This is a genomic window from Paenibacillus sp. JSM ZJ436, assembly GCF_044383795.1.
In the GTDB taxonomy this organism is placed as follows: domain Bacteria; phylum Bacillota; class Bacilli; order Paenibacillales; family Paenibacillaceae; genus Paenibacillus_AQ; species Paenibacillus_AQ algicola.
This window is the reverse complement of record NZ_JBISEO010000006.1, coordinates 230,687-288,357: the sequence shown is the minus strand read 5'-3', so window position 1 is coordinate 288,357 and position 57,671 is coordinate 230,687. Positions and strand designations below refer to the sequence as shown.

The 57,671-nt window shown below is 53.9% G+C and carries 52 protein-coding genes and 1 other annotated feature (2 of these 53 running past the window's edge); of the genes, 11 read left to right on the top strand and 41 right to left on the bottom strand.

The features are described from left to right. The 14 genes from ACH6EH_RS10835 to ACH6EH_RS10770 all read right to left on the bottom strand — a co-directional run. Positions 1-98: the 5' portion of a Stp1/IreP family PP2C-type Ser/Thr phosphatase gene (locus ACH6EH_RS10835; RefSeq protein ID WP_397332316.1), read on the bottom strand. It extends 688 nt beyond the left edge of the window; only the first 98 of its 786 coding nucleotides appear in the window; the start codon lies at positions 96-98; its stop codon lies off the left edge, out of view. Positions 99-105: 7 nt separating this feature from the next. After that, on the bottom strand, positions 106-1,146 hold the full coding sequence (gene rlmN, locus ACH6EH_RS10830; protein ID WP_138225412.1) for a dual-specificity RNA methyltransferase RlmN: 1,041 nt from the start codon (positions 1,144-1,146) through the stop codon (positions 106-108). A gap of 138 nt (positions 1,147-1,284) precedes the next feature. Next, complete coding sequence (rsmB, locus tag ACH6EH_RS10825) at positions 1,285-2,610, bottom strand: 16S rRNA (cytosine(967)-C(5))-methyltransferase RsmB (RefSeq protein WP_397332315.1); 1,326 nt, start codon at positions 2,608-2,610, stop codon at positions 1,285-1,287. Positions 2,611-2,648: 38 nt separating this feature from the next. Continuing rightward, positions 2,649-3,587 carry a methionyl-tRNA formyltransferase gene (gene fmt, locus ACH6EH_RS10820; protein ID WP_397332314.1) on the bottom strand — a complete coding sequence of 313 codons (939 nt, stop codon included), beginning with the start codon at positions 3,585-3,587 and terminating at the stop codon, positions 2,649-2,651. Further along, positions 3,584-4,081, bottom strand: coding sequence for a peptide deformylase (gene def / locus ACH6EH_RS10815; RefSeq protein ID WP_138225409.1), 498 nt, complete (start codon positions 4,079-4,081; stop codon positions 3,584-3,586). Before def ends, fmt begins: the two co-directional genes overlap by 4 nt. A gap of 67 nt (positions 4,082-4,148) precedes the next feature. Then, positions 4,149-6,686 (bottom strand): primosomal protein N', encoded by a 2,538-nt coding sequence (gene priA, locus ACH6EH_RS10810; protein ID WP_397332313.1) that lies wholly within the window; start codon positions 6,684-6,686, stop codon positions 4,149-4,151. Continuing rightward, positions 6,686-7,969 carry a bifunctional phosphopantothenoylcysteine decarboxylase/phosphopantothenate--cysteine ligase CoaBC gene (gene coaBC / locus ACH6EH_RS10805; RefSeq protein WP_397332312.1) on the bottom strand — a complete coding sequence of 428 codons (1,284 nt, stop codon included), beginning with the start codon at positions 7,967-7,969 and terminating at the stop codon, positions 6,686-6,688. Before coaBC ends, priA begins: the two co-directional genes overlap by 1 nt. A gap of 136 nt (positions 7,970-8,105) precedes the next feature. Next, positions 8,106-8,306, bottom strand: coding sequence for a DNA-directed RNA polymerase subunit omega (rpoZ, locus tag ACH6EH_RS10800; RefSeq protein WP_397332310.1), 201 nt, complete (start codon positions 8,304-8,306; stop codon positions 8,106-8,108). A gap of 48 nt (positions 8,307-8,354) precedes the next feature. After that, positions 8,355-8,930, bottom strand: a complete 576-nt coding sequence (gene gmk / locus ACH6EH_RS10795) for a guanylate kinase (protein WP_138225405.1) — start codon at positions 8,928-8,930, stop codon at positions 8,355-8,357. Between the two features lie 14 nt (positions 8,931-8,944). After that, positions 8,945-9,205: an extracellular matrix/biofilm regulator RemA gene (gene remA / locus ACH6EH_RS10790; protein WP_006209218.1), complete on the bottom strand. Its 261-nt coding sequence runs from the start codon at positions 9,203-9,205 to the stop codon at positions 8,945-8,947. Positions 9,206-9,259: 54 nt separating this feature from the next. Then, complete coding sequence (locus ACH6EH_RS10785) at positions 9,260-10,144, bottom strand: YicC/YloC family endoribonuclease (protein ID WP_397332309.1); 885 nt, start codon at positions 10,142-10,144, stop codon at positions 9,260-9,262. Positions 10,145-10,182: 38 nt separating this feature from the next. Then, positions 10,183-12,051, bottom strand: a complete 1,869-nt coding sequence (locus tag ACH6EH_RS10780) for a bifunctional homocysteine S-methyltransferase/methylenetetrahydrofolate reductase (RefSeq protein WP_397332308.1) — start codon at positions 12,049-12,051, stop codon at positions 10,183-10,185. 130 nt (positions 12,052-12,181) lie between these two features. Continuing rightward, a complete protein-coding gene (dapF, locus tag ACH6EH_RS10775; protein WP_397332307.1) occupies positions 12,182-13,015 on the bottom strand; it encodes a diaminopimelate epimerase in 834 nt (277 codons plus the stop codon). A gap of 71 nt (positions 13,016-13,086) precedes the next feature. Beyond that, entirely contained in the window at positions 13,087-15,891 is a 2,805-nt protein-coding gene (locus ACH6EH_RS10770) for a calcium-translocating P-type ATPase, SERCA-type (RefSeq protein ID WP_397332306.1), read from the bottom strand. 186 nt (positions 15,892-16,077) lie between these two features. Here ACH6EH_RS10770 and ACH6EH_RS10765 point away from each other — a divergent pair, with 186 nt between their 5' ends. Beyond that, on the top strand, positions 16,078-17,841 hold the full coding sequence (locus ACH6EH_RS10765; RefSeq protein ID WP_397332305.1) for an Rqc2 family fibronectin-binding protein: 1,764 nt from the start codon (positions 16,078-16,080) through the stop codon (positions 17,839-17,841). 87 nt (positions 17,842-17,928) lie between these two features. On the opposite strand, the gene ACH6EH_RS10760 is transcribed toward ACH6EH_RS10765, so the two are convergent. The 7 genes from ACH6EH_RS10760 to ACH6EH_RS10730 all read right to left on the bottom strand — a co-directional run bounded on the left by ACH6EH_RS10760 (position 17,929) and on the right by ACH6EH_RS10730 (position 25,244). Beyond that, a complete protein-coding gene (locus ACH6EH_RS10760; protein WP_397332304.1) occupies positions 17,929-18,807 on the bottom strand; it encodes a PHP domain-containing protein in 879 nt (292 codons plus the stop codon). Between the two features lie 126 nt (positions 18,808-18,933). Next, entirely contained in the window at positions 18,934-19,371 is a 438-nt protein-coding gene (locus ACH6EH_RS10755) for a hypothetical protein (RefSeq protein WP_397332303.1), read from the bottom strand. 170 nt (positions 19,372-19,541) lie between these two features. Then, positions 19,542-19,805 carry a YlbG family protein gene (locus tag ACH6EH_RS10750; RefSeq protein ID WP_138225398.1) on the bottom strand — a complete coding sequence of 88 codons (264 nt, stop codon included), beginning with the start codon at positions 19,803-19,805 and terminating at the stop codon, positions 19,542-19,544. 42 nt (positions 19,806-19,847) lie between these two features. Then, positions 19,848-20,285, bottom strand: a complete 438-nt coding sequence (locus ACH6EH_RS10745; RefSeq protein ID WP_138225397.1) for a YlbF/YmcA family competence regulator — start codon at positions 20,283-20,285, stop codon at positions 19,848-19,850. 178 nt (positions 20,286-20,463) lie between these two features. Continuing rightward, positions 20,464-22,194, bottom strand: coding sequence for a helicase-associated domain-containing protein (locus ACH6EH_RS10740; protein WP_397332302.1), 1,731 nt, complete (start codon positions 22,192-22,194; stop codon positions 20,464-20,466). Continuing rightward, positions 22,191-23,927, bottom strand: coding sequence for a DNA repair helicase XPB (locus ACH6EH_RS10735; protein WP_397332301.1), 1,737 nt, complete (start codon positions 23,925-23,927; stop codon positions 22,191-22,193). The genes ACH6EH_RS10740 and ACH6EH_RS10735 overlap by 4 nt, the downstream gene beginning before the upstream one ends. A gap of 120 nt (positions 23,928-24,047) precedes the next feature. Next, the gene (locus ACH6EH_RS10730; RefSeq protein WP_397332300.1) at positions 24,048-25,244 is read right to left on the bottom strand and encodes a M20 family metallopeptidase; all 1,197 of its coding nucleotides are present in this window, start codon (positions 25,242-25,244) and stop codon (positions 24,048-24,050) included. A gap of 332 nt (positions 25,245-25,576) precedes the next feature. Here ACH6EH_RS10730 and ACH6EH_RS10725 point away from each other — a divergent pair, with 332 nt between their 5' ends. Together ACH6EH_RS10725 and ftsW are read left to right on the top strand one after the other, a co-directional pair. Beyond that, positions 25,577-25,924, top strand: a complete 348-nt coding sequence (locus tag ACH6EH_RS10725) for a YugN family protein (protein WP_397332299.1) — start codon at positions 25,577-25,579, stop codon at positions 25,922-25,924. 12 nt (positions 25,925-25,936) lie between these two features. After that, positions 25,937-27,157 carry a putative lipid II flippase FtsW gene (gene ftsW / locus ACH6EH_RS10720; RefSeq protein WP_397332298.1) on the top strand — a complete coding sequence of 407 codons (1,221 nt, stop codon included), beginning with the start codon at positions 25,937-25,939 and terminating at the stop codon, positions 27,155-27,157. Between the two features lie 43 nt (positions 27,158-27,200). On the opposite strand, the gene ACH6EH_RS10715 is transcribed toward ftsW, so the two are convergent. The 6 genes from ACH6EH_RS10715 to ACH6EH_RS10690 all read right to left on the bottom strand — a co-directional run bounded on the left by ACH6EH_RS10715 (position 27,201) and on the right by ACH6EH_RS10690 (position 32,877). Continuing rightward, complete coding sequence (locus tag ACH6EH_RS10715; RefSeq protein ID WP_397332297.1) at positions 27,201-27,587, bottom strand: Asp23/Gls24 family envelope stress response protein; 387 nt, start codon at positions 27,585-27,587, stop codon at positions 27,201-27,203. 171 nt (positions 27,588-27,758) lie between these two features. Then, positions 27,759-28,046: an Fpa/YlaN family protein gene (locus tag ACH6EH_RS10710; RefSeq protein ID WP_138225391.1), complete on the bottom strand. Its 288-nt coding sequence runs from the start codon at positions 28,044-28,046 to the stop codon at positions 27,759-27,761. Between the two features lie 155 nt (positions 28,047-28,201). Then, entirely contained in the window at positions 28,202-28,450 is a 249-nt protein-coding gene (locus ACH6EH_RS10705) for an HPr family phosphocarrier protein (protein ID WP_138225390.1), read from the bottom strand. Positions 28,451-28,542: 92 nt separating this feature from the next. Next, positions 28,543-29,658 carry an aminopeptidase gene (locus tag ACH6EH_RS10700; RefSeq protein WP_397332296.1) on the bottom strand — a complete coding sequence of 372 codons (1,116 nt, stop codon included), beginning with the start codon at positions 29,656-29,658 and terminating at the stop codon, positions 28,543-28,545. A 126-nt stretch (positions 29,659-29,784) separates the two neighbouring features. Next, a complete protein-coding gene (locus ACH6EH_RS10695; protein ID WP_397332295.1) occupies positions 29,785-30,627 on the bottom strand; it encodes a DUF4795 domain-containing protein in 843 nt (280 codons plus the stop codon). 255 nt (positions 30,628-30,882) lie between these two features. Next, positions 30,883-32,877 (bottom strand): sensor domain-containing diguanylate cyclase, encoded by a 1,995-nt coding sequence (locus ACH6EH_RS10690; RefSeq protein WP_397332294.1) that lies wholly within the window; start codon positions 32,875-32,877, stop codon positions 30,883-30,885. 514 nt (positions 32,878-33,391) lie between these two features. Here ACH6EH_RS10690 and rpsD point away from each other — a divergent pair. Beyond that, positions 33,392-33,991, top strand: coding sequence for a 30S ribosomal protein S4 (gene rpsD / locus ACH6EH_RS10685; protein ID WP_138225386.1), 600 nt, complete (start codon positions 33,392-33,394; stop codon positions 33,989-33,991). A gap of 149 nt (positions 33,992-34,140) precedes the next feature. On the opposite strand, the gene tyrS is transcribed toward rpsD, so the two are convergent. Next, a complete protein-coding gene (gene tyrS / locus ACH6EH_RS10680; protein WP_397332330.1) occupies positions 34,141-35,394 on the bottom strand; it encodes a tyrosine--tRNA ligase in 1,254 nt (417 codons plus the stop codon). A 55-nt stretch (positions 35,395-35,449) separates the two neighbouring features. Next, positions 35,450-35,706, bottom strand: a binding site (T-box leader). A gap of 144 nt (positions 35,707-35,850) precedes the next feature. Between tyrS and ACH6EH_RS10675 the strand changes: the two genes are divergently transcribed. Continuing rightward, positions 35,851-38,967 (top strand): transglycosylase domain-containing protein, encoded by a 3,117-nt coding sequence (locus ACH6EH_RS10675; RefSeq protein ID WP_397332293.1) that lies wholly within the window; start codon positions 35,851-35,853, stop codon positions 38,965-38,967. A gap of 184 nt (positions 38,968-39,151) precedes the next feature. On the opposite strand, the gene acsA is transcribed toward ACH6EH_RS10675, so the two are convergent. Next, a complete protein-coding gene (acsA, locus tag ACH6EH_RS10670) occupies positions 39,152-40,876 on the bottom strand; it encodes an acetate--CoA ligase (RefSeq protein ID WP_397332292.1) in 1,725 nt (574 codons plus the stop codon). Positions 40,877-41,154: 278 nt separating this feature from the next. On the opposite strand from acsA, the gene ACH6EH_RS10665 reads away from it, so the two are divergent. Then, positions 41,155-41,787, top strand: coding sequence for a GNAT family N-acetyltransferase (locus ACH6EH_RS10665; protein WP_397332291.1), 633 nt, complete (start codon positions 41,155-41,157; stop codon positions 41,785-41,787). An 86-nt stretch (positions 41,788-41,873) separates the two neighbouring features. Here ACH6EH_RS10665 and ACH6EH_RS10660 read toward each other — a convergent pair whose 3' ends face one another. The 4 genes from ACH6EH_RS10660 to ACH6EH_RS10645 form a co-directional block, all read right to left on the bottom strand. Then, positions 41,874-42,587: a 5'-methylthioadenosine/adenosylhomocysteine nucleosidase gene (locus tag ACH6EH_RS10660; protein ID WP_397332290.1), complete on the bottom strand. Its 714-nt coding sequence runs from the start codon at positions 42,585-42,587 to the stop codon at positions 41,874-41,876. A 97-nt stretch (positions 42,588-42,684) separates the two neighbouring features. After that, complete coding sequence (ccpA, locus tag ACH6EH_RS10655; RefSeq protein ID WP_397332289.1) at positions 42,685-43,695, bottom strand: catabolite control protein A; 1,011 nt, start codon at positions 43,693-43,695, stop codon at positions 42,685-42,687. A gap of 103 nt (positions 43,696-43,798) precedes the next feature. Beyond that, positions 43,799-44,146, bottom strand: a complete 348-nt coding sequence (gene ytxJ, locus ACH6EH_RS10650) for a bacillithiol system redox-active protein YtxJ (RefSeq protein ID WP_397332288.1) — start codon at positions 44,144-44,146, stop codon at positions 43,799-43,801. A 94-nt stretch (positions 44,147-44,240) separates the two neighbouring features. After that, a complete protein-coding gene (locus tag ACH6EH_RS10645; RefSeq protein ID WP_138225379.1) occupies positions 44,241-44,663 on the bottom strand; it encodes a hypothetical protein in 423 nt (140 codons plus the stop codon). Positions 44,664-44,920: 257 nt separating this feature from the next. Here ACH6EH_RS10645 and ACH6EH_RS10640 point away from each other — a divergent pair, with 257 nt between their 5' ends. Continuing rightward, entirely contained in the window at positions 44,921-45,445 is a 525-nt protein-coding gene (locus ACH6EH_RS10640; RefSeq protein WP_208203978.1) for a type 1 glutamine amidotransferase domain-containing protein, read from the top strand. 71 nt (positions 45,446-45,516) lie between these two features. Here ACH6EH_RS10640 and ptsP read toward each other — a convergent pair whose 3' ends face one another. From ptsP to aroA, 4 genes are all read right to left on the bottom strand, one after another. Beyond that, the gene (ptsP, locus tag ACH6EH_RS10635; protein ID WP_397332287.1) at positions 45,517-47,244 is read right to left on the bottom strand and encodes a phosphoenolpyruvate--protein phosphotransferase; all 1,728 of its coding nucleotides are present in this window, start codon (positions 47,242-47,244) and stop codon (positions 45,517-45,519) included. Continuing rightward, positions 47,241-49,124: a glucose PTS transporter subunit IIA gene (locus ACH6EH_RS10630; protein ID WP_138225376.1), complete on the bottom strand. Its 1,884-nt coding sequence runs from the start codon at positions 49,122-49,124 to the stop codon at positions 47,241-47,243. The genes ptsP and ACH6EH_RS10630 overlap by 4 nt, the downstream gene beginning before the upstream one ends. A 129-nt stretch (positions 49,125-49,253) precedes the next feature. Next, positions 49,254-49,676: a CoA-binding protein gene (locus tag ACH6EH_RS10625; protein WP_397332286.1), complete on the bottom strand. Its 423-nt coding sequence runs from the start codon at positions 49,674-49,676 to the stop codon at positions 49,254-49,256. Between the two features lie 57 nt (positions 49,677-49,733). Further along, positions 49,734-51,026, bottom strand: coding sequence for a 3-phosphoshikimate 1-carboxyvinyltransferase (gene aroA, locus ACH6EH_RS10620; RefSeq protein ID WP_397332285.1), 1,293 nt, complete (start codon positions 51,024-51,026; stop codon positions 49,734-49,736). Positions 51,027-51,166: 140 nt separating this feature from the next. On the opposite strand from aroA, the gene ACH6EH_RS10615 reads away from it, so the two are divergent. Next, positions 51,167-51,478, top strand: coding sequence for a rhodanese-like domain-containing protein (locus ACH6EH_RS10615; RefSeq protein ID WP_138225373.1), 312 nt, complete (start codon positions 51,167-51,169; stop codon positions 51,476-51,478). A gap of 76 nt (positions 51,479-51,554) precedes the next feature. Here the strand turns inward: ACH6EH_RS10615 and ACH6EH_RS10610 are convergent, their stop codons facing one another. Next, a complete protein-coding gene (locus ACH6EH_RS10610; RefSeq protein ID WP_397332284.1) occupies positions 51,555-52,070 on the bottom strand; it encodes a shikimate kinase in 516 nt (171 codons plus the stop codon). Between the two features lie 185 nt (positions 52,071-52,255). On the opposite strand from ACH6EH_RS10610, the gene ACH6EH_RS10605 reads away from it, so the two are divergent. Further along, positions 52,256-52,564 (top strand): hypothetical protein, encoded by a 309-nt coding sequence (locus ACH6EH_RS10605; RefSeq protein WP_397332283.1) that lies wholly within the window; start codon positions 52,256-52,258, stop codon positions 52,562-52,564. Here ACH6EH_RS10605 and gndA read toward each other — a convergent pair. Next, positions 52,561-53,970 carry an NADP-dependent phosphogluconate dehydrogenase gene (gene gndA, locus ACH6EH_RS10600; protein ID WP_138225370.1) on the bottom strand — a complete coding sequence of 470 codons (1,410 nt, stop codon included), beginning with the start codon at positions 53,968-53,970 and terminating at the stop codon, positions 52,561-52,563. The two genes, ACH6EH_RS10605 and gndA, sit on opposite strands and share 4 nt — an antisense overlap. A 212-nt stretch (positions 53,971-54,182) precedes the next feature. Next, a complete protein-coding gene (locus ACH6EH_RS10595) occupies positions 54,183-54,779 on the bottom strand; it encodes a hypothetical protein (RefSeq protein ID WP_397332282.1) in 597 nt (198 codons plus the stop codon). A 198-nt stretch (positions 54,780-54,977) separates the two neighbouring features. Here ACH6EH_RS10595 and ACH6EH_RS10590 point away from each other — a divergent pair, with 198 nt between their 5' ends. Both ACH6EH_RS10590 and ACH6EH_RS10585 read left to right on the top strand, forming a co-directional pair. Next, complete coding sequence (locus tag ACH6EH_RS10590; RefSeq protein WP_397332281.1) at positions 54,978-55,601, top strand: DUF1054 domain-containing protein; 624 nt, start codon at positions 54,978-54,980, stop codon at positions 55,599-55,601. Positions 55,602-55,807: 206 nt separating this feature from the next. Next, positions 55,808-57,283 (top strand): aminotransferase class I/II-fold pyridoxal phosphate-dependent enzyme, encoded by a 1,476-nt coding sequence (locus ACH6EH_RS10585; RefSeq protein WP_208203973.1) that lies wholly within the window; start codon positions 55,808-55,810, stop codon positions 57,281-57,283. Between the two features lie 103 nt (positions 57,284-57,386). Here the strand turns inward: ACH6EH_RS10585 and ACH6EH_RS10580 are convergent, their stop codons facing one another. After that, positions 57,387-57,671, bottom strand: the 3' portion of a protein-coding gene (locus ACH6EH_RS10580) for a DUF1292 domain-containing protein (RefSeq protein ID WP_397332280.1). The gene runs 9 nt beyond the window's last position; only the last 285 of its 294 coding nucleotides appear in the window; the start codon falls outside the window, past its right edge; its stop codon occupies positions 57,387-57,389.

Here is a 57,671-nt window from a genome sequence, read left to right as displayed (position 1 = left end):
CCGAGTGTATAGCCATGTCCGAGCTGCAGTACGAGGACCGAATCCTCATTGATCTGGCGCACCCGTCCGACATGACTCACATGAACCGTATTGATCAAATTTCGCTCACCCCAACTCCATATGCTTGGCTCGAAGCTGCCCGCAGGCCGCCGCAATATCATGGCCTTGCTCACGGCGAATGGTCACATTAACACCCTTGTCTGCCAGCGCCCGCTGAAATTTAAAAATATCATTCCGCGAGGTTCGCACATACTTGCGCTCCGGCACGTGATTGACAGGGATCAGATTGACGTGGCAGTTCATGTCCTTAATGACATCCGCCAGCTCCTCCGCGTGCTCAACCTGGTCGTTCATGCCGCCAATCAGCGCATACTCGAACGTAATCCGGCGGCCTGTCTTGGCTTGATAATAACGCAGTGATTCAATGACATCCTCGAACGGGAAGCGGCGGTTAACCGGCATCAGCTTGGAGCGGAGCTTGTCGTTAGGCGCATGGATCGAAATCGCCAGGTTGATCTGCGTGTTCTCCTCTGCAAACTGATAAATATTCGGAACAATACCGCTCGTAGACACCGTAATATGGCGCTGTCCGATATTCAGTCCCTTCTCGTGGATCATCGTGCGCAGAAATTTCATGGTTGCATCATAGTTCTCAAACGGCTCGCCGGAGCCCATGATGACGATGCTGCTCACCCGTTCCCCTTTAGGATCAAGCATCTTCTGGGCCTGAACCACCTGGGCCACGATCTCGCCGGCAGTCAGGTTCCGCTTCAGTCCGCCCAGCGTAGAGGCGCAGAAGGTGCACCCGATCCGGCAGCCTACCTGGGTCGTCACACAGATGCTGTTGCCGTAATTATGCTTCATAATTACAGTCTCAATAGCATGATCATCATGCAATCCGAACAGGAATTTAATCGTTCCGTCCTTCGATTCAAAGCGCGTAATCTCATTCAAGGTTACAAAGCTGAACTGCTCGGTCAGCTTGCGGCGCAGCTCCTTGGACAAATTGCTCATCTCATCAAAGGAATTGACCCGCTTCACATACAGCCACTCATAAATCTGGCCTCCGCGAAAAGCCGCCTCTCCATTCTCTACAGCCCACTGCTGCAGCTCCTCTAACGATAAATCATATATAAAAGGGTTCATTTCACCACACCTGTCTATTTCATTTATACTCAGTTCTTTATTCATTCTTACTATTTTACCATAAATAAAACAGCCCGTAAAAGAGAAAACCCGCCAGAAGCGGCGGGCCGAAACCAGAATTCCCTATAAAAAGAGGCGTTAGCGCACTCTTCTCAGCCTTGCAATATAGAAGCCGTCACTGTGAAAATGCTGCGGCAGAATCTGAACGCCGCCGCCTCGGGAAAGAGCCTGCTCCCGAACCCGTTCCTGAAAGCCGTCGGGATCCTTCTCTACCTCAAACTCCGGACGGGAGGCCAGAAAGCCTTCCACGACGCCTTCATTCTCCCGCTCCTCCATCGTACAGGTGCTGTATACCAGCAGCCCGCCGGGCTTGACCAGCTTCGCCGCCGCCTGGATCAGCTCCTGCTGAAGCTCGGCAATCGCGCCTACATCCTCAGCCGTCTTGGTCCACTTCAAATCCGGCTTGCGCCGAATGACACCCAGACCCGAGCAGGGAGCATCCAGCAGCACACGATCAAATGCAGCCTCATCATGAGCCATTGGCAGATCCAGTGCATTCCCGGTCACCGGAACAATACTCGCCAGACCCAGACGCTCCGCCTGGGCTGCGATCAGCTTCTGCTTATGGGCATGGAGATCATTCGCAAGGATCTCCCCCTGATCCTTCATCAGCTCGCCCATATGGGTGGTTTTGCCTCCCGGAGCTGCACAGCAGTCCAGAACCGTCATCCCCGGCTGGGGATCTACCATCTCCGCGACGAGCATTGAGCTTTCGTCTTGAATAGAGATCATGCCCTCCCGGTACCACTCCGTAAAGGCCATATTGCCGCCGCTGCTGACGATAATGCCGTAAGGGCTGAGACTCGACGGAACAGCGTCCAGGCCCGCAGCCTCCATCTCTGCCAGCAGCTGCTCCCGGCTCACCATGGTTGTGTTCACTCTGACGCTGACGGAAGGCGGCTCGTTATTCACGCGGCAGATCGACTCCGCGGCTGCCTCTCCGTATTGCTCTATCCAGCGCTCAACCAGCCACAGCGGGTGGGAGTGCTGCAGGGAAATGCGCTGTGCAAAGGGCAGCTGCTCTGGCACAACCAGCTCTTCTTTTTGCCGGAGCACACTCCGTAGCACCCCGTTCACCATCCCGGAGATGCCCTGGTGTCCCCACTTCTTGCTAATGTTCACCGCTTCGCTGACAACAGCATGCTCTGGAATCCGATCCAGATACATGATCTGATACAGACTAAGACGCAGCAGGCTGCGCACCCAGGGCTGCAGCTTGGCCGTCCCCTTCTTGACGAAGCGGTCCAGGAAATAATCCAGCGTGTTCAGGCGTGAGATCGTTCCATACACCAGCTCTGTCGCGAGACCGGCATCTCCTTTATCCAGGGAGGACTGCGTTAAGGCGCTGTTCAGCAGCAGATTACTGTACGCCTGCTCCTGCTCCACCTGGGTTAGGACATCCATCGCCAGCTCTCTTGCGCTGGTCTTTCTGCTATGCCGGGTCACCGCAGCACCGTGCCTGGCACAAGGCTTGTCCCACGGATGAATTGGGCTGCCTCCATTGCTTTTTTGCCGCTCGGCTGAACGGTTTCCAGACTAAGCACACCCCTGCCTGTCTGAACCTGGATGCCGCGGTCGTCAAGCTTCAGCACTGTGCCGGGCTCTACATCCCCACCTCTGCCTTCTTCCGCTTCAACGCGGGCACTCCAGACCTTGAATACCGCTTCATCCCATAAAGTAAAAGCGCCCGAAAAGGGAACCAGACCCCGAATTTGATTAAAAATATCAAGCGCAGACCGGCTCCAGTCAATCTTCTCATCCTCGCGCTTCAGATTAGGAGCATAGGTCGCGTCTTCTTCGTTCTGCGGCTCTGCCTGAACCTTTCCGGCCGAAAGCGACGGAAGCTGTTCCTTCAACAGCTCTGCGCCGACCTGGCTCAGCTTCTCAAACAGGGTGCCAGCGGTATCCTGCTCCAGTATTTGAACCTCTCTCTTGGCGATCATATCCCCGGTGTCCAGTCCTTCGGCCATGTACATCAGCGTAATGCCCGTCACCGTCTCCCCGTTGATAATACAGCGCTGAATCGGCGCCCCGCCCCGGTATTTCGGCAGCAAAGAGCCGTGCACGTTCAGACAGCCCAGACGCGGCAGCTCCAGCACCTCCTTGGGCAGGATCTGTCCATAGGCAGCTGTTATAATCATGTCCGGCTCGTACCGGGCTAATTCAGCTACGGCCTCCGGACTGCGCAGGCGCTGCGGCTGGAGCACGGGAATTCCGTGCGCCAGCGCCGCCTCCTTTACAGGGGTGGGCGTCAGCACCTTTTTCCTCCCCTGAGGTCGATCCGGCTGGGTGACGACCGCCACTACGGAATAGCCTTCCGCCAGCAGCATATTCAGGCTCGGAACAGCAAAGGCCGGGGTACCCATAAAAACAATCTTCATCGATTCTCCAGCTCCCTCCGGGGAGGCTGATTGGGATCGAATTCATAAACGCGCTCGGCAATATCCGTAAAGAGGACGCCATTCAAATGATCGATCTCATGCTGGAAAGCGCGGGAAAGCAAACCTGTTGCTGTCACGATCAGCTCCTTGCCTTCGCGATCCAGTCCCTTGACCTTCACCTGCTCCGCCCGGCGAACATCACCGTTCCAGCCGGGGATGCTGAGACAGCCTTCAGGTCCGAGCTGTTCTCCGTCACGCTCCAGAATTTCGGGATTGATCATCTTGATCAGCCCGTGCTCGTCACCGGCATCGACCACGATCAGCCGCTTCAAAATACCTACCTGCGGAGCAGCCAGGCCGACCCCGTCGGCATCATACATCGTATCTGCCATATCGTCCAGCAGCTTCTGAACGTTCGGGGTAATCTTGGTCACCTCTTTGGCGACCTTGTGCAGCACTTCATCCGGTTCTTTAACAATAATGCGAATGGCCATAACGACACCTTCCTCATGCTTTGTTGAATTCTTATATAGCAATGTATATAGCAATGTATATGCAATATCACATTAACATTTGCGGATCCACATCAATACTGATCTGCAGGGTTTGATCGCGCGCAGCCTCCTGCAGCTCCTCCGCCACCTGGCGTACAAGCGATACGGCGTCCATGTTTCCACGCCATTTTATCATACATTGGAACCGGTATCTATTCTTGAGCCGGGGGATCGGGGATGCGACAGGCCCCAGCACATCCAGCGCTTCTGCTGAAAAGCGATCCAGGCTACCAAACCAGCCGCGGCGGTCTGCCTTGTTCTTCAGATCACCGGCATAATTCTCCGCCGCCCGGACCAGCACCGTCAGCTGCTCATGGGATAAGGTGACGAGAATGAGCCGGCAGTATGGCGGATAGTGCAGCGCCTTGCGGTGCTTCAGCTCATCTTTGACAAACGACAGGTAGTCATGGCCGCTGGCATGAATAATGGAATAATGGTCTGGCGTATAGGATTGAATAAACACCTCTCCCGGGAGGTGATGACGTCCCGCCCGGCCTGCTACCTGCGTCAGCAGCTGAAAGGTTTTTTCGGCCGCCCGGAAATCCGGAAGATTCAATGCCGAATCTGCCGTAATGACCCCGACCAGGGTGACATCCGGAAAATCCAGACCCTTCGCCACCATTTGGGTGCCCAGCAGCACATCCCCTTTTTTCTCCCGAAACTGCTTCAGCAGCTTCTCGTGAGAGCCCTTCTCGGTCGTGGTGTCCACGTCCATCCGAATGACGCGGATCCCGGGGAACAGCTTCGCAAGCTCTTCTTCTACCCGCTGGGTGCCTGTACCGAAATAACGGATATGCTCGCTGCCACAGTCAGGGCAGACCTCCGGCGCCGGGGCCGCATAGCCGCAATAGTGACAGCGGAGATTGTTGGCCTTCTGGTGATAGGTCAGTGAAATATCACACTCCCCGCACTGCGCAACATATCCGCAGCTGCGGCACATCACGAAGGTGGAGTAGCCGCGCCGGTTCAGCAGCAGCACACTCTGCTCCTGCCGTTCCAGCCGGGCGGCGAGCGCCTCATGGAGGGAGCGGCTGAACATGGAGCGGTTGCCATCCTTGAGCTCCTCCCGCATATCGACAATGCGGACCTCTGGCAGTCGGTTCCCCAGCGCGCGGGTGGGCATCTCCAGCAGCTCCGGCTCGAAATCCTCCTGGGACTTCGATCTCGCCGCGAAATAGCTTTCCAATGAAGGCGTAGCCGATCCCAGAATGACGGCAGCACCGGCCTGGGACGCCCGGCGAATCGCAACATCTCTGGCATGGTATTTGGGAGTTTCCTCCTGTTTATAAGAGGTTTCATGCTCTTCATCCATAATAATCAGTCCCAGGGATTGAAAAGGAGCAAAAACTGCCGAGCGGGCGCCAACGACGACCGAAGCGCGTCCTTCATTGATTTTGCGCCATTCATCATAGCGTTCTCCCTGGGAGAGACGGCTGTGCATTACAGCCACCCGATCTCCGAACCGTCCCTTGAAGCGCTCCACCATTTGCGGGGTCAGTGAAATTTCAGGAACGAGCACGATTGCCTGCCGCTCCTGCTCTAGACAGCGCTGAATGGTCTGCAAATAGATTTCGGTCTTCCCGCTGCCTGTGACCCCGTGCAGCAGAAACACGCCATGATCTCTTGACTCCAGCTTCCTTACAATGCGGGAGTATACATGCTCCTGCTCAGCGGTCAGCGTAAGCGGCTCTGTAGGCTTGAAGCTTCTGCCTTTATAAGGGTCACGCTGCACTTCCATATCCTGTATGTTAATAAAGCCTTTGTCTGCCAGAGCCTTCACCGTTCCGGCGGTCACACCGACAGCTGTCAGCACCTCCTGCAGGGACAGAGGAAGAAAGGCCTCCATGTCCACGATATAGGAAAGGACCTCCTTCTGACGCTGCGCTTTGGAAGAAAAGCTCTCCAGAGCCTGCCTCGCTTCCGCAAGGCCGATGCTGAGAGAGACTGCCTTCATCGTTTTTTTCTGCAGCTTGTCCTTGATTTGCTGATATTCACGCAGCAGCCCCTGAGCCAGCAAAGCCTTGAGACTGGCCGAATCCTTGGGAAAAGCACGGTTCAGCTGCTCCAGCGACACCTCACCGCGCTGCTTGACGAAGTCCAGCATACGCTGCTCCCCTTCCGTCTGCGGAGCCGCTGCGAATAGCACGCCATGCTGATGCTGATCCTGCACCGAGCTCTCACCGGGATCGGCGAGAGCTACATACCGCTCCGCCTTTCCTTTCAGGGCCGTCGGCAGCATGGACTGCAGTACGGTAATCTGCCTGCAGGCATAGCGCTCCTTCATCCACACACTCAGCTCCACGAGCTCCCGGGACAATGGAGGGGAGAAGTCGAGCACCTCCCCAATCTCCTTGATCCGGGACGTCTCCACCTCCGATCTCAGATGCAGCGAGACCACGAACCCTTGAAGCGTCCGATTGCCAAACGGCACCCCGACCCGGCTGCCAACATCCACCCAAGGGCTCAGCCGCTTGGGAATCAAATAGTCAAAGGGCCGGTCTGTATCCTTGGACGGCACATCAACAATCACCTTGGCTACTTCCATTATTCCGCCTCCTTGACTGGAATCCTTTCCGCCGCAAGCAGAAGCAGCTGCACCGCAACCTCCTCCTTGGTCATGAATGGCAGGTCACGGACCAGTCCGTCCGCATTATAGATCTGCACCTTATTGCTATCGGCACCAAAGCCTGCCCCGGCTACGGTCACATCATTAGCAACGATAAGATCACACTGCTTGCGCCGCAGCTTGTCCAGTGCATGAGCCTCTACATGATCCGTTTCCGCCGCAAAGCCGATGAGTAGCTGGGAGGTCTTGCGGCGGCCCAGCGTTTCCAGAATATCGTCGGTCTTCACGAGTGTCAGGCTGAGCGTATCCCCATTCTTCTTGATCTTTACAGGGGCCTCCTGCTCCGGCCGGTAATCGGCCACGGCCGCGGCCTTGATGACAATGTCACTGTCCGTAAATTCCGACATGACCCTGTCGTACATGTCCTTCGCCGACTCCACGCGCTGCACGGTGACTCCCTCCGGCAGCGGCGCGTCAGTACGGGCAGCAATGAGTACAACCTCAGCCCCCATGTCACGAGCCGCTTTGGCGATAGCAAACCCCATTTTGCCGGAGGAGTCATTCGTAATATAGCGGACGGGATCGATCCGCTCTACCGTGCCGCCTGCCGTGACCAGCACTTTTTTGCCGGACAGGACGCCGCGGCCTGCTCTGACAGCCTCACGCCCCTCACTCTTGGCCACTCTTCTCTCAACAGCCCCGCTCTGTTGATCATCACTCTCCTCGAAAAAGCGCTCCACCACCTGTACGATGCTTTCGGGCTCCTCCATCCTGCCCTTCCCGACATAGCCGCAGGCCAGCAGCCCTTCGCCCGGCTCAATCATTCCCACGCCGCGGGATACCAGGGTATTCATGTTCGCCACGACCGCAGGGTGAGTATACATATGCACATTCATTGCGGGGGACACCATGATTGGCGCCGTCGTTGCCAGCAGGGTTGTAGTCAGCATATCATCACCCAGACCAAGGGCCATTTTGGCGATGCTGTTAGCTGTGGCCGGTGCGATGAGCACCAGATCCGCTTTATCCGCAAGATCGATATGGGAGACGACCGAAGGATCTCTTTCATCAAACGTATCGCTGTAGACCGGGTTTTTGGAAAGCGACTGCAGGGTCAGCTCGGTAATGAACTGCTTGGCTGACTCTGTCATAATGACATGCACCTCCGCCCCCTTCTGAACCAGCTTGCTGCACAAGGCCGCCGCCTTGTACGCGGCAATGCCTCCCGTCACCCCAAGCACAATGACCTTACCTTTTAACATGCTGCTCCCTCCCAGGCTTGTATTGAAACAACAAAGAAGCAACTGACATGCCGCCAAAGCTGCTTCTTCTCAAAAAAATAACAACCTTGCGGTTGTCACATTTTTGGGTCATACCTATAAAGCTGTTGGGGAAAAATTAATCTTCGCCCTTTTCAACCCGCAACAGATCGCCATAAATTTCTTCAAGCGCAATACCAACGTACTTATGGGACTTCGCATTGCTCAGCTCGGTAGTCTGTCCTTCACGAAGCTGGCGGGCACGGCGGGAAGCCGCGACGACGAGCGAGTATTTGCTGTCTACTTTGTTCATCATTTCATCAATGGAAGGATAAAGCATCGTTCCAACACCCCTGTTCTCTTGATTTCTATAAGCTGGCCGGACTGGCTATGCTCTCACCTTACAATGCTCGGCAATAATGATAGATTCTATTCTCTTGCAGGCCTGATTAATCTCGTCATTCACTACGGCATAGTCATAGTGACGGATCAGGTCCAGCTCATCTACAGCGACAGACATGCGGTGATCGATGACGGCCTGGCTCTCGGTACCACGGCCGACAATCCGATCCTTCAGCTCATCCAGTGAAGGCGGAGTCAGGAAAATAAAGATGCCGTCAGGGAACTTCTCCTTCACCTTCAGCGCACCCTGAACCTCAATCTCAAGAATAATATCCTTGCCCTTCGCGAGGGTTTCTTCTACGAAATCACGCGGTGTACCGTAATAGTTGCCCACGTATTCCGCATATTCCAGAAGCTGGTCATGCTCAATCATAGAGAGAAACTGCTCCCGGTCCTTGAAAAAATAGTTCGTGCCATCCACCTCACCCAGCCTCGGCTGGCGTGTGGTGGCAGACACTGAATAAATCAATTCCGGCATACGGGTGCGCAACGCGCTGCATACCGTACCCTTACCTACGCCGGACGGACCGGACAGTACAATTAACAATCCCTTTGTAGACATAATACTCCCCATCTTTATTCGTCGTTGTCATCATCTTTACTGGACAATCGGTGGGCCACCGTCTCCGGCTGTACGGCTGACAGGATGACATGATCGCTGTCCGTAATAATAACGGCTCTCGTACGGCGGCCGTATGTAGCATCAATCAGCATGTGGCGGTCTCTGGCTTCCTGAATAATTCTCTTGATCGGCGCGGACTCCGGACTCACGATAGAAATAATACGGTTGGCTGATACAATGTTTCCGAAGCCGATATTAATCAATTTGATGGCCATAATGCGATTGCTCCCCCTAACACTTGACTGCATTCTCCGGACAGGCCGGACTGGTTATTCTATATTGGCGGCTTGTTCGCGTATCTTCTCCAGCTCTGCCTTCAGTTCGACCACGTGCTGGGTCATAGCAAGGTGATTGGCCTTGGATCCGATCGTGTTCACTTCCCTGTTCATTTCCTGAATCAGAAAATCCAGCTTTCTGCCGATGGGACCGGCAGCTTGAAGAAGCTGCTCCGCCTGATCCAGGTGACTTCTTAGCCGGGTCAATTCCTCTTCTACGTTGGACTTCTCCGCAAACAGCGCCAATTCCATCCCGAAAGCAGCGGTTGGAAAAGCAGGCTCATCCTGTGTCAGGCTCTCCAGGCGCTGCCGCAGACGGCCGCGATACTCCTCGGTTACCCGCGGAGCCAGAGCCTCCAGCTCGGAATGTAGGGCAGATATGCGATCCAGCCTGAGAAGGATATCCTCGGCGAGAAAGGCGCCTTCCTGACTTCTCATGGCGAGCAGCTCATCCAGCGCCAGATTCAGGCCTTCACACAGCAGATCGCGCCATTGTTCACGCTTCTCCTCGCCCGGCTGCTCAACGCCTGTCATCAGTACATCCGGCAGCGACAGCAGATCCTGCACAGTCAGCTTGCCTTCAGCGCCGTATGTAGCCAGCTCTTCTGCCGCCTTCAGATAGGACTGCACCATGGCATGATTAAGCGCCGCCGTGGCCTGACCGGCGTCGCTCACTTTATTCATGTAAACATCAATCCGGCCGCGGTGTATACGGGACTGAATAACTCTCTTCAGCGCATCCTCGTGACAGGACCACTCCCGCGGCATCCGGTACAGCACCTCGCAGTACCGGTGATTGACAGATTTAACTTCGATCGTAATTCTATATCCTTCAAAAGCTACGGCCGACTGGCCGAATCCGGTCATGCTCAATGACATCGGAATCACATCCATTGATCTATTGTAATAGATAATCTTTAATGAGACAAGGGGGATAACGAACGCCCGGATAACTCCCAGACATATTGCGTAAGCTGCACGGTCATATCATAGAACATAAACGGGGTCATCAGATAAATGCCATTGAAATGCTTGACGGCCGTTGTCAGCAGCTCCATCGCAATCTGGACTCCCATCGCCCGGCCTTCCTCGCCCTCCAGGCCGGCCATCCGGCTCCGTACCTGCTCCGACAGCTGGATTCCCGGCACCTCATTGTGCAGGTACTCGGCATTCCGTCCGCTCGCAAGCGGCATCACTCCCACAAAAATCGGAATATCCAGATGCTTCGTCGCTTCCTTCATTCTTACAATTAATTCCGCATCATATACCGGCTGCGTCATAATGTAGTCTGCACCACTCGCAATTTTCTTCTCCAGACGCTGCACGGCCTTATCGAGATGCTTCACATTGGGATTGAAGGCCGCTCCGACAACAAAGCCGGCTTTCTGCTTCAACGGCTTGCCGGAGAAGGCAACCCCTTCATTGAGCTGCTTAATCATCCGGATGATCTCGAAGGAGGTCAGGTCATAGACGGAGCTTGCTCCTGGAAGATCGCCGAATTTGGCAGGATCTCCCGTCACGGCCAGCACATGATCAATGCCCAGTGCATCAAAGCCCATCATATGGGACTGGGTACCGATCAGGTTGCGGTCCCGGCACGCGATATGAATCAGCGGCCGGAGTCCGACCTGCGACTGCACCAGGTGACCCAGCGCCATATTGCTCATCCGGGTCACAGCAAGCGAATTATCAGCCAGTGTCAGGGCATCCGCACCGGCACGCTTCAGCGCTTCCGCCCCCTTCATAAACTTGCCGATGTCCAGATCACGCGGCGGATCCAGCTCCACAATGACCGTATGACGTTCCCGAACCAGGTCAACAAGGGTCGGCTCGCCGCCCGGCTGCTTGGAAGCCGGCTCCTGCTTCTCGTGAATGACGATCCGCTCTTCCGCTTCCTCCAATACAGGCAGAGGCATCGGCTGATATCCTTGCAGCGCCGCTGATATTTGCGCAATATGCTCCGGTGTTGTACCGCAGCAGCCGCCAATCAGCCGGGCTCCCATGTCCGCAAACCGAAGCCCCATCTGCCCGAAGTATTCAGGACTTGCGCCGTACCGGTATTCCCCGTCCACATAATCCGCAATACCCGCGTTCGGATATACAGAGGCAGGCAGGCTTCGAACATGCTGCAGCGTTTCCAGTGCCCGGGCAAGACCGTTCGGTCCCGTCCGGCAGTTAAAGCCGAATACATCCGCACCGGCTTGCTTCACAATTCGAAAAGCGTCGGCCATCGTGTAGCCGTCCAGTGTACGGGCAATGTCCTCGACCGCAAACTGGGCGATGACCGGCAGCTCGCTGTTTTTTCGGACCAGCGACAAAGCGATCAGCATTTCCTCTACATCATAAAAGGTTTCCAGCAGCAGGCCGTCTACTCCTTCCGTAAGCTGAGCATGAATCTGCTGCTCGAAATGCCGCTTCAGCTCCTCGGAGGAGATGTTATTCCGCTTGCCGCCGCGAATCGACCCCACAGCTCCGACAACATATCCCTGCGGTCCAGCCGCTTCCCGGGCAATGCGGACCCCGGCACGGTTAATCTCCTCGACCTTGCCCTCCAGCCCGTATTTGGACAGCTTGTCATAGTTGGCGGAGAACGTGTTGCTCTCCAGCACATCCGATCCGGCCTTCATGTACTGCTTGTGCACATCCCTGATGACCTCCGGGGCTGTTAAATTCAGCTCCTCGTAGGAAATGCCGACCGGAAAGCCCTTTTGGTACAAAAAGGTTCCCATTGCCCCATCTCCGATCAGGACTTGATCGGCCATCGCTTTACGCAAATCCGGTTTCATTCCGTACGCTCCCCCCGCCAAACAATATTTTCAAATAAATGTATCATACTTGATATTCAAAGATAAAGAGACCAACATACGGTAAAGAGACAAAAAGAGGACCGTCGCCGGCCCTCTCCTGAATGTTAAACTAGCGGACATTCCCTTCAAATACAAACGCTGCAGGTCCTGTCATAAATACATGGTTGCTGGCCTCATCCCACTCAATGAACAGGTCGCCGCCCTTCAGGGATACCGTAGCTGCGCGGTCACTGGTCCCATTCAATACGGAGGAAACCAGTGTGGCGCAGGCTCCGGTCCCGCAGGCCAGTGTTGGACCGGCTCCGCGCTCCCAGACACGCATATCGATATAATCGCGGCGCTGAACGGTTGCAAACTCAACATTGATCTTCTTCGGGAACAGCGGGTGCGTCTCCAGCAGCGGCCCCCAGGTGCTCAGATCGAAGCCGACCGCATCATCCACATAAATAACGCAATGCGGATTGCCCATGGATACCGCTGTAAAGCGGAACGCCTGACCGCCGACCTCGACCGGATGATGGAGGACCGGATTGGCGTCTACTGTTGTCGGAACCTGAAGACCCTCCAGCACCGGCGCTCCCATATCGACGCGAACCGTCTTCACCTTGCCGTCTTCCAGCTGCAGCGTAAGCGGCTGCACACCGGCGCCCAGCGTCTCAATCGTAATCTCTTCCTGCGTGATGTAGCCCTTGTCATACACATACTTGGCTACACAACGGATGGCATTGCCACACTGCTCGGCTTCGCTGCCGTCCGAGTTCATAATGCGCATCTTAAAATCTGCCACCTCGGAAGGCAGTATATATACAAGCCCGTCGGCTCCAATTCCAAAAAAACGGCTGCACAGCTCAATCGCACGCTCTGAAGCATCCGCAGGCAGTTCCTGTTCTCCATAAACTACAATAAAATCATTTCCAAGGCCATGCATCTTCGTAAATTCCATGTCTGTTATTTCTCCCTTCTACGGCTGCTTGTTCTCAGCATACCGCAGAAGGGACGGATGTGAAATTTACTTTATGCTGAAAGGTTTGCACTTTTCACCATGCTTCTGCGGCTCCGGTTCTTCCGGCCGCCCCAGACGCTGCCTGCTCCCATCAGGAAGGTCGGAATGCCTGCAGCCACGAGCGTGACCGCCCACTCCCGAAGGCCGAGAGGCACTGTCTTGAAGATCGGCTGCAGCATTTCAATATACATAACACCGAGCAGCAGCAGGACGGAGGAGAGAACGGCAAGAACGAGATATTTGTTCTGCAGCGGGTTTCGGTGAAAGATGGAGCGCGAGCTCCGGCAATCAAATACATGGATGAGCTGCGCCATAACCAGGGTGGCGAAGGCCACCGACTGGGCTTTCGCCAGCTGTCCCGGAGAATCAGGGGCATGGCTTAACGTGAGCCAGAAGGCGCCCAGTGTGCACAAGCCGATCAGAATACCGCGGCTGATAATCTTCCAGCCCAGCCGCCGGGCGAAGATGTTCTCCTTCGCGCCGCGCGGCTTGTGCTCCATCAGATCCTTCTCCGGCTGATCCACCCCGAGCGCCATGGCCGGCAGACCATCGGTCACAAGATTGACCCACAGAATCTGAATCGGCACCAGGGGCAGCGGCAGACCCATCATCATCGCAAAGAACATCGTCAAAATTTCGCCCACGTTGGATGCCAGCAAGTATCTTATAAACTTACGGATGTTCTCATAGATGCTCCGCCCTTCCTCAATAGCGGCCACGATCGTCGAGAAGTTGTCGTCACTGAGCACCAGCGCCGACGCCTCCTTGGTCACATCCGTTCCGGTAATGCCCATAGAAATGCCAATGTCTGCCGCCTTGATCGCCGGAGCGTCGTTGACGCCGTCCCCGGTCATGGCTACCACATGTCCCTTGCGCTGCAGCGACTTAACAATCCGCAGCTTGTGCTCCGGCGAGACCCGCGCATAGACGTAGATGTGGTCCACCTTCGCGTCGAGCTCCTGATCGTCCATCCTTGACAGCTCTTGTCCCGTCATAGACAAGCCGCCGCGCGGGATGATCCCCAGTTGGGCAGCAATCGCTTCTGCTGTTGTCCGATGATCTCCCGTGATCATGACCGTCTTGATCCCGGCCCGGCGGCAGACAGCAATCGCATCCCGAACCTCTCGCCTTGGCGGATCAATCATGCCTGTCAGTCCGGCGAACACAAGCTGGCATTCCGCTTCCTTCTCGGTATCCGGCTTGTCATAAGACCGGAGATCCCGGTAAGCGAGGCCCAGCACGCGCAGCGCATCGCCAGCCATACCCTCGTTGGCTGCCAGCACCTTTTGCTTCAGGGTTCCGGTCAGCGGCACGACATTGCCATCCCACAATATATACGCACAGGCATCCAGCAGGACATCCGGCGCCCCCTTGGTGTAGATGAGCCTTCCGCCCTGATGACTGACCAGAACCGACATCAGCTTCCGCTCCGAGTCGAAAGGAAATTCCCGTTCCCGCTGATACAGCCCGGAAAGAGTCGAGCTGCTCATGCCCATTTTGCTGGCGAGCGCCAGCAGCGCTCCCTCGGTTGGATCCCCCTTCAGCTCCCAGGTGGAATCGCTCTTTGCACCGCTGCCTCCGGCGTCTTTGGCTGCTTTCTTTTTCCCCCTGCTGTCTTCCGGCTTCACTTCCTGAATTTCAGCATTGTTGCACAATACGCTAATTTGAAGCAGCCGCCGCAGCGCCGGCTCCTTACTCAGCTCCACTGGCTTCGCGGCCTTCAGAATCTGTCCCTGCGGCTCATAGCCCTGGCCGGTGACCTCCATCATCCCGCCGCCGGTCCAGACACGGGTCACAGTCATTTTGTTCTGGGTGAGCGTGCCTGTCTTGTCAGAGCAGATGACGGAGGCGCAGCCGAGGGTTTCGACCGAAGGCAGCTTCCGCACGATCGCCTTGCGCTTGATCATCCGCTGGACCCCGAGCGCCAGCGCGATCGTTACAATGGCTGGCAGCCCTTCCGGGATGGCAGCTACCGCCAGGCTGACCCCTGCCAGGAACATGCCGGCAGCCGGCTGTCCGTGCAATATACCGGCCACGACCACCATAACCGTCAATGCCAGTGAAACACCAATCAATATTTTCCCCAGCTGCTCCAGGCGATGCTGCAGCGGAGTTGCCTGGGACTCGGTGCTCTGAATGAGATCGGCAATCTTCCCCATTTCGGTGTTCATGCCCGTGCAGATGACGATTCCTTTGGCGGTTCCGCGCGTGACCATTGTGCCCATGTAGCCAGTGTTTTTGCGGTCACCTAAAGGAACATCCTCCCCTTCAATCGGCTCGGCATGCTTATTCACCGGCAGGGATTCCCCGGTCAGCGCCGACTCCTCGACACTGCAGCTGCTGCTTTCCAGCCACCGGACGTCTGCAGGAATGCGGTCGCCGCTTTCCACCAGGATCATATCCCCGGGCACCAGCAGCTTTGCCGCAATATGCACGACTTTTCCGTCTCGGATCACCTTCGCTCCCGGCGCGGACAGCTGCTTCAAGGCGCGCAGCGAACGCTCCGCCCGGAATTCCTGCACAAACCCAAGGACGGCATTGATCATAATGATTGCGACAATCGTTACCGCATCCAAGTACTCCCCGAGCATTCCCGACACGAGAGTCGCTCCTAGCAGCACCAGCACCATAAAATCCTTGAACTGGTTCAGAAACAGCGTGAACGGAGAGATTTTCACTCCCTCCGACAGCTCGTTAAAGCCGCTTTCCTTCCGCCGCTGCTCTACTTCCTCCTCGGTAAGGCCCTGCTGCGGATGAACCTGCATCATCTGCTGCAGCTCGCTCGTATCCATCTGGTGCCATTGCTTTTGTTCCATGCTTCCTTTCCCTCCCGGTTGTTACACATTTCCGGCGGACGACAGCTTTTCCACCTTTCTTCTGAAATGTATTCGGACAGGTCTGCAATTATCACCCGCCATTAGCTCTTAAGTTTTGGCCGGAAATTTTGTATCATAGAGAAGAACGCCGCCGGTGATGGCGACTTCAGAAGAGGAGAATACACTATGGCATTGGACGGTATCGTAACCCGGGCGATTGTGCAGGAGCTTCAAGGCTGCATTGGCGCCCGGATCAATAAAATATATCAGCCCGGGGAGAGAGACATCGTGCTGCACCTCCGGACACAACGCGGAAACGCCAAGCTTCTGCTGTCGGCGAACCCCACTTACCCGCGGGTGCATCTGACTCAGGAAACCTTTGTGAACCCGGTGGAGGCGCCCATGTTCTGCATGCTGATGCGCAAGCACTGTGAGAGCGGCACGATCGAGGAGATCAGTCAGATTGGCATGGAGCGCATCATCCACATCAAGATCAGGCAGCGCGATGAGCTGGGGGATGTGTCCAGCAAGGTCATTATCGTGGAACTGATGGGAAGGCACAGCAATATTATTTTGGCAGATCCGGCCTCGGGAAATATTCTGGACGGCATCCATCATGTAACCCCCGCGATCAGCAGCTACCGGATCATCATGCCCGGCTTCAGCTACACCGAGCCGCCGCAGCAGCATAAGCACCATCCCCTGGAGATCGGAGCAGACGCCTTTGCCTCTGCTTTCCGCGAGGCTGAGGAGGAGAATGTCACCTCCTGGATCGTTCAAGCCTTCAGCGGTTTCAGCCCGCTGGCCGCGCAGGAGGTTGTGCATCGTGCCGGCTTGCCGGCAGATGCCAAGCTGAATCGCGAGGATGGACAGGCTGAAGCGCTGTGGAACGCTTTTTCCGGGCTTGCAGCGTCCATTTCTCAGCACGACTACACCCCGGTTACCGGAGACAACGACAAGGGCAAGACGGTGTTCTCGGTCATTCCTCTTACCTTCCTGCCGGGAGAACTTCAGGAGTATGACAGCATCAGCAGCTGTCTGGAGGATTATTACGGGGAGAAAGCCCAGCGGGACGCGGTAAAGCAGAAGGTCAGCGACCTGCTGCGGTTTTTGCAGAATGAGCGGACGAAGAATATCAAGAAGCTGGATTATTTGAAAAAGGATCTGGAGGAAGCGCAGGATGCCGATCATTACCGGATTTCCGGAGAGCTTCTGTTTGCGAATCTGCATCAGCTGAGTAAGGGAGACAAGAAGGCTGAGCTGGTCAACTTCTACGATGAGGAGCAGAAGACAATCACGATTCCTCTGGACCCACTGCTCTCTCCCTCAGACAATGCCCAGCGCTACTTCAAGAAATATAACAAGTACAAAAACAGCCTGGCGGTCATCGAGGAGCAAAGTGATAAAACCCATCAGGAAATCGCTTATCTTGACAGCCTGCTGCAGCAGCTGGCTCACGCCTCTCTCAACGACATTGACGAAATCCGGGAGGAGCTCATTCAGCAAGGTTATCTGAGAGACCGCGGACGCAAGGTCAAGAAGAAGAAAAAGAATGATAAGCCGACCCTGCACGTCTACACCTCCTCCGAGGGCATCGAGCTGTATGTCGGCAAAAACAATCTGCAGAACGAATATGTAACGAACCGGCTGGCGTCTTCCAACGACACCTGGCTGCACACAAAGGATATTCCGGGCTCGCATGTGGTCATCCGAAGCGACTCCTTCAGTGAGGACACACTGCAGGAAGCGGCTCAGCTGGCGGCTTACCACAGCCAGGCCAAAGAATCCAGCAGTGTTCCGGTCGATTATACTCTGATTCGGCACGTCCGCAAGCCCAATGGCTCCAAGCCGGGCTTCGTCATTTATGACCACCAGAAGACGCTGTTCGTAACGCCGGATGAGAAGCTGATCCGCAGCCTTCCGGTCACGATCAAGAATCAGCGAAGCTGAGCTGCCTTCCCGCCAGTCTTGATACCAACCCTCAAAAAAAAGCTGTGCCTGCACCGGGTATCCCCCGAAATCAGGCACAGCTTTTTTTTACTGGAATGAGGCTCCGCCTCGCCGGCACACAGCTTGAAGCTGATTAAGCACCAATACAGGAACCGTCTTTGAGCCGAGGTCTCCGTGAAAGACAACCCCCTGGCGCTCCCCATGATAATCCGAGCCTCCCGTCAGAATGAGTCCTCTCTCCTCCCCCATCCGGCGGTACCGTTCTTCTTCCTGAGCACCATGGTCCGCATGATACACCTCGATCCCGTCAAACCCTCCTTCGGCAAGCAGAGCTTGAACGAGGGCGTCCTCCCCGTACAAGCCAGGATGCGCCAGCACGGCTGCTCCGCCTGCTTCCGTAATCCATGCACAGGCCTCTGCCGGTGTAATTCTAGGCTGGGGTGCATAGCCCGGCTTGCCCTGAGCCAGATAACGGTCAAAGGCGTCCCGCAGATCCTGTGCGTATCCTTTGGCCACTAAAAGATCAGCGATATGCGGCCTGCCAATGCTCTCATCAGGCTTCAGTTCACGGCCCAAGCCGGAAATGACCTCCTCCATCGTGATGCTCATGCCGAGGCTGTTCAGCCGGCGGATGATCATGTGGTTCCGCGCTTCGCGGGTATCCCTCAGCCGGCGAAGCCGCTCTCCCAGGAGCTCGTCGCGATGATTTATATAATAACCGAGCACGTGAATATCCTTGCCGCCCGCCTGGGTACTGATTTCTACGCCGGGAACGACAAGGATTCCGGTGGGCGCGGCCTCCAGCGCCTCCTGCACGCCTGCTACCGTATCGTGATCGGTAATGGCCACGGCGGCAAGACCCTTTTTCCTCGCGAGAGAAACTTGTTCTGACGGGCTGTTCATCCCATCCGAAGCGGTCGTGTGACTATGTAGATCACATGCTCCTTGGCGATCATGATGCTGCATCTCTCTTCACTCCCTTATGGTTCATTTATAGCATCAAATCGTGCGTCTTATCCAGCTTCATTGTACCGGACAAGCATCCCCAAGCACAAAAAAAGAGCATTCGCGCGGCTTCAGGCACGTCTGCTCTTATTTGCGTTTGCGGCTGTTCTTGACCAGGGTCATCCGGCGGGAGTGACGCAGCCAGGAATAATACGACTTCAGATCCCGAAGTTCAATCGTTTCGGACATCCGGCCGAGAAAGGTGACGATAATCATCCGGTGCAACGGGTTGCCAATCAAATCCCGTTCATGCTCCAGCTCCGAGAATTCAGCCACCATGACAAGATCCTCATCGATCAAATAGACATCCTGCTCGTTCTTGTAATACGGCGTAATCCGGTTCTGCTTCAGGCATTCCCACATCCAGGCCCCGATCTCCTCCTGCTGTGCTCCTTCGGCCTTCAGCCGTTCCTCGTACCGCTGCCGTGCATGATGCGTGATGACAATATCCGCTATTTTCTTATCATTCAATGTGATATAGAAGGGCTCGTACGTACTCCAGCGCTCCGTGCCTTTATCTCTCATCCATGATCATCTCCCACCATATGGGTCTTTCTATCTATGTATATATACCCAACATATTACAACATTCCTCATATCCGCACAAGAAGATAAACTTTTTTAGATATGAATATATGTTTCAGGATTCAAAAAAAGCGGCCGTATCGGCCGCTTCACCCTGCTCACCTGCTTGCTTACACCCCGTAAAACTGTGTTTTATCCGGTGTCTTGCTGCTATATTCCTTCTTGATCTCATTCCGGTACGAGCGCTCAATCTTGCGCACATAGGACAGCCGCCGAACGTTACGTGCCGTCTCCTCCGCACGGTCTGCATTGACGTACATGACGACATACTGCATGCGGCGGGAAATATAATGAACGCTCCCATACTTCTCCAGATTTCTAGCTGCTTTAATATCACTCACCCATATAATAAAGCCTGTTCGTTCCGCCAGCATGAATACCCATCGCCTCGCTCTCTTCAACTATTGTGCCGCTATTTATCCGCACTGACAGCCGCCACCGCTGCCACAGCCCTTCTTCGGCAGCGGATCGTTGCTCGGAACCTTGATGCTGTCTGATACGGAAAAGGCAATGGTCTCCGACATGCTGTGCAGCAGCTCATCCAGATTCTTCTCTGCCAGCTTAAATCGAGCAACCTCCTCAATTCCCTCCAGCTTCGCCTCCACCGCGCTGACCTGCTCCTTCGCTTCATGATAATTCGGATGGAAGTGCCCGAAGCGCTCCGTTTCCTCAAAAAGCTCCTTCTTCGCCTGAAGCTCCCTCACCAGTGCCTTCACATCCGGATGATTCTCCACAGCCTGCTTCCAATATAGATAGTCCGCCACTTCCACGGACGCATTAATCATATCACCCAATTGATAGGCGTAGGTGAGCACCTCGGCCATATCGACCGTGTTTAATTCCGATACGCTCATGAACTCATCCCACTTCTGTTATAGATTTACCGGCTTCAAGTAAAGCCGGCTCCTATTATCATAGCATATCAGGCGCTTCTTAAGAAGGGGAAATGCAGCGCAGCCCAAAGATTCAAGCACCGCTGAAAAGCCGCTTGGCAGCCTGCTTCATCCTCAAGAGATGTATCGTTCTGCTGCATTACTCGCATGAGAGGGGCAGCAAAATACGCAATCTAGGCCAGTCCTCCGCCCCAAGCACGACGCGCCGGGGCGCAGCCGATTCCTGTTCGTATAGCAGGCCCGCCATTTTCCACGGCGCAGGCTCGTGCTGCAGCGGTATGAACCGGACCACGCTTTCTGCTGCTCCTAGCTCCAGCGCCATACGCCAGCCCAGCGCGGTCTCCATAAGCTTCTCCGCCGTGGATCTATGGTATGACCGCAGCTCGCGGGTCCAGGAACGGGGGATGTCTTTGAGACCCGGAAAGAGGGCATCGACATCAGGAACATTGAAATCCGGCTCCAATCTCTCCACAAGGTGGTCGTGGTGAATGAGGCCCTTCTGCAGAGCAAAACCGCGGGTATGTAAATTCTTCGTGATCCCAGCTTGTTCCGGCGCTGCACTCTGCCCTGCAGCTTCTGAACAGTGCAGCTTCTCTCGGTCTGCACTGGATTCAGGGGATGCCGCGACGTCTGATTGTCCCCATAGCTGCACAGCATCCGCCACTGACTCTGGAATGCCCGATAAGGAATAGCGCGTAAGGCCGTTCAGCATCTCCCCGGCAGAATAGCCTTGACGCGCTGCAGTCTGCAGAGATTCCCGGGTCAGCCGGTATGTGGTGATCCGGTCCTCCGACAGCCGTTCGGCGCAGCGCGCGACATCCCAATGCACAGACAACGGCGCATCGGGCAGCACAAGAATGTCCCCATCCGGCTGAACATACAGACATGGCTGGATGGAAAGCGAGCTTTCGTCGATCGGGCCTCGGGGCGGCGACAGTAGAGCGTGACCAGGCAGCCGCAAGGAAAGCCATGGCCTTCCCTGCTCGCATTGCCCTATATCCGCCCAGCCGGCTGCGGCCATAAAATCCATCCACGCCTGAGCTCCGGCTGTAACCGACTCCACGGCTGCAGGCTTAGCCTGGAAGCCCGCAATGGACGCCACCAGCACATCTCCCTTTATCCAGGCATGAGGTGAGAGCTTGCTACAACAAAGTAGCCTTCTGAAATGCTGAAGAGGCACGGATGGTGCACCGTACCGATTCAGCACCTGCTGAAAAATCAGGGCATGCATACTTTCCTCCGGCAAGGCGAGCCAGGCGCGTACAGCTTTAGAATCCAGTCTGAGGCTTCCCGCCTGTTCCCGCACAAGGCCGAGTGTGAGCAGCAAATCGAGCAGCACCGCGGCCACAGGCGGATACAGGTCTGGATGCTGATCAGACACGCCAAGGGCATAAACATGCTCCGGCTGCAAGCCCGTCTTCAGTCTGTTCAGCTTTTGCAGCTGCCTTTTGTGAATCGTGCCCCTGGCGGTCAGCTCCAGACCTCCCTCCTGGTGCAGAAAGAGCAGCGCCTGCAGCACGTCCCGGGGGAGTCCCGGAGCAGCCTCCTGCTTCAAGGCAGGCTCTGCAGCCGCATAAATTTCAGGGGGCAGCTCATAGAACTGCTCCTGAAGCGCTGCAAGATGATTTTCGGGGATGTAGAACCAGCGCTCTCCCCATGCTTTCGGAGCCGAGTGAAGCTCGCCGCTACGCACGAGCCCGGTTACAGCAGCCAGCACCTCCGCTCCGCTAAGCGGCGGCACGGACAAGGCCGACAGCTCGGCATCATCAAACGGCTGTCCGGCAAAGCACTGCCACACCCGGGTAAGCACCTGAGTCTCAGCTTCTTGCAGCACGGGTCTTGATGTATGGGGAAGTTCATCTCGGTTCATATGAGCTCCCCCTCCTCTCGAGCGTTCCATTGCACATCCGCACTGCAGAGAGCATCCCCGTTCTGCGTTACGTATTCATATCCTTGTTCGATCAGAAACATTCGCCGGCGAATTGCAAACTCTTCTTCCCGGCTGTCCTTCGTCACCAGATGGTAGAAGGAGGCGCGGGCGCCGTTTTTTTTGGGACGTAAAATTCTCCCCAGTCGCTGCGCCTCCTCCTGCCGTGAGCCGTAGCTGCCAGACACCTCCAAAGCGACCGAGGCATCCGGCAGGTCCACCGCAAAATTCGCCACCTTGGATACGGCCAGTACCGGTATAGAGCCCTCTCGAAAGGCGTCATACAGCCGTTCTCGTTCCGCCCGATTCGTGCTCCCGGTGATCAAGGGAACATTCAGCGCCTCTGCCATGCTCTGAAGCTGCTTCACATATTGACCGATAATTAACATCTGCTCCCCGGCATGACGGGATAGCAGTCCCTTCGCTGCAGCTGTCTTGGCCGGATTTTCGGAGGCCAGCCTGTACTGCTCTCTTTTTCCAGCCCTATAGTAGGCAGGCTTGAGAGAATCCGGCAGCGACACCTTCAGCTCTACGCAATCCGCCGAAGCAATCCAGCCCTTCTCCTCCAGCCTTTTCCAGGGCATTACGTATCGCTTGGGGCCGATGAGCGAAAAGACATCCTGCTCTCTTCCATCCTCACGAATCAGCGTAGCAGTCAATCCAAGGCGGCGTGTAGCCTGAATGTCGGCAGCAGCGCGGAATACCGGAGCCGGAAGCAAATGCACCTCGTCATAAATAATCAATCCCCAGCTGCGCTCGCTGAACAGATTGACAGGCTGAGGCGCCTCTGCTCCCTTGCGGTGCGTCAGCATCTGATAGGTCGCCACCGTTACCGGCCCTACCTTTTTCCGCTGTCCGGTGTACTCGCCAATCTCCTCCTGCTGAAGCGTTGTCCGGGTTACCAGCTCGTTGATCCATTGGGCTACCGATGTAGAGCTGGAGGTCAGAATTAGCGTCTCGCACTGCAGCTCCAGCATGGCACCAAGACCGATCACGGTCTTTCCGGCGCCGCAGGGCAGCACCAACACCCCGCTGCCCCCTGTACCGCCGCCGTTCATAAAGGCACTGACTGCAGCACGCTGATATTCCCGCAGCTGAAAGCCTTCTCCCGTGCAGGAGGGGGACCATTCCAGTCCGAGATGCTGTCCGTCCTCATACCCGGCAAGGTCCAGTACAGGATAGCCGGCGCGAGTCAGCTCCTGCTTCAGCATCCCGCGACGGTGCGATGGAATTTCTACACCCAGTCCGGCTGCGAACACAGCCCCTGCTTCTTTCAGGCATGGCAAGGCACGGATCGCCTCTTCCGTCTGGATATCCTCCAGCGACAGAAGCAGCCAGCTTGCCTTCTGTGGATGACAGTTCAGCCTCAGCTTGCCGAATCTCGACATCAGCTCCTGGATTTCCCCCTGGACGGCGGACGGCACTTCCCAGCGGGAAAGCGGGACCAGGCTCGAAATGACCGCAGCGGGAGACCATCCGGCGGCGGCAGCATTCCACAGCGATAGCGGCGTGATCTGGTAGGTATGAAAAGAAGCCGGGCTCTTCACCAGCTCGCAATAGTGCGACAGCGTGGACTGCGCTTTCTCAAAATCCGGGTGGCCCACCTCCAGCAAAATAGTGCGGTTGCGCTGCACGATACAAGGTCCGGTCTGTGATGCCGTTTTGTTCGTATTCATAGAATCGCTATGCATGGACGAAGTCTCCTTTCACAAAAAAAGAAGCTCAAGCTCAAATACTCACGAGCTTGAACTTCCCCTAAGCTTAGAATGGCCTGATCTCCACGCTTTCATGCATACTTAATTGGCGCTGCCTTCGGTTCCTTCATGTTCATCCTGATAGGCTTCTGTCATCTGGATGAGCAGCTTCAGGCCCAGAAGCATGGCGTCCTCATCAAAATCAAACCTTGGATGATGATGCGGATAGACCGCTCCTTTCGCTTCATTGCCTGCACCGACAAACATAAAGCAGCCTGGAATCTGCTGCAAATAATAAGCGAAATCCTCCGCCGGCATTATCGGCGGTGTCAGCAGCACCTGCTCTCCCCCAAACACCTGAGGAGCAGTCTTGAAGAAGCGCTGGGTTTCCAGCTCATCATTAATAACTGCCGGGTACCCGATGAGGTAGTCAATAACTGCGGTTGTATCGCTGCTGTCAGCAACAGCATGGGCAATTCTCTCAATACGGCTTCGAATAAGCAGGCGTGTCTCCTCATCAAAGGTCCGCACTGTCCCTGTAATCCGGCAGCGGTCAGCGACAACATTTTGCGCCGAGCCGCCCTGAATGGTGCCTATCGTCACGACCGCAGGCTGCAAGGGGTCCACGGACCGGCTCACAATGCTCTGCAGCTGGGTGACGAGCATTGCCCCGGCCAGCACGGCATCTGCAGTCACATGCGGCATCCCTCCGTGGCCGCCCCGGCCCACCATATCAATGAAGAATTCATCCGCAGCGGCCATAAGCGGACCTGCGGCGCTTGAGGCCATGCCGACCGGCAGCGGAGTCCACAAGTGCAGGCCATAAATCACATCGGCTCCCTTTAGTGCACCGGCCTCGATCATGCCCAGCGCACCGCCGGGGCATACTTCTTCTGCCGGCTGGAACAGAAAGCGTATTTCTCCGCGAACCTGGTCCTCCATCGATTTAAAATAAGCTGCAGCCGCCAGCAGCATGGACGTATGTCCATCATGGCCGCAGGCATGCATAACCCCCTCCACAGCGGATTTATATTGACATTCCTTTTCATCCTGGATGGGAAGAGCGTCCATGTCCGCGCGCAGCACGACGGTGCGGCCGGGCCTGCCCCCCTTCAGCACAGCCATCACACCGTGTCCGCCCATCCCGGTGCGGGGCTCATAGCCCAGCGCTTCCAAGACAGAAGCTACGAATTGTGCCGTTTTCTCCTCCTGATAGGATACCTCGGGAAACCTATGTAAATATCGGCGCCATTCCACCATCCGCGGAAACAGCGCTTCAGCCTGTTCAGTTCTGATCATTGACAACCACCCTTTCCCCAAGTGTGCTTTTTCGTCCGGCGATTCAGGCCTTCAACGCCTTGCTGTGCATAGAGGAATTGCCTAACGCTGCCGCCCTTAAGTTCTTGAACCCTGGGGCCGCATCTTTCTTTGTTAACCATTGTAGCAGAAACCGGGAAGGCCATGCACTTTAAATTGAAGTCGATTCACGGCTCCCCTGGTTACATTCAGACCTTTCTTTAGGCAGAAAGAAAGACATTTTCGCGCGGCTGGCAGGCTTGCACAAGTGCCGGAAACATACTATCATATTTAAAGACCTTTGTAGGGACTAATTAAGGGGGTTTACAGACGCCATGATTTTCAAAGATACGGGCCTCGACGGCTTGAAGAGTGATTTGGCCTACATGGATGAGAGCGCAGAGAAAGTCGGCTTTGTCCGCTGGCAGTGGGAATACTACCGTGCTACATATGATTTCAAAATTGAGGACAGAAAGAACGAAACGGACTACTATCTCCGCATTAATACGCGCGCGATCGAAGGCAAGCTGGAGAAGCCGGATACCGTGCTTCAAATTGAAGCCGTTTACCTGGGCAAGGCTACCTTCCCGCACGGTCTGGAATATGATTCTGCACCTCCTTCAGCCGTGCTGAACATCGCGAACGGAAAGCTGCAGCAGCTCAAGACGCTTCTGGAAGCGTAACGCGATTATTGTATGACTACGCCCAAACCGCAGCCAAAGAGAGGGACGCCGGATTTTCAGCTGTTGATCCTTACCTTGCTGCTGGTGGGATTCGGTTTAATTATGGTGTTCAGCTCCAGCGCAAGCCTTGCTGTCGTTAGCGAAAGATTCAGCTATGACGCCCTGTATTTTACAAAGCGCCAGCTTGTATTTGCAGCTTTGGGCACCTTCGTCATGCTGATTGCCATGAACATTTCTTACAAGAAATATCGGATATTATTTTTTCCTATGTTCTTTCTGACGCTGATTCTGCTTATACTGGTCATCGTGATCGGCCGCACGACAAACGGTGCATCCAGCTGGTTTAATCTCGGAAATTTAGGGATCCAGCCTACGGAGCTCGCCAAGATTGCGACAATCGGATATTTAGCTGCTCTCATTACCAAGAAGGGGGAGCGCATCCGGCAGTGGAAGGGCGGTTTTTTTCCCGTACTGATTATTGTCGGGGTTGTGGCCGGCTTGATTATGCTGCAGCCGGATCTGGGCTCCACTTTTATTCTGGTCGCCACCTGCGGACTTATCATTTATGCCGGGGGCGCGAGCCTGAAGCATATTACAGCCTGTATTTCGCTGGTTGCTCTGGGACTTGCGCTGACAATCGGGGTTGGCTCTTTAATCAATGCCATCTCGGGCGGACAGTCCCAAGCGGACGGCAACTACAAAGTGGGCCGGATCGAAGCATTTCTGAATCCGTTTCAGGACCAATCCGGGATCGGCTACAATCTGGTGCAATCCCTGATTGCGATTGGCCAGGGCGGCGTGACGGGAGCCGGCTACGGCGAAGGCGTCCAGAAGCTGCACTACCTGCCTAACCCGTATAACGATTTTATTTTTTCAGTCATCGGGGAAGAGTTCGGTTTTATCGGGACAGCCTTGTTCCTCTTCTTGTATCTGTATTTCATCTGGAGAGGCATTATCGTCTCCCTCCGCTGTCCAGACCCGTTCGGGACATTGACGGGGATCGGTATTATGGGACTGATTGCGATTCAGGCCTTTGTTAATATTGGCGGAGTCACCAACACCATTCCTATTACGGGAGTCACGCTTCCGTTCATCAGCTATGGCGGCTCCTCCCTGCTCGTAATGATGCTTTCTATCGGCATTGTACTCAGCATTTCCAGGGAAAGCACGCGTCCCGCGAAGGAAGAACATGTCAAATCTGTACTCAAAAAAGACTACCGGTCTTCCCGGTAGTCTTTTCTTCGTTGCTTCGTTGCGGTATTTCTGCAGTTGTGATTTACTTGGTACGCCCTGGATAATCCTCGATCTCATCGTCCTTGAAGGCAACGCCTTCCACCTTGACGTTCACTTCCACCACACGCAGACCCGTCATACTCTCAACTGCTTCCCGAACATTTTGCTGAAGCATCCGGCACACTTCATGGATCGGTGTCTCGTAGAGGACAATAATGCGCAGATCAATGGCCGCCTCAAGCTGGCCAACTTCTACCGTTACACCCTTCTGCACGTTCTTGCCGCTCAGCCGTTTGGCCCAGCCCTCGGACAGGCCGCCCGACATGGCAGCAATCCCCGGTGTTTCCAAAGCCGCCATCCCGGCGATTTTAGAGACAACGTCATCTGATATCCGAATCAATCCATTATCCAGTTGAAGCTGTTCAGCCATGCCAAAATCCCCCTTCACCTCATTATTCGTTATTGTAAATCCTAACAGGCCTAAAAAGCAAATCCAACCTGGAAAATATATGATCACCGCCCTGCCATCAAGCGCAAAAAAACGCATGCCGGTCTCCTTCCCGAGCATGCGCTTCTATGTATCGCCTGTCACGAGGACAGGCTATTCAGCTTGATTCAAGGCTTCATAGAGAAGAGCCAGATTGCGCTCGAGCTTGCTGATCAGCTGCTTGCCTGTTACTTCCGGCAATAGGCCTGCTCTGACCGCAAAATCAACCTCTTTCGAGAATCCGTACATCTGGGTATCCAGCACTTCCTCATAGAGAGGGCAATAACGGGTTGCCAGATTCTCCATCTGCACTTCAATGAGCTTTTGAATTTTATCCGCATCTTCATGAAGAAGACTGATCGCTTTAAGATTCAGCTGTTCCTGCAAATCCGATGAAGTCATGATTTGTCCCCCCTATGTCAAAATCACAGCTCGGTACTATCCCTAATATTAGACGAAAAGTCTTGACAATACAAGGACCAGTTCCTTCAGAACAGGCACACTTCACAAAAAAACATCCCTCCTGGAATCCAGGAAGGATGTCTCTTCGCCGGAGCTTAGTCAGCCACTACGGTAACATTCAGCCCATGCTTGGTAAACACATCAATCATTGCTTGCTTCGCTTCTTCGGCATCCGAGCCATGAACATGAAGCTCGTAGCTCTTGTGACTGACCAATGTCGTAAATAACCCCAAAATGCTCTTGACGTCAATGTACTTATTCTCGGTCTGCAGAACAATGGATGAAGAAAATTGACCTGCTGTTTGAGCAATTTCGACAACGCTTGCATTGTTGTTATTGGACATAGGAATCCCTCCATATCTATAGGGTGGAATCAATGGATTTATTGCTTCTTCATGATACATTGAATCCGTTTTCTTTTGCAACCCATTTTATGCTATTTTAGATTTTCGGGATTCAAGCTCTCCAGCTCCGGAATTACAAACAAGCCGTCCTTCCGGATCAAGACATCGTCAAAGTAAATTTCTCCGCCGCCGTACTCCGGACGCTGGATCAGCACCAGATCCCAGTGGATGGACGAGCGGTTGCCGTTATCGGTCACCTCGTAGGCTTGACCTGGCGTGAAGTGCAGGCTGCCGGCAATTTTTTCATCAAACAAAATATCCTTCATCGGATGCAAAATATATGGGTTAAAGCCGATCGCGAACTCCCCGATATAGCGTGCGCCTTCATCGCTGTCCAGAATCTCGTTCAAGCGCGCCGTATCGTTGCCGGTAGCCTCTACAATCTTCCCTTGCTCAAAACGGAAGGTGATATTCTCAAAGGTGACTCCGTTATACAGCGTTGGCGTATTGTATGCAATCGTTCCATTCACGGAATCACGAACCGGAGATGTGTACACCTCGCCGTCCGGAATGTTCTTCTGGCCGGAGCATTTCTCTGCACCGATATTTTTGATCGAGAAGGAAATATCTGTTCCCGGTCCGGTAATACGCACCTTGTCCGTCCGGCGCATAAGCTCAGCGAGCGGGTCCTGGGCACGGTCCATTTTGGAATAGTCCAGGTTGCACACATCAAAGTAAAAGTCCTCAAACGCTTCCGTACTTGTATTGGCAAGCTGAGCCATGCTCGCGTTCGGATAGCGCAGCACCACCCACTTCGTCCGCTTGACACGCTCTTCGCTATGTACGGGGTGGGAGTAAATGGAGTTATAGAGCTTCATATTCTGCTCCGGCACATCCGCAAGGTCGTTGACATTCTCGCCGGCACGGATCCCGATATAGCAGTCCATCTGCTTCATCCGGGCAAGGTCAAGCTCGGACCAGATCGACAGCTGCTCCTTGGTGGCATGCTTCAGCATAGCCCGCTGTACCGTTTTGTCTGTCAGCTGTACGAAAGGACGTCCTCCTTTGCGGCCTACCTCTTCGACAATCGCATTGAGCAGATCCCGCTCCGAGCCAATCATCTCGATCAGTACATTTTCCCCGGGCTGCATATCGACCGAATAGCCCACCAGATTTTCTGCTAGTTTCTGAATTCTTGGATCACGCATGCTTGATTCCTCCTAAGGTGTAAGTAGCTACGCATCGTCTTGTTCAAATTATATTGAACAATGTTCAATCATTTTGTTATTGTATCACGTTCCTTCTGCTCCGTCAGCCGCTTGCCTGAAATATATTTAGCGGACTGCTGTAAAAGAGAAGCTCACCTCAGACCTCAGCATTTCATCATGTTTCCGTCCTGCCTGATCCTGATAGGTCACTCGCCGCTCCGACAGGAGCTTGACGGGCAGTCCCGTCGAATTTCGCACCGTCACATAGTAAACCGAATTTACTGTGCTTTGGTCCAGCAGCGCCTCCAGCATCCGGCGCTCCTTCTCCCAGATGCCCAGCAGCTTCTTCCGGCCAGCCTCGTCCCCGGTATACAGCTCACCGGCAGGCTCTTGCAGCTCATACTTCAACTGCTCCATCTGCTGCTGCAAGAGCTCTCGGCAGCGGGTATATGCTGCTTGGGGGTCCAATTCTACCCGCAGCACCCGCGTCCCTCGCGCCGCTCCCAACTCCTCAGACACATGCTTGTCGGCGCTGCCGATCAAGCTCAGCTCCTGCAGCGGGTTGTAGCCACTCAGCCATGTGCTGTCAGCATATCCTTCCTGCAGCGCCTTCCACGTGCCGCTTTTGTACTCCATCTTGGCCTGAAACCCGTCTGCGGGATCGCCTGACTGCGCAAAACGCGGAGGCCGTTTCTTGTCGCGTCCCTTATTTACCGTCATACTGAGCAGCGTATGGCTCCTCAGCTCTCCCGTATAATGAAGCTCAGCGCTGTACATACCGGTATCCAGGTTCTGAACGGCGCTCCGACCTTTAAAGTGAAGCTGCTCTAGGCCCGCCAAGCCCGCCAGCGTCGTTTGCAGCAGCCCCTCCGGGTCAGAGCCTTGAGGGGTACAGCCCTGCATACTCAGGCTGCTGCCTAGAAACAGAAGCAGGCTAATCAAGAGGCCGACACGGTGAATCTTCATCATGAATCAGTCCTTTTTCAAGATGATGTATGATTCATAGGCTGTGTTGCCTCTTCCTTCTTTATGCAATTCATCGTGCAGCCGCTCCAGGCCCTAACCTGCCAGAGCAGGCGGCATGAAGTCAACAAAGAGAAATAACCAGCCAAGTGTAACCTCCTTGGCTGGTTATTTCTCTTTGTACACGTTCTTTTCATATGATCGAGTCTACTTCAAATAGAATGATCTACTTGGGGACAGCCCCCTCCCGATTAAGATTCATTAATCTCCGGACGATTCGGTCTCTTCGATCATAATCTGGTTTCGGCCGCTATTCTTGGCTTGATACAGCGCCATGTCAGCCCGGTAAAAGAGGGATTCTACACTGATCCGCTCCTGTGTCCAGTTCCACTCCGAAATCCCGCAGGATACCGTCACCAAAGGATCCGTTTCCTGCTCCACGCGCTGGCGGATACGTTCCCCCACTTGAAACGCCTGGTCAATGCCCAGACCTGGGAGGTACACCGCCAGCTCTTCGCCGCCCCATCTGGCAGCTATATCGCTTTGGCGAATCGAGGATTTAATGACATTGCTGACCTGCTTGAGAATCTTATCGCCCTTCTGATGGCCGAAGGTGTCATTCACCCGCTTGAAATGGTCAATATCCACCAGAATCAGGGACCCGCAGAAATCGCGGCTTTGGCATTTCTGGATGGCTTCATCCAGATAATGGCGAGCATACAGCTCAGTCAGCATATCCCGGTTCGCCATCCTCCGTACCTCGGCATGCAGCGAGGCGTTTCCTACAGCCAGACCGATATGGCTGGAGAGCGTTTGGAGCAGCCGGTAGTTATCGTATGAGAAATAGTGCTTCTTCCGGTGCGACATCAGGATGACCCCGCGGATCCCCCCGTTGACCATTAACGGGGTTGCGATCATGGAGCTGGACCCGGTCGTCTCCATCAGCTTCGACTCCGCCGGACGCTCCGCCGCATAATCCGCCAGAATGAACGGCTCCTTACTCTGGTAGACATGCCCGCCGATGCCGTATTCCTTCGGGAACACTTCCTTGGCCAGCCATGGGGCATTACAGGAGGCCACCTCCAGTGCGCCCAGTTCCTCATTCATCACGAGAATGCAGCAATAGTGCGCACCCAGAATCTTTCGCAGCTCCTGATTGGCAAACTGGTAAATATCGGCCAGGTGCAGGCTTTTGCTAAGCCGCTGGGTCAGCTCGTTAATCATCCGCAGCTCGTGTATCATAACGTTGGACTGCTCATACAGCTTGGCGTTCTCAAAAGCCGTGCCCGCGGCATCCGCCATCATTTCCAGCAGTTCTACATCCAGCTCCTCCATAAGCGGCCCCGTCGCCTTCAAATGAAGTACACCGTAAACCCCCTGCTTCCCGCCGACCGGAACACCGATCTCTAAGCGGGCTTCTTTCCCTGAGCCCCGGTGCAGCGTTGTGACGGTGCCTTCCATAAAGGTTCTTACATAAATCTCTTCCTGCCAGTGATGCAGCAGCAGCGGCTTCACTAATGGATGGTTGCTCTCGTGGTCTTGAGACATAAACAGCTCCAGACCTACCTCCGGATAAAGACCGAGAATGCTCTCCATCACCTCTGTCAGCACCTTGTCCACATCGATGCGTGAATGCATCCTCTTGATATATTGAAACAAAATGGAGCGTTGGCGGGCCTCCTTTGCGGCCTGAACGTATACCTTCTCCAAATCGTTGACAAAGATGGATTGAAATCCCCGGTAAAAACAGGAACGCAAAAGGAGTCCAGCCGCCTCCGTGAGCACCAGGACGCGCTCATCCAGCTTGTCCTCCAGCGACACTCTCACCAGGGCTCCGAACAGCTCGCCCCGTGTCCTGGACTGCAGCGGAACAGCACATACCGTTCTGCCGCCCATCACGGCGTCACTAACCGCCGCCGCCGGCTGCCCGGTAAGCAGCACTCTCTGCAGAGTCTCGTCATCGCCGGCCAGGAAATAGTCCTGCAAGGCAGCGTCCCCCGCAAGCCAGACGCCCTCGGAATTCAGCACTGCCCATTCTCCACCGATTTGCGACAGCAGGCTGGAGGCTTCGCTCTTCCATTCCAGAAAGCTCTCCTCCATAATCGGTTGAAGATACGGCTGGTCATAGATCGTAATATCCAGATCGTGATGCCTGGTTCCGGCACTTCTGCTGATCAGCCCGCAGGATGCTGCGCCGTCTGGCTGAGCAGTCGTCCCGCAGGAGGCTGAAGATGCCTTCCGTTGTTCTTCTGACATATCGGGCGCTCCTTTGCACCATTATAAGGTCTGCCTAAAGACCCACATGTGCTTCATGAAATAAAACGTGCAATCACCCCTGCATGCCTATCCATTCATTCCCAGTTCGTAGCGATAAGCAAGCAATACAGGCGCCTTCTTATGTAATTTGATTATTTGAACAAAGTTCTCGTATAACAATATTATATTACTCTTTTTTACCTAGTATTGCATTACATTTTAGTTATTTCATTCATGTTTTTTAGGTCTGTAGTCCTATCGACAAAATTAGACAAAGTTCCGGGTTACGTTATTCTTGACTTTACACCCCTATTTCATATAATATTTATTGTTGAAAAAGAATGCAATGCATTCATTTGAATTTGGGCGGATGATTGTGTCACCCTCACGAATTTGTTGCTGACGGGACAGCGGCTGAACTTTCCTGTCAGATCTGTCAATATAGACAGCGATGAACAAATACGGCGCAAATAGAGCCCTAAATGAAACCTAATTACAAAGGAGTCTATATTACATGGCACGTTACACCGGTCCTAAATTTAAATTGAGCCGTCGCGTGGGTATTTCCCTCAGCGGTACTGGCAAAGAATTGAAGCGTCCTTTCCCTCCGGGTCAGCATGGTCCTAACCAACGGAGAAAGATGAGCAACTACGGTATGCAGCTTCAAGAAAAGCAAAAGCTTCGTCACATGTACGGCTTGGGCGAGAAGCAATTCCGCACGCTGTTTGACAAAGCACAGCACATGAAAGGTATTGCCGGTGAGAACTTCATGTTCCTGCTCGAGAGCCGTCTGGACAACCTCGTATACCGTTTGGGTCTGAGCAATTCCCGTGCAGGTGCTCGTCAGCTGGTTGCTCATGGTCATGTTACTGTAAACGGCAAGAAAGTGGACATCGCTTCCTACTCCGTTTCCACTGGCGACGTGATCGGCCTTCGTGAGAAAAGCCGCGGCTTGTCCGCAATCAAGGATGCAATGGCTAACCGTGTGCATCTGCCAGCTTACCTGGAGTTTGATGAGAACGCAATGGAAGGCAAGTACATCCGTCTGCCAGAGCGCTCCGAGCTGTCCCAGGACATCGATGAGAAGCAAATCGTCGAATTCTACAACCGCTAATATAAGAATCCCCAGGTGGAAACACCGGGGATTTTTTTTATGACATATGCCTCGCGCTGTATGCAGAAAGGCCGGCAGATTGAAGGTGATGTTCAGCTTCGTCTGCCGGCCTGCTGCTCTGTCTTTCTATCTTTCTGTCTCTTTCTGTATTAAGAAAGCTTTAGCTTCGCAAATTTGCGCTTACCCACTTGAAGAATATCTCCATCTGCAGGCTTGATGCTTCCGTTAAAGTCACTTTGCTTCTCTTCGTTCCATTTGACTGCGCCTTGCTGAATGCTGCGCTTGGCTTCTCCATTCGATGCTGCAAACCCTACTAAGGTCAGCAGCCGGATTAGCCGAATTTCTCCGTCCACGAGTTCCTCGGACGGAATCGCAAACTCCTCGATGTCCTCCGGCAGGGCGCGCTGCTGGAACACGGTCACGAAATGCTGCTGCGCAGCATGTGCCGCATCCTGACCATGGTACATCCGTACAAAGGTGTGTCCAAGCTGCATCTTCGCATCTCTCGGATGCACAGTTCCCTTCTCCAATCCTTCAGTCAATGCGGTCAGCTCTTCATTGCTGATATCTGTCGCCAGACTATAGTATTTCAGCATCAGTTCATCCGGAATCGACATGGATTTGCCATACATTTCATTAGGCTCTTCATCAATACCGATGTAGTTGCCCAGGCTCTTGCTCATCTTCTGAACGCCGTCCAGCCCTTCAATCAGCGGAAGCGTCAGAATCGCCTGCTGCTCCACGCCATACTCCTTCTGCAGCGTTCTGCCCATCAGCAGATTGAATTTTTGGTCCGTGCCGCCAAGCTCTACATCACTTTTCAGCTCTACCGAATCCATGCCCTGCATAAGCGGGTAGAAAAATTCATGAATGCTGATCGGCTGTCCACTATGATATCTTTTCTCAAAATCATCCCGCTCCAGCATCCGCGCAACCGTGACCTTGGAGGATAGCTCAACGACATCCCCAAACGACATGCGTCCCAGCCAGTGAGAGTTAAAGAATACCTTGGTAAGCTCCGGCAGCAGCACCTTGTAGATCTGCTTCTGATACGTCTCGGCGTTCCGGATCACATCCTCCTCCGTCAGCTGCTTCCGGGTTTCCGATTTACCGGTAGGGTCACCGATCCGGCCGGTAAAATCACCGATGATCAGCTGAACCTCATGCCCCAGCTCCTGGAACTGGCGCAGCTTCTGCAGAACGACCGTATGTCCAAGATGCAAATCCGGCGCCGATGGATCCATACCCAGCTTGATCCGCAGCGGCTCATTGTTGACGACGGATCTCATCACCTTTTGTTTCATATCCTCCTCAGGGACAATTTCAACGGCTCCCCTTGCGATGACATCCAGCTGACGCTCTACCTCCAGCCGCTGAACCTCCGTTAGCTCTTCCCATTTCATAGCCACTTCGTGCACATCCTTCCTGTATTTAGACGCAAAAAAGCTCCTTCTCATCCCAAGGGACGAGAAGGAGCACTCGCGTTACCACCCTAATTAAAACCCGCGCCGCATGAGGCAGGGGCTTTCACTTCATTAACATAACGGAATACAATACCCGGTACCGGACTACTGGTGACACCCTAAAGTGGATCACGTTCCTCCGGACAGCTCTGGACAGTAATTCAAAGGGGACGATTCTTCCGGTTCGCACCAACCACCGGATCTCTGGGAGACCTCATTCGCCCTTCTACTGGGGTCCTTCGAAGCTTTTATTGATATGAACTTAGCCATATTTATAGCATAAGCCGTCAATGCAAGTCAAACTTTTCATGACCAAATCGACAGGTTCCGGCCTGCATGATTCAAATCCTGCAATTTATGCTATAATAGGTGCGTTAAAAGGAGGAGTAAACATTCATGGTTGAGGAGAAAAAACAGAAGCCTGAGAAAGATCGTCCTCCCAAACGATCCATTGGACGCAGAATCGGGAGCGTGATCGGCTGGCTTTTTGTCGTAGGTCTCATGGGCATGCTGTTTGCGGGAGGGGCTGTGTTCGGCTACGTAACCTCCATTGTCAAGGATGATCCTGTCAGATCCCGGGACCTGATTGAGCAGCAAATGGGACTCAACGCCATCACCGGCTTCGCTTATTTTGGAGACGGCTCACCCATCGGCCAGCTTCGGACTGAAGAAGACCGCCGGCTGGTGGAGTTTGAAGAAATACCGCAAATTGTGATTGATGCCGTAGTAGCTATAGAAGACAACCGCTTCTTCACCCATGAAGGCGTAGACCTGAAAGGTACGACCCGCGCGGTAAAGCAGCGCCTGCTGAATGAGCCGGTGCAGACCGGAGGCAGCACGCTCACGCAGCAGCTGGCCAGACAGGTATTCTTGAGCCGGGACCGCACCGCTAACCGGAAGGTTAAGGAAATTTTACTTGCCTTGCGCCTGGAGCGGTATATGACCAAGAACGAGATTATTACGGCTTATTTGAACAAGGTTCCGTACGGCAACGGCTCGAACGGCTATAATGTGTTCGGAATCAAGGCTGCAGCAAAAGGGATTTTTAACATGAATGATCTCAGCAAGCTGAATATCGCTCAGGCTGCCTATTTGGCGGGCCTGCCCCAGCTCCCGTCCGCCTATTCCGCTTTCGATGGAACCGGGCAGTTTAACGAGGACGCCTTTAACCGCGCCCTGAAGCGTCAGGGGCTGGTGCTGGAGCGCATGCTGGAGGAGGGCGCCATTACAGCGCAGCAATACGAGGAAGCGCAGCAGTTTGATATTAAAGCCTCGCTTGCTCCCCGGCTGCAGAAGGCTTATGTCACTTATCCTTATCTGATGATGGAGGTTGAGCGCAAGGCATCCGATGTCATCATGAGCATGAATTACCCGGATGTCGATCTCAGCCAGGTCAGCTCAGATCAGCTGAATCAGATGATGGATGAAGCTCGGGAGCAGCTCAGCACGGGCGGCTACCGTGTCTATACGACCATTGACCGCACCCTGTACGGAGCCCTGCGGAAGATCGCAGATAACGATGACAACTTCTATCCCGACGATGAGGAGAAGGGTCAGGAGTTGACTGCGGCTATGGTTATCGACAATGATACGGGCGCCATCCTCAGCATGATTGAAGGCCGTGATTTTCAATCGGAGCAGACGAATCTGGCCACACAAATGCGGCGGCAGCCCGGCTCCGCCATGAAGCCGATTGCGGCGTATTTGCCGGCTCTGGAATCCGGTCAAGTCCAGCCCGCCAGCACAGTGGATGACTCTCCGATTATCCTGAAGGATGGCAGCAAGGGCTTTCATATTCCGATGAACGTATATGATGAATATAGAGGACTAATGACTGCACGCGAAGCCCTCAACGACTCCACCAATACTGTGGCGCTGAAGCTTTTTAATGAAGCCATTGGAATTGATAAGGCGTGGGACTTTGCGAAAAAGCTCGGTATTACGACACTGACTGACAAAGATAACGCCGCGGCTACCGGAGTACTCGGCGGGCTGCAGTATGGTGTAACGGTAGAAGAACTGACGAATGCCTACAGCTCGATCGGCAATCAGGGCAAATTCAACGATGCCTACATGATCAGCAAGATCCTGGATTCCCGCGGCAATATTGTATATCAGCACGAAGTGAAGCCCGTGAAGGTATATTCAGAGCAGACCGCCTATCTTATGACAGATATGATGCGAACGGTCATTACTGAAGGGTCCGGCAGTACAGTTCTTAAAAACTACAAGCATTTTAACAGTATTCCCATTGCCGGCAAAACGGGCTCTAGCCAAAACTATGCCGACAGCTGGTTCGTTGGCTTCTCTCCCGACATTACAGTCGGCGTATGGGTTGGCTATGATCTGCAGGTGAATACACTGGACCGCCCGCAGCGAACTCATGCTCAAAATATATGGTCCCAAATTATGAATGAGAGCATCAACCTTAAGCCGAAGCTGTTTGAGAATAAGGAATTCAAGCAGCCGGAGGGCATTGTTACCCAGACCGTGTCTTACTACAGCGGCAAGCTTCCTTCCGCTCTGACCGACCGCTATGTCACGGATCTGTTCAATGCCAAGTTTGTGCCGAAAGAGCAGGATGATGCTGTGGAGCAAGCTAAATTCATCACCTACCGGGGCGCCAATTATATCGCCAGAGAAGGAACACCTGACGATTTCCTTAGCACCCGTACCGTCATCCGGCGCGAGAAGCCGATCAGCGAGCTGATCCTGGAGCTGGAGAACGCCTTAGAGGTCATGACTGGCGATCATCCGCCGTTATCCTATTACATTCCTAAAGATGCAAGCAAGGATATGCCGACCAAGGTGGATCCTCGGGTAGATGACGGCAGCGCGCCAACTCCGGCGAAGAATGCTCGATATTCTACAAGCAACGGCCAGGCTGTGATTAGCTTTACACCAAGCGGATCACCGGACGTAGTCGGGTATCGGCTGTACCGTTCTACTAACGGAGGTGCCTTTCTACAGACCGGTCAGGTTGTGTCTAGTGACGGACCGAATTATATCGTGTCCTCTTCCGGCTCGAACGTTCAGTACTATGTTGTTGCAGTGGATGTAGCAGGCAGATCGTCGGTTCCAAGTGATGCCGTCGGTCCATCGTACACACCACCGCCTCCGGAACCGGTCACTCCGGATCCGCCGCAGCAGCCTCAGAATCCAGACGATGATAACAGCGCTCCGGAGGATGGCGTGACCGAGGAGCCTGAGGGTCCTCAGGAGCCTCAGGGCCCTTCCTCGATACCTTCTGAGCCAAGAAAACTGTCCGTTCAAGCGACGTCTAACGGCTTCAGAGCCACCTGGGCGGCGAACCCGGCTGATGAACAGGTGCAGCGTTATCAGGTATATTTCAGCCCGAATAGCAATGGCGTCTTCCAGATGATTGGCTCAAGCCAAGGCACGGAATTTACACTGCGTGTCGATGAACCGATCAACGGTACCTTCCGGGTGACCGCCATCAATGAACAGGGAGAATCCTCAGCTTCTGCGACAGTTAAGTTCGAGAAGCCTTAATGAGGCAACTCCCTCGAGTGAAATTATGAAGCAATAACATAAAGACATGGTAGAGTCTGGGAGGTTAGCCCAGCACCGCCATGTCTTTATTTTGGTCTATTCGCGCTTTCTTCAGCACCGGGATCACCCTCCCGAGCACTGCCATGCCTGTTATAGTATTACTACTCTCTTGCCAGTCTGTACATTAATCTTCGATCGTGGACAGATCGCCGGTCGGGAGATCCAGCTCCCATGCCTTCAATACCCGCCGCATAATCTTGCCGGAACGGGTCTTAGGCAGCTTATCCTTGAATTCGATCTCCCTCGGTGCAGCATGTGCCGACAGCCCTTCCTTGACGAAGCGGTAAATGTCATCCTTGAGCTCCTGGGATGGCTCATAGCCTTCGCGCAGCGAAATGAACGCCTTAATAATTTCGCCCCGGGTCACATCCGGCTTCCCGATGACGCCGGCCTCGGCCACCGCCGGGTGCTCTACCAGCTTGCTCTCCACTTCAAAGGGACCAATGCGTTCTCCAGACGAGTTAATAACATCATCAATCCGGCCTTGAAACCAGAAGTAGCCCTCTTCATCCATATACGCCGAATCTCCGGAAATGTACCAACCCGGGATTCGGAAATACTCCTCATACTTCGCCGGATTGTTCCAGATCTGCCTCATCATAGATGGCCAAGGAGTCTGAATGGCCAGATTGCCCATCGTGTTCGGCGGAACCTCCCGGCCCTGATCATCCAGTATCGCAGCTTTAACACCTGGAATCGGACGTCCCATAGAGCCAGGCTTAATGGCCATCCCCGGATAATTGCAAATGAGCTGTCCTCCGGTCTCGGTCATCCACCAGGTATCGTGAATCCGCTGTCCGTACGCCTTATGTCCCCACCGGACAACCTCCGGATTGAGCGGCTCTCCCACCGACAAAACATGGCGCAGATGACTCAGGTCATATTCGCTGATCATATCTGAGCCGGCTCCCATCAGCATTCGGAAGGCCGTCGGTGCACTGTACCAGACCGTTACCTTGTTCTTGGCCAGGGTGTTGTACCAATCCTGGGGACTGAAGCGTCCGCCGCGGATCACATTGGTTACCCCATTTAACCAAGGTGCAAAAATCCCGTAGGAAGTGCCTGTAACCCATCCAGGGTCAGCGGTGCACCAGTACACATCATCCTCCCGCAGATCCAGAACTACCTTGCCGGTATAATAATGCTGAATCATAGCATTCTGTACGTGATATACTCCCTTCGGCTTGCCCGTTGAGCCGGAGGTATAATGCATAATCATGCCGTCTTCCCGATCCAGCCATTCAATCTGGAGGTCGGTTGAGGCCTGCTCCATCTCCTTCTGATAGCTTAGCAGCCCTTCACCCTCTGGAATGTCCTCTCCCACCAGAATCAGATGCTTGAGCAGCGGCAGCTCTTCCCGCTTGACTCGTGGCAGCAAGGCTGGTGTTGTGATCAACGCAACCGCTCCACTGTCCTCCAGGCGGTCCTTGACAGCGGTCTCCATGAAGGCCTCAAACAGCGGACCTACCACAGCTCCTACCTTCAGCGTACCCAGCAGACTAACATAAAGCTCCGGACTGCGCGGCATAAAAATAAACACGCGGTCTCCCTTGCCAATGCCGTATTTACGCAGCACATTGCCGAACTTGTCGGATTGCTCCTTCATCTGTGCGAAGGTGACGGCTTCTTCTCTGGTGCTATCGCTGTACAGGAGCGCGGTTTTGTCTCCAAGGCCTTCTGCTACATGGCGGTCTATGGCTTCATAAGCCATGTTCACCTTCCCGGTATCATACCAGGTGAAATGGCTCTCAATTTCGTTCCACGAAAATCGCTCTACAGCCTGTTCATAGTGACTCAGATTGGAATGGGTAACCTCACTAGCTAGTACTTCCTTGTGCGTGTGATTCATGTTGCATCCTCCTCATCGTTAAATCATAATAGCAATGACTTACTTTCAAGTGGACAGCGCTTACAAAACAGCAAGCAAGCGCGGATTACACAAAGCATTGAACAGCATCATTTCCGTACCCATGGCTTGATTAGAACTGCCGTGGAAGTCAATATGTTTATTTGTGAAGGTTTTATGTCGAGGAAAATTATATCATACCTGTCGTTTTCGTGTCATTGCTTTTCATTTTTTTATTTTTTTGCTATAAGTAGGGTAGGTACCCGAAAGGAGCGTACTAGATGGAGCATCCCAAGCTGTTCAAGTCTCATCTCTTGTATCCGGAAGATCGCCGTATAAAGGTGGAAGGGCCGATTCCTGCACAGGCTCTGGCCGATTTGAGCATGCATCCTCACCTGGATGCCTTCCGCCGCCCTGCCGATCAGCATGAAGCGCTGATTGAGATCGCCGGACTTCCCGAAGGACGGATTATTGCAGCTATTGATAACGATACCATTGTAGGATATGTAACCTTCCACTATCCGGACGAGCTGGAACGCTGGTCACAAGGCAATATGGAAGATCTGATAGAATTAGGAGCCATCGAGGTGGCGGATGATTACCGCAGCCTAGGTCTCGGCCAGCACCTGATCAAGACCGCCTTCGAGGACGGCCAGCTGGAAGCCTATATTGTGTTTACGACGGAATACTATTGGCACTGGGACCTGCAGGGCAGCGGACTGAACGTCTGGGATTACCGCAACATGATGGAGCGCCTCATGAAGGTGGTTGATATGGAGTGGTATGCCACTGACGATCCCGAAATTTGCTCCCATCCGGCTAATTGTCTCATGGTTCGCATTGGCAGCAAGGTTCCACTGTCGTCGAAGGAGCAGTTTGACCGCATTCGTTTTCAGCAGCGCATTATGTATTGAAGCTTGATCCCCCCACAAACATCATAAAGCCTCCTCGACCCGAATGTACCTGGGCGAAGAAGGCTTTTCCATAGCGTCTTGTATGTTTACTGCACCGTACCCAGCTGACTCAGCATGCGGCTCACAATCCTGTGAGAACGCCGGGAGGAAGCCACTGTAAATTCGGCAAAATTCACATGGGCCGAGCCATCTGCCTTATCCGACATAGAGCGAATCACAACAAACGGCACCCCGTTCATATAACAGGCCTGGGCCACAGCCGAGCCTTCCATCTCTGCGCATGCGCCCTGGAGCTCGCTATAGAGCAGCTCAACCGTCTCCCGGCTTGCAATGAACTGATCCCCCGAGAGCACGCGGCCAATCTTGTAGCTGACATCCTCCAGCGTCTGGCACGCGTCCTCTGCCAAGAATACCAGCTCCTTGTCTGCAGGAAAATCAGAAACCTCCTGATACGGGATGACTCCTCTCTGGAAGCCAAGCGGTGTCACATCCATATCATGCTGCATGCAGGAGGAAGAAATAACAATATCGCCTATATTAAGCTCCGGATCCAGGGCTCCGGCCACACCTGTAAAGAGGATCTGGGAGACCCCGAAGCTGTCAATGAGCACCTGGGTCGTAATCGCAGCATTGACTTTACCGACGCCGGATTTGCAGACCACGACCTCTTTCCCCTGTAAAGTACCCTTCACATATGTAATTCCTGCCTTCACAACTCTCTCACTGCACTCCATCTCATTAAGCAGCAATTCAATCTCTTCATCCATCGCGCCAATCAGGCCGACTGTATGGCTCTTCATCTACTTACAGCTCCTTCACAACGAATTATAGTTATCCAATCGAAAAAGCCCCGGAAAGGGGCTCTCTCACTATATTGATTGCATTTCATACTAAGTCTTAGTCGTTCACGTGACTCACGGACAAACGCAGAATCGTCTCATGCGGCAAAATGACGCGCGGATTCTCTACATTCTCCTTCTTCATCAGCTTCGTCAGCAACCGCATAGCTACCGCGCCCAAGTCGTACATCGGCTGAGCCACTGTGGTCAGCTGAGGACGAACCATGGAGGCCATTCGAATGTTGTCTACGCTCATAATCGAAAAGTCATCCGGTACCTTGAGCCCTTCATCCTGGATGCTGTGGATCGCACCAATGCCCATCTCGTCTGTAGCAGCGAAGATAGCAGTTGGCTTCTTCTTCAGGCCCAGGAAATACTTCATGGCTTCCACACCGGACTCATACCGGTAATTGCCGATTCGTACCAGGTCCTCCTGATACTCGATACCAGCTGCCTCAAGCGCCTTCTTATATCCCTGGAAGCGGGCGTAGCCGTTCGCCGGATCCTGCAAGGTACCGCTGATCATTGCAATCTCGCGATGACCATGACGAATCAGTGTGCTGACCGCATCAAAGGCCGCCTGCTCATGATCGATATCGACCGAAGGGTACGAGCCCTTCTCGTCACTGGTTGCGCAGAGCACGATGGGAACAGCAGAGGTCTGGAACGCCTGGATATGCTCATCTGTAACCGTTCCACCCATGAAGAGCAGTCCGTCCACCTGCTTCTCCAGCAGTGTATTAATAACACGGATTTCCTTCTCTTTCCGCTTGTCCGCATTACACAAAATAATATTGTAGTGATACATATTGGCGATATCTTCAATCCCGCGGGCAATCTCGGCAAAGATCGAGTTCGAGATGTCCGGAATGACCACACCTACCGTGGTGGTCTTCTTGCTGGCAAGGCCTCTTGCCACCGCATTCGGACGATATCCCAATCTCTCTATTGCTTCATAAACCTTCTTCCGGGTCTGTGGCTTCACATTGGGGTTGTTGTTCACAACCCTCGACACTGTGGCCATGGATACGCCTGCTTCGCGCGCCACATCATAAATTGTTACCGTCAAATTCCTTCTCTCCATTGCCAATAAATTTTCAAAAAAACGTTCGCCTAATAATTACATTTATGATACGACAAAATACGGCTTTGTGCAATGTCAAGCCCTTACATTACAGGCTCTTCAGCTTGCTGTCCAGCTCGCCTGCCGTGATTTGATAGTGCGATGTATGCCATACCGGCTGGCCGTCTTGAACCACAATCACCTGCGGCGATTCATGTCTCACGCCCAGTCTCTCCGCCGCTTCATTCGACACCGCCCGGTCAGCAATCACATCAATCATCATGTATTCAAAGCCTTCCTGAGGCTCCCCTTTCAAATAGGCCAGAACCTGATCATAAGCAGCTGCACTGATCGGGCAGCGGGTACTGTGCTTGAACAGAAGCATCGCCCGGTCGGAGGTACGCTCCAGCGCAGCCTGCAGTTGATCTCTTGAAGTCATTTTTGTCATCGTCGCCATCGGATATACCTTCCCTCCATATTTTGAAGTTCCTACTCTATATCCTAACAAAACGATCGTGAAAAATCCAACAAACTCGACACCATACGACAAATCAGCTCGCGTAAATATCTGAAGACGGCTGAATCGACTTTAGAAAGACCGTCATAGCCTCCAGGCGTTCGTTGATGTCTGCCATCCAGTCACCATCGCCCTCGCTTTTGGCGAATCGGTATAGGTCTAGAAGCATATTAATATGTTCTCCGATCAAATCCTTGCATTTCTCGGGCAGCTGGAAGCTGTCTTCCAGCGGTCCTGAGAGAATCTCTTTCAGCAGGGCAGCCGGCTCGTAAAGGTCCGTCAGCGAGATTTCACCGCCGCTTTGCCCTGCTTTCACTGAGGTCACGTAATTGACAACCTCCTGCTTGATGCACGGCAAGAGCTCATAGACTCCGCAATCCTCGCAAACATTCACGGGAACGTGAGTAATACTTTCTTTTTTGGAGAAAAACAGTGTTCTTAGGTTTAATTCCATCATTTGTCCACAAGTACATTTCTTCAACAATGGGGCCACCTCTGATTCCGTCATGGATGTCGTTACCGGGTCCTTATTCTCATAGTACTATTCTACTATCATAACAAAAATCCTTTCAGAATCCTTGAATAAATCAAATTATGCTTTATTTACCATCCCTGATTTTAATGGTCCGATTTAGTTTGTTATAATTATAGAGTCTGTTACAGGATGAGACGTTGATTCTAAAACCCTGAGATCTTGAAAGGAGACTTGCTGTAATGAGATTGACCGGTAAAAAAGTGATTGCATTGCTCGATGAAGAATTTGAAGATCTGGAGTTGTGGTATCCCGTGTACAGAGTTCGGGAGGAAGGTGCAGAGGTGCATCTTGCCGGATTGGAGAAAGGAAAGACCTATATCGGCAAATACGGTGTGCCGGCAACGGCAGAATACGCTTTTGATGAGCTCGACAGCAAGGATTATGACGGCATTCTGGTGCCAGGCGGATGGGCGCCGGACAAGCTTCGCCGCTATGATCAGGTGCTTCAGCTGGTACGCCAGATGGATGCCGACCGCAAGCCGATCGGTCAGATCTGCCACGCTGGCTGGGTGCTGATCTCCGCTAAAATATTACAGGGGGTTACTGTAACCTCGACTCCCGGTATTCGCGATGATATGGAGAACGCCGGAGCAACGTGGGTGGATGAGCCGGTCATCACGGACGGACATATCGTTTCTGCGCGCCGGCCAGCCGACCTGCCTCCATACGGCCAAGCCTTCTGCGATGCGCTGGCCAAAGTCTAAGTGCACTTCAGCCGCAACAGGCCTGTCCCGAGAAATTCGGGACAGGCCTGTTGCTTGTATGCCTATGAAATTTATGAAGGCTGAGCCAGAGCGAACCGGCTGAGGCGATCCTCGATATCTGTACTGGAGCTCAGCGTAAAGCAGGCTTTGGCTTCCTGCTGGGCTGATACGGCAGCTGTATTCAGGATGCGGTGCTTCACCCGAAGCAGGGACAGCGGAGACATACTGAGCTGATTGACTCCCAGCTCCAGCCATAACGGAATGGCCCGTTCATCCCCAGCCAGCTCTCCGCAGACGCTGACCGGAATACCCGCTTCCTTCGCCGCGTCCACTGTTGTGCGCAGCATGCGCAGCACAGCCGGATGGAACGGCTGGTACATGGATGCAATCTGCTCATTCATCCGGTCCACAGCCAGTACGTACTGCACGAGATCATTGGTGCCAATGCTGAAGAAATCGCATTCCTTAGCCAGTATATCGGCAATCATGGCCGCCGCCGGCACCTCGATCATAATGCCCGCCTCAATATCCTGATCATACGGAATGCCTCTTCCGTCTAGCTCTTCCATACATTGCTTCAGCACGGCATTGGCCTGCTTCAGCTCATCCACGGAGGAAATCATAGGATACAGAATTTTCATCTGGCCATGCTTGCTTGCCCGCAGGATGGCTCTTAATTGGGTGTGCAGCAGCTCTGTCCGGTCCAGCGTGATCCGGATTCCGCGGTAGCCCAGAACCGGGTTCTCTTCCTCTGCCAGTGGAAAATATTCCAGCTGCTTGTCTCCCCCAATATCGAGGGTCCGGATGACGACCGGTGCCCCTGCCATTCTCTCGGCGGCCTGGCGATAAATCTGGAACTGCTCCTCTTCGGTCGGAAAATCCTGCCGGTCCATATACAGAAACTCCGTCCGGAACAGACCTACGCCGTCCGCACCATGATGCAGGGCCGTGTCCAGCTCCTTCAGCGAGTTCATGTTGGCTGCCAGCCGGAAGCTGAAGCCATCCTTGGTGACCGCATCCACCGAGGAGAGCAGCTGAAGCTGCTCTTTCTTTTGCAGCTGCTGTTCACGCAGGCTTCGATAGTGCTCAATGACCTCGGTGTCCGGATTCACGTACAGGCATCCCTTTTCTCCATCCAGTGCCAGGTAGTCTCCGGTCTGAATCGGCTTCTCGAGCCGATTCTCCACACCCGAAACGAGCGGAATCCCGATGGCCCGCGCCATAATAGCGGAATGCGAGGTCTTCCCTCCTGCCATCGTTACGATTCCGAGCACGTGAGATGGATTCAAATGCGCCAGCTGCGATGGAGACAGCTCCTTCGCTACGAGAATATAGGGCTGGGTATCAGAGGGAAGCGTGACCTCTGGCGCCCCCAGCAAATGCTTGAGCAGGCGATTGCCGACGTCCTTGATGTCCATGGCCCGCTCTTTCATATATTCATCATCCAAGAGATCGAACATCGTGACAAAGTGGTCAATGGCTTCCTTGACTGCGACTTCTGCCGCCTTGTACTGACGTTCGATCAAGCCCTGAATTTCATTCATAAATACCGGATCTTCCAGAATCGCCAGATGCGCATCAAAAATATGCGATTCCTCACCGCCGACCATTTCCTTAAATTCATTCTTGATATATTCGATTTCGTTCTTGGACGTCCGGATGCCCTCATACAGCCGTTCAAACTCTCTCGCCAAATCAACAGCGTCCTTCTGGGACTCCGGCAGATCGAGCTCCCAGTGCGGAAGCACAAAGGCCTTCCCGAACGCAACACCAGCTGCTGCGCCAATACCTTGAATCATTTCTCTCTACCCCCAGGATTGCTTTCATTTAACACCACCGATAGTACCGAGGTCTGCCCTTTCTTCACCGATTTGAAGGGTGCATAGCTCCAGGACTTGACCTTGTCGGGGTTCGTAATGACCATAGGTGTCGCCAGCGACGCGGCGTGCGTCTTCAGATAGCCCAGGTCAAACCTCACCAGCAGCTGGCCGGGCTCAACCTCGTCGCCCTCCTTCACTACAGCCTGGAACGGACCCTTCAGCTGCGAAGTGTCGATGCCGATATGAATGAGCACCTCCAGCCCCTCCGGTGTGGCGATACCCACTGCATGCATCGTTGGGTACACATGCATCACGGTTCCGAAGACGGGCGACACCAGCTCTCCCTTGTCCGGGATAAACGCGACGCCGTTGCCCACGAGCTTGGCGGCAAATATATCATCCGGAACGTCTTCAATCGGCAGCATCCGGCCCTGTACCGGCGCGCTGAACAGCACGCGCGGCAGATCCCGCTGCATCAGCTTGTTAATCTCCTCCCGAATCAGCTCGGAGTACGTACCGAAGACGACCTGCACATTGCCTCCGCCAAGCTTGATCAATCCGGCAGAGCCGAGCAGCTTCAGCGCATTGGCATCAATCTGGCGGTCATTGTACACCGTCAGCCGCAGGCGTGTCATGCAGGACTCCACCTGGACGATATTGTCCTTGCCCCCCAGCGCCTCCAGAATAAGCGGAGCCTGATATGGAATGTTGCCGGCCCAGCCCTCCAGAGCGGACCCTTCCTCCCGGCCCGGCGTTGGAATGCCGAAAGTACGGATCGCCCACCGGAACAGGAAGTAATACACCAGTCCATATGCCAGGCCGATCGGAATGAGCATCCAGGCATTTTGCGACAGGTGGAAGTTAATGACGAAATCAATAAAGCCTGCAGAGTAGGAGAAGCCGTGGTGGATGTTCAGCATATAGGTAAGCACCATGGCAAAGCCTGCCATCAGCGCATGCACGATATACAAATACGGTGAAGCAAAGAGAAAAGCGAATTCAATCTGCTCCGATACCCCGGTCAAAAAGCATACCAGTGCAGAGCGCATGAACGTCTTTTTCACCTTGGGCTTCAGATCCTCTCGCGCTTCCTGAATGATGGCAAAAGCGATTGCCGGCAGGGCAAACATCATAATCGGGAACAGCCCGGCCATAAAGTCACCCGCCGTCGGATCGCCGGCAAAAAACCGGGGCAAATCCCCTTGCACCACCGTCCCGTCCGGCGTCTCATACGTGCCTAACTGGAACCAGTACACATTGTTGAGAAGATGATGAAGCCCGAATGCGGCGAGCACCCGATATAAAATACCGTACAGAAACAAGCCGAAGCCGCCCAGATGCACAGTCAGCTCATAAAATGACTCCATGCCTCCCTGTATCCTTGGCGCCAGCCCGACCATCCCCCAGGCAAACAGTGCCGAGAACAGTCCCATAATGAGAAGAACAAACCGCGACCCTCCAAAAAACTGAATCGCCTCCGGCAGCTTGATATGCTTAAACCGGTTATACACCAGGCTGGATACTAATCCAAAAATAATCCCGATCAGCGTCGAGGGCTGAATCTCCCCATCTCCTGCTGTGCCCGTCACCTGATCATAAATAAACATGCCTGCCAGCGCTGCCAGTCCTGCGGGACCGCCCTGATTGGACAATCCCCAAGCTACGCCAATAGCAAACAAATACGGCATGTAATAAAACACGCCATGGCCGGCCGCGGTAGCAATCGTGCCCAGGGATTCCGCACCCCAGGCTGCCCACGGCAGGCTTCCGAACGACAGCAGGAGAGCTGCCGCGGGCAGCGCCATGGTGGGAAGCATAACCGCCCGCCCCAGCTGCTGTAAAGAGCCCAACCAATTCAAGGCAAGCCCTCCTTTCTAACTTAGATGGTAAGCGCTGCTCCGGCTTTTGTCAAAAGGGGTTGCTGCAGGCAAAAAGAAGACAGGTCCTACGTCTGCATAGGACCTGTCTTCTCTCGCGCCAGACAGCGCTTATGACCTTCCCCCGGTGATGGCATCCTCGACCTTGATGCAGCGGTCCATAATGACCGTCATCCCGTTCTCCTGCGCGATCCGGGCTGCTTCTTCGCTCCAGATGCCCTGCTGAAGCCACAGCACCTTGGCGCCGATCGCTGCCGCTTCCTGAGCCACTTCAGCGCAGTACTCACTTCTGCGAAACACGTTGACGATGTCTACGGGCTCCGGAATGTCTGCCAGAGAAGGATAGCAGGTTTCTCCGAGGATGTGCTCCGCGCCGGGATTCACCGGAATGATCCGGTACCCCCGGCTCTGCATGGCCATTGACACCAGATGCGAGGTTCGATCCGGCTTGTCAGACAAGCCAACAACAGCGATGCTGCCCGCATTAGCAAGTATATTGCCAATCTCTTCCCGGGCTGGATTCTGAAATGCCACGTGTCATCCCGCCTTTCTTGCGCTCAGGCTGCGGCCTTCGCGTCCGTCGTTACGTTATTATTCTACCCATTCTACATTTGCGCCAAGCGCCTTGAGATGGTCGAAATACTGGGGATACGATTTGGCCACATGATGTGCATCCTTGATTCTCAGCGGCTGGCTTGCACGGAGGCCGACCACGGTCAGTGCCATAATGACGCGATGATCATAATGCGCATTGATCTCCACTCCGCCTTCCACGCCCTCCGGCCGGCCATGGACGATGATTTCCGACTGCCGTTCTTCGACACGGGCACCGGCTTTGGTAAGCTCGGCCAAATAATCCGTGATGCGGTCACATTCTTTGTAGCGAAGATTCTCTACATTGTAGAAACGGGACGTCCCTTCAGCAAAAACAGCTGCCGCCACCATAGCCAGCACGGCATCCGTTGCGGTATCGCCGTCAAACTCCAAGCCTTGAAGCCGGCCATTGCCCTGTACGCGCACATCGTTATTCTCATGCGTCAGCGGAACCTGCATAGCCTTCAGCACATCAATAATGGCGCGCTCTCCCTGCTTGCTGTCCGGCGACAGATTGCGAATCGTCACATCCGACTGAGTGACTGCGGCGGCCGCCAGCACGGCGGCCGAACCCGGGTAGTCGCCCTGCACAGTATACGTCTTCGCCTGGTACGCTTGTCCGCCAGGTACACGGAACTTGCTGTAATCCTCACTCGCTTGAATCACAATTCCTGCCTGCTCCAGCACCTCCAGCGTCTGGCCGATGACTACCTTGGACTTCAGATCACCGGTCACGGTAATCTCGCTATCGCCCTCAAGCAGCGGAGTCAGGAACAGCAAGGAGCTTAAATACTGCGAGCTGACCTCGCCAGACACCGTAATCAAACCGCCCTGCGGCTTGCCGCCGCGGATGGTCATCGGCAGCCGGCCCCCGTGATGCTCAACCTCAACCCCCAGCTGACCCAGAGCGTCAATCAGGTCATCATGAGGACGCTTGCCCAAAGAATCCGGATACGTATTCACAAAATGTACTTCTTCGGTCAGTGCCGCAATTCCCATCAAGAAGCGAAGAACTGCTCCCGCGTTACCTACATTCAGCTCCTTCACGTTCTTGGGATGCTTGCCGAAGCCGGTAATGACCGCTTTCTCTTCATCCTCTTCAAGAACAGCCCCCAGATCCTGAATACAGCGTCTCATCGCGTCGCTGTCCTCACTGCGGGCCGGGTAATAAATGGTGCTTGTTCCTTCTGCCAGTGCGGCTACGAGCAGATAGCGGGTCGTATAGTTTTTGGAGGACAAGGCTCCAATAGAACCGCTCAATGCAGCGGTCGGTCTCACAATAACGTCCATGTTATGTAATCTCTCCTTTTGACAATAATAGTACAGGTTATAAAGGTGGCACAAGACAGGAAATTGACAGGCAAAACGCAGCTTCGGTATCATAGAACAAGCAAATAACAGACCCATTACAGAAAAGAGGTTCTTTGAATATGAGTTCTATTCCCCAGATTACTCCCTCCGAGCTGCGCAGCCGCTTGGACAATGGAGAGAAGCTTTACATGATTGATGTCCGCGAGGACGATGAAGTAGCACAGGGCATGATTCCCGGTGCGAAGCATATTCCCATGGGTGAAATCCCGGACCGAATCCAGGAAATTCCGGCTGATCAGGAAGTGATCTTCATCTGCCGCAGCGGCGGCCGCAGCCAGCGCGTATGCGATTACCTGAGCCAGCAAGGCCTGGACAAGCTTGTTAATATGCAGGGCGGCATGCTGGAGTGGAACGCCGACGACAACGAATAGGGTGCGGCTACCCCAATGAATTACGCAAGGCAGGAATCTCTGGATTCCTGTCTTTTGTTATACGCTCGTATGCATCTTAAACGCGGTAATGCATTAAAATCTGCCGGCCTACCTCTTCAGCGGAAATTCCTGTCGTATCCACCGTCACATCCGCGAACCGGTAGCAGTCTTTCCGCTCTTCCAGGATAGTTCTGACCTTTAGCTCCAAGTCTCCTCCCGCCAGCAATGGCCTTCCCTGATCTTTCCGCACGCGTTCCACAATGCTCTCCGCCCCGGCGGTCAATGCTGCAACCCAGCCCTGGCGCTTCATCAATTCACAGTTGCTCTCTGAAAGCACAGCCCCGCCTCCGGTTGCAATGACCCGCTTGCTGCAGGACAGCACCTTTGCAAGAACGGCCGACTCCAGATCCCGAAACGCCGGCTCTCCATCCTCAGCGAATAGATCAGGAATACGTTTGCCGGCGGCCACCTCAATCTCATGATCCAGATCGACAAACTCATAACCCAGTTGTTCCGCGATCCAGCGGCCTGCGGTGCTTTTGCCAGTGCCCATCATCCCGATCAGGACGATGCTGATGTTACGCTGCTCCATAGGCTCCCCCCATCTGTTAGTCTAGCAGTTTCAAGTTTTTCATTATCATACCATAGGGCCAAAAGACTGGACAATGACCTCCGCATCTAGTTTTATACCGAGCAGGAAGTCTATCTTTCCTCGTATTGTCATATACCTAATAGCAGTACCACTAGATTCGCTCAGAGTCAGGAGTGATTAAAAGTATGAATGAACCAGGCTCCGCAGGTACACCGGGAACGTCGAGGCGGCTGGGCCTTATTCAGAAGCCCTCACATCCTTTATGCCGTGAAGACATCATGTGGGTGCTGCATTATGCGCATAAAAAAGTGACTTCGCTCGATCCTGCTGCGCAGGAGCTTACGAAGTCACAGTTACTGCAAAGCTATTCAGGCTATTGCCGGGCGGTCCTGCTGCTCATGGACAGCCGCGGAGCGATCCACACCTGCAGTGAGGAAATCCGCGCCTGTCTGGCTGACATCCTGAACGGCCTTAACACTGAAAGCTGGTCTTAGTCCATCCAGTTGAAGTGGAATACGCCTTCCTTGTCCACACGCTTGAACGTGTGAGCGCCGAAGTAATCCCGCTGCGCCTGAAGCAGGTTCGCAGGCAGGTTCGCAGAGCGGTAGCTGTCGTAGTACGCCAGCGCACTGGAGAAGCCCGGCACCGGAATACCCATGGATACAGCAGATGCTACCACTTTACGCCAAGCGCTTTGGTAGTTCTCGATGATGTCCTTGAAGAACGGATCCAGCAGCAGGTTGTTCAGCTGTGGGTCGTTATTGTAGGCATCTGTGATGTTCTGAAGGAAACGGGAACGGATGATGCAGCCGCCGCGCCAGATTTTGGCCAGCTCGCCGTATTGCAGATCCCAGTTGTACTCGTCCGAAGCCGCACGCAGCTGGGCAAAGCCCTGTGCGTAGGATACGATCTTGGAGGCAAACAGAGCTTTGCGGACATTTTCCACAAATTCAGCTTTGTCTCCGGAGAACTTCTCGGCCTGAGGACCGCTCAGAATCTGGCTCGCCTGAACACGCTCTTCTTTCATCGCGGACAGGAAGCGGGAGAATACAGACTCCGTGATCATGGACAAAGGCACGCCCAGGTCCAGGGAGCTCTGGCTTGTCCATTTGCCGGTGCCCTTCTGTCCGGCCGTATCCAGAATGAGGTCAACCATCGGCTTGCCGGTTTCCTCATCATATTTGGAGAAAATGTCAGCGGTGATCTCGATCAGGTAGCTGTCGAGCTCGCCCTTGTTCCATTCCGTGAAGATTTCATGAAGCTCCGGAGCTTCCATGCCCAGTACATCCTTCAGCAGCTGGTAAGCTTCGCAGATCAGCTGCATATCGCCGTACTCGATGCCGTTGTGGACCATCTTCACATAATGTCCTGCGCCGTCCGGCCCGATATATGTACAGCAAGGCTCGTCGTTTACTTTTGCAGAAATAGCCGTAAGGATCGGCTCTACCAGCTCATAAGCGCTCTTCTGTCCGCCTGGCATGATGGAAGGCCCCTTCAGTGCTCCTTCTTCGCCGCCGGATACGCCGGCTCCGATATAACGGAAGCCCTTCGCTTCCAGCTCCTTGTTGCGGCGAACGGTATCCGGGAAGTAGGCGTTGCCGCCGTCGATAATAATATCGCCCTGATCCAGGTGAGGCAGCAGCTGCTCAATTGTAGCATCAGTAGCTTGTCCTGCCTGTACCATAATAAGAATACGGCGCGGAGTTTCCAGCGACTCCACAAATTCCTCCACAGAGAAGGTCCCTGTCAGGTTCTTGCCTTCCGCTTCCTTCAGCAGGTCCTCCGTCTTTTGCGGGGAACGGTTATATACGGAAACCGTGAAGCCTCTGCTCTCAATATTAAGAGCCAAATTCTTGCCCATTACAGCAAGGCCAATGACACCAATCTGTTGCTTTGCCATTTGTTGGTTCTCCATCCTTTGCTCTAAATTTGTAGTCTCACAGTGCCGATTCATACACCGTTTTGTTTACAACACTCTTATATTAACGTTTTTCTGCGGAGAAGTGAACCCCTGCTGCCAAAGGCCGCGCGAAAACACCCCTGGTGACCGGAGGTGTTTTTCGTGTATTCATATTTGATGGATCATACGCATAGGCTTAACGCAGTTCAGGATTACCACTCCAGCCGGAACAGCTCCAAAGCAAGCTCCTCCAGCTTTTGCCTGCATTCTGCCGCCGCTTTAGCATCCCCGGATTGAAGGGCATTATACAGCTTCTCAAGCTCGTCGTCCGTCTCCAGTCTGCAGAGCAGCAGCCGCTGCTCACCTTCCCTGGACTCGAACATCCGGATCATCTCCTGCTCCGTCATGGGAGTGCCCTTCTGATACAAGACTCGCTGACGGTACCCGGAGATCTCGACCAGGCGGATGACTTCTCCGAATAAAATATTCTCAATGAGGATTTGCCGATCCTTGAATCGTTTCACAACGGCGTGGCCGCGAGTGTTCTCAATCAGCTTCTCCATCCACTCCGACAGCTTGGGGTCCTTGATCATGTAATCCCCGACCAGCTTAAAGCCGCTTCCTGTCCGCTGGAACTTCAGCTTCACGAGCTTCCTTCCGGTGCGGATCGAAATGACAAACTGGGCTTCATTCTCACTCCAGTAAAGCGAATACCCCTCCTGAATCAAATCCTTGATCAGCTCCTGGATATGCCGGCGTTCAAACCGGAGCTCCAGATTGCAATACTCTACTTCCTCGCTCTTATTCACGGCACTCCCTCCTTGGTACTCCTGCGCTTTGTCCATTTGCGGGTGCGGCCCTTATCATGTCTTACGATTTTGACGAAAGTCTTATCTATATCTTATACTTCATCTTATGTAACGGTACCTTGGTTTATTGACTATTTTTGAGCCGTTCTTAGAGGACTTCAACGTTTCACCACTAATATACAGGAAGGCTGTTGACGTATGAGCTTTACCGGATTTGATGCAAAAGATTTTGATGTATTTACTGTTCCCGGCCTGGAGGCCCGGATGGATGCGCTGATTGAAAACGTGCGCCCGAAGCTTGAAGCCCTTGGCGCAGAGCTCGCGCCTTTCGTATCGGCAATCTGCGGGGAGGAAATGTTCGTTCATGTGGCGAAGCATGCCCGGCGCACTGTCAATCCTCCTGTGGACACCTGGGTGGCCTGGGCGGCAGGGAAGCGGGGATATAAGGCGCTGCCGCATTTTGAAGTGGGCATGTTCGAGTCCCACGTGTTTGTCATTTTCGCGATTATTTACGAGAGCCCGAACAAAACGGTGTTTGCCGGGCACCTGGAGCAGCAGCTGCCGGAGATCCGCAAGCAGCTGCCAGAGAGCTTTTACTGGTCCACCGATCATATGAAGCCTGAAGGCACCCCGCATGAGCAAATGGACAGCGAGGCATTCGCCGAGCTCATCCGGAAGCTGAAGCAGGTGAAGAAGGCCGAGGTGATGTGCGGGCTGCGCATCCCTCGGGAGGAGGCCTCCCGAATGAACGGCGAGGAGCTGTCCGGTATGATTCAGAACACCTTCGAAACGTTACTGCCGCTGTACAGGCTGTCTTTCTAAATGTAAACATGCCGGGCTTGCATCCTTGCGAGCCCGGCTTTTGATTGATATTCAAGGCAGACGCCAATACTGTTACTGGGGGACAAGGACTGCAGCAAGCTCGGTCGGGGCACCACGCCTCCAAAAGCTTTGCTTGCATTCCCCCCCTATTTTGCTATACTCAATTTGTTTAAATCTCTAGATACAGAAAGGTTGTGACAGCTTCCATGGACCATAGCGTAACACCGCTCTTTACCGCACTGAAGGAGCATGCGGGAAACAATCCGGTGCAGTTTCACATTCCAGGACATAAGAAGGGCCTGGGAACCGATCAAGAATTTCGGGCGTTTATCGGTGATAATGCCCTTTCCATAGATTTAATTAATATCGCTCCCCTCGATGATCTTCATCAGCCGACAGGCGTCATCGAGCAGGCGCAGAAGCTTGCCGCCGATGCATTTGGCGCAGACTACACTTTTTTCAGTGTCCAGGGCACGAGCGGTGCCATCATGACGATGATTATGTCCGTCTGCTCTCCCGGGGACAAAATTATCGTGCCGCGCAATGTGCATAAATCGGTGCTGTCCGCGATCATTTTCAGCGGGGCGAAGCCGGTGTTTGTGTCTCCGGCACAGGATCATAATGTGGGCATTGACCACGGCATTACGATCAGCTCGGTCCGCAAGGCTCTGAAGCGTCATCCTGACGCCAAAGCGGTGCTCGTCATCAACCCGACGTATTTCGGTGTCAGCGCGGATCTCAAGGAGATTGTGGATCTGGCGCACAGCTATCATATTCCCGTGCTGGTTGATGAAGCCCATGGGGTGCTTATTCATTTTCACGAGGACCTGCCGATGTCTGCCATGCAGGCCGGCGCCGATATGGCGGCGACCAGTGTCCACAAGCTGGGCGGCTCCATGACGCAAAGCTCCGTACTGAATGTAAATACCAAGAACGGGTACATTAATCCGTTCCGGGTTCAGACCATTATCAGTATGCTGACGACGACCTCAACCTCGTACATTCTGCTGGCTTCCCTGGATACCTCCAGACGCAACCTGGCGCTGCACGGACGAGAGATGGCTTCCAGAGCGATCGAAATGGCCCAGCATGCCCGCCGCTCTATCAATGAGATTGAAGGGCTTTACTGCTTCGGAGACGATATTCTGGGCGGAGAGGCCACCTACAGCCTTGATCCTACCAAGGTCACAATCCATGTCCGCCATCTGGGAATTACCGGCTATGAAACAGAGAACTGGCTCAGGGAGAAATACAACATTGAGGTGGAGCTCAGTGATATGTACAATATCCTGTGCCTGATTACGCCGGGTGACACGCCGGATACGGTAGAGACGCTCATTACGGCTTTGAAAGAGCTGTCTCAGGAGCATCACAATCGGAATGAAATTAACGAGCTGATCGTCAAAGTGCCGGAGATTCCGCAGCTCTCACTCATTCCGCGCGACGCCTTCTACGGGGATACCGAGGTCATTCCGTTTAAAGAATCTGCCGGCCGGATTATTGCCGAATTTATTTATGTGTATCCGCCGGGAATCCCGATCCTCCTCCCTGGAGAGGTCATTTCCCAGGACAACATCGATTACATCACAGATCACGTCGATGTCGGGCTGCCGGTAAAAGGTCCGGAGGACCGCAGCATTCAGAACGTCAAGGTCATTATTGAGGCGGATGCAATCTTCTAATTGACACTCATCTTTGCCGATGCAGGCGACGCTTTGCACGTAGTACAAACAAACAGCGGTGCTCAGGATCATCTCCCGAGCACCGCTGTTTAGTTTGCAAGCCTTATTCCTGAGCGGCAACGAGCTCGTTATAAGCCTCTTCCACCGCGTTCCATTCGTCTTCATCTTCAATGTTATAGAGAACCATTTCCTCGTCCTCTTCTTCCATACGCAGGATCACGCCGTCTGCTCCCGGATTGTTGCGCTCCAGCAGAAGAGCGTACAGCTTCTCGCCCACGTCGAACGTTTCCACCAGAACCATTTCCATTTCCTTGCCCTGTTCATCGGTCAAGGTCAGTACGAATTCCTCGGCGTCGTGGTCATGATCATGGTCATGTCCATGTGTGTG

Coding starts and splice junctions, on each gene's coding strand:
- rlmN (WP_138225412.1), bottom strand. CDS start 1,146: ATGAACCCTTTTATATATGATTTATCGTTAGAGGAGCTGCAGCAGTGG.
- rsmB (WP_397332315.1), bottom strand. CDS start 2,610: ATGGATGTCCTAACCCAGGTGGAGCAGGAGCAGGCGTACAGTAATCTG.
- fmt (WP_397332314.1), bottom strand. CDS start 3,587: ATGAAGATTGTTTTTATGGGTACCCCGGCCTTTGCTGTTCCGAGCCTG.
- def (WP_138225409.1), bottom strand. CDS start 4,081: ATGGCCATTCGCATTATTGTTAAAGAACCGGATGAAGTGCTGCACAAG.
- priA (WP_397332313.1), bottom strand. CDS start 6,686: ATGGAAGTAGCCAAGGTGATTGTTGATGTGCCGTCCAAGGATACAGAC.
- coaBC (WP_397332312.1), bottom strand. CDS start 7,969: ATGTTAAAAGGTAAGGTCATTGTGCTTGGGGTGACGGGAGGCATTGCC.
- rpoZ (WP_397332310.1), bottom strand. CDS start 8,306: ATGCTTTATCCTTCCATTGATGAAATGATGAACAAAGTAGACAGCAAA.
- gmk (WP_138225405.1), bottom strand. CDS start 8,930: ATGTCTACAAAGGGATTGTTAATTGTACTGTCCGGTCCGTCCGGCGTA.
- remA (WP_006209218.1), bottom strand. CDS start 9,205: ATGGCCATCAAATTGATTAATATCGGCTTCGGAAACATTGTATCAGCC.
- ACH6EH_RS10785 (WP_397332309.1), bottom strand. CDS start 10,144: ATGTCATTGAGCATGACCGGATTCGGCCAGTCGGCCGTAGCTTTTGAA.
- ACH6EH_RS10780 (WP_397332308.1), bottom strand. CDS start 12,051: ATGAAACCGGATTTGCGTAAAGCGATGGCCGATCAAGTCCTGATCGGA.
- dapF (WP_397332307.1), bottom strand. CDS start 13,015: ATGGAATTTACGAAGATGCATGGCCTTGGAAATGATTTTATTGTAGTT.
- ACH6EH_RS10770 (WP_397332306.1), bottom strand. CDS start 15,891: ATGGAACAAAAGCAATGGCACCAGATGGATACGAGCGAGCTGCAGCAG.
- ACH6EH_RS10765 (WP_397332305.1), top strand. CDS start 16,078: ATGGCATTGGACGGTATCGTAACCCGGGCGATTGTGCAGGAGCTTCAA.
- ACH6EH_RS10760 (WP_397332304.1), bottom strand. CDS start 18,807: ATGCAGCATCATGATCGCCAAGGAGCATGTGATCTACATAGTCACACG.
- ACH6EH_RS10755 (WP_397332303.1), bottom strand. CDS start 19,371: ATGAGAGATAAAGGCACGGAGCGCTGGAGTACGTACGAGCCCTTCTAT.
- ACH6EH_RS10750 (WP_138225398.1), bottom strand. CDS start 19,805: ATGCTGGCGGAACGAACAGGCTTTATTATATGGGTGAGTGATATTAAA.
- ACH6EH_RS10745 (WP_138225397.1), bottom strand. CDS start 20,285: ATGAGCGTATCGGAATTAAACACGGTCGATATGGCCGAGGTGCTCACC.
- ACH6EH_RS10740 (WP_397332302.1), bottom strand. CDS start 22,194: ATGAACCGAGATGAACTTCCCCATACATCAAGACCCGTGCTGCAAGAA.
- ACH6EH_RS10735 (WP_397332301.1), bottom strand. CDS start 23,927: ATGAATACGAACAAAACGGCATCACAGACCGGACCTTGTATCGTGCAG.
- ACH6EH_RS10730 (WP_397332300.1), bottom strand. CDS start 25,244: ATGATCAGAACTGAACAGGCTGAAGCGCTGTTTCCGCGGATGGTGGAA.
- ACH6EH_RS10725 (WP_397332299.1), top strand. CDS start 25,577: ATGATTTTCAAAGATACGGGCCTCGACGGCTTGAAGAGTGATTTGGCC.
- ftsW (WP_397332298.1), top strand. CDS start 25,937: ATGACTACGCCCAAACCGCAGCCAAAGAGAGGGACGCCGGATTTTCAG.
- ACH6EH_RS10715 (WP_397332297.1), bottom strand. CDS start 27,587: ATGGCTGAACAGCTTCAACTGGATAATGGATTGATTCGGATATCAGAT.
- ACH6EH_RS10710 (WP_138225391.1), bottom strand. CDS start 28,046: ATGACTTCATCGGATTTGCAGGAACAGCTGAATCTTAAAGCGATCAGT.
- ACH6EH_RS10705 (WP_138225390.1), bottom strand. CDS start 28,450: ATGTCCAATAACAACAATGCAAGCGTTGTCGAAATTGCTCAAACAGCA.
- ACH6EH_RS10700 (WP_397332296.1), bottom strand. CDS start 29,658: ATGCGTGATCCAAGAATTCAGAAACTAGCAGAAAATCTGGTGGGCTAT.
- ACH6EH_RS10695 (WP_397332295.1), bottom strand. CDS start 30,627: ATGATGAAGATTCACCGTGTCGGCCTCTTGATTAGCCTGCTTCTGTTT.
- ACH6EH_RS10690 (WP_397332294.1), bottom strand. CDS start 32,877: ATGTCAGAAGAACAACGGAAGGCATCTTCAGCCTCCTGCGGGACGACT.
- rpsD (WP_138225386.1), top strand. CDS start 33,392: ATGGCACGTTACACCGGTCCTAAATTTAAATTGAGCCGTCGCGTGGGT.
- tyrS (WP_397332330.1), bottom strand. CDS start 35,394: ATGAAATGGGAAGAGCTAACGGAGGTTCAGCGGCTGGAGGTAGAGCGT.
- ACH6EH_RS10675 (WP_397332293.1), top strand. CDS start 35,851: ATGGTTGAGGAGAAAAAACAGAAGCCTGAGAAAGATCGTCCTCCCAAA.
- acsA (WP_397332292.1), bottom strand. CDS start 40,876: ATGAATCACACGCACAAGGAAGTACTAGCTAGTGAGGTTACCCATTCC.
- ACH6EH_RS10665 (WP_397332291.1), top strand. CDS start 41,155: ATGGAGCATCCCAAGCTGTTCAAGTCTCATCTCTTGTATCCGGAAGAT.
- ACH6EH_RS10660 (WP_397332290.1), bottom strand. CDS start 42,587: ATGAAGAGCCATACAGTCGGCCTGATTGGCGCGATGGATGAAGAGATT.
- ytxJ (WP_397332288.1), bottom strand. CDS start 44,146: ATGGCGACGATGACAAAAATGACTTCAAGAGATCAACTGCAGGCTGCG.
- ACH6EH_RS10645 (WP_138225379.1), bottom strand. CDS start 44,663: ATGATGGAATTAAACCTAAGAACACTGTTTTTCTCCAAAAAAGAAAGT.
- ACH6EH_RS10640 (WP_208203978.1), top strand. CDS start 44,921: ATGAGATTGACCGGTAAAAAAGTGATTGCATTGCTCGATGAAGAATTT.
- ptsP (WP_397332287.1), bottom strand. CDS start 47,244: ATGATTCAAGGTATTGGCGCAGCAGCTGGTGTTGCGTTCGGGAAGGCC.
- aroA (WP_397332285.1), bottom strand. CDS start 51,026: ATGGACGTTATTGTGAGACCGACCGCTGCATTGAGCGGTTCTATTGGA.
- ACH6EH_RS10615 (WP_138225373.1), top strand. CDS start 51,167: ATGAGTTCTATTCCCCAGATTACTCCCTCCGAGCTGCGCAGCCGCTTG.
- ACH6EH_RS10610 (WP_397332284.1), bottom strand. CDS start 52,070: ATGGAGCAGCGTAACATCAGCATCGTCCTGATCGGGATGATGGGCACT.
- ACH6EH_RS10605 (WP_397332283.1), top strand. CDS start 52,256: ATGAATGAACCAGGCTCCGCAGGTACACCGGGAACGTCGAGGCGGCTG.
- gndA (WP_138225370.1), bottom strand. CDS start 53,970: ATGGCAAAGCAACAGATTGGTGTCATTGGCCTTGCTGTAATGGGCAAG.
- ACH6EH_RS10590 (WP_397332281.1), top strand. CDS start 54,978: ATGAGCTTTACCGGATTTGATGCAAAAGATTTTGATGTATTTACTGTT.
- ACH6EH_RS10585 (WP_208203973.1), top strand. CDS start 55,808: ATGGACCATAGCGTAACACCGCTCTTTACCGCACTGAAGGAGCATGCG.